This window comes from Pseudomonas sp. GL_090, from assembly GCF_057837765.1.
Genome location: NZ_CM174452.1, coordinates 4,992,820 through 5,049,345 on the forward strand (window position 1 = coordinate 4,992,820; position 56,526 = coordinate 5,049,345).

Here is a 56,526-nt window from a genome sequence, read left to right on the forward strand (position 1 = left end):
GCCGCCGGCCATCAGGGTGGCGATCGAATTCAACTCACCGCTGGCGCTGTCCAGGTCCGACGCGCTGCGCTGTAAACGGCTGAAGGTTTCGGCGAGGAAATCGCGCAGGGTGTTGGCGGCCATCGCCAGTTTGCCCAACTCGTCCTGACGGGTGCTGGCCACGCGCTCGGCAAAACGCCCCTGGCTGAGTTGCGCCACGTATTCGATCAGTTTGCGGATCGGCTCGACCAGGTTACGGTTGACCAGCCACAGGCTCAGCAGGCCGATCAGCAGCCCCGAAACCAGCATCACGACCAGCCCCAGCAACACCGTGCGATCGGCACTGGCGCTGATCAGTGTCGATTGTTCAGCGCCCTGCTTGCGCAACTCACTGACCAGTTCACTCATCTGATCGCTGGCGGCGCGGTCCACGCCCTTGACCGCCGCGTCGCCCGCCGCCGGGTCACCACCGGCGGCCACGAACGCGTCCCGGCCCTTCTGATAGGCCGCGCCCAACTGACGATGTTCGTCACGCAAGCGCTCGATTCGGCTCTTGAGTGGCGGCTCGATGCCCTTCTGCGCGGCCAGCTCGCCGAGGATGTTTTGCACATCGCGCTGACGCTCCTCGAATTGCCCCCAGTACTTGCTCAGGTCCGCCGGTTGCTTGCCGCGCAGCAGGACGTTTTTCCACTCCTGCACCTGCACCTTGAATTGCAGGTTGGCTTCATCGATCAATTGCGAGGTGTGCAGCGGGCCTTCGATCAGATTGGCGTAGTTCTGCACGCCGCTGGACAGGAAGTGAAAGCACGCCAGGGCGATCAACAGCATCGCCAGCAGACTGCCGCTCAGCAGGGCAAGAATTTGTGCTCTCAGGGACTTTTGCAAAAGCATCGCAGGGTACTCATGACAGGAATGAGGCACGCCCGTTAAGGCGTGAAAAGTGTCCGGACATCCCTGTCTGCGGTCCCGGCCGAGGCCGACGGCGCGCAACTCAACCCAAGCGTGATCGGCTAGCCAGAGCGGTTCTTGAGAAAATCCCGACCGTCGGTAGAACAATTTTTTGCGTTATTTTCCTGTCACAAAAACGTCACCCCCGCTTGCAATGATGCCGCTCAAGTGAATCTGTAAAACATGTGACAGGCGCCTCCCCTTGCGAGTCCTCATGAACCACAGCATCGATCAAAGCCATCGCGACACGGATCTGTTCGGCCTGCTTTACGGTTTCAGCTTTCGCCCCGGTGAGGCCGGTCGGGAAATCAATTCCGCCGAGGCCTTGCAGTACCTGCAACAACCGGAGAGCAATGAGCAATTTCTCTGGCTGCACCTGAACCTGGCCCACGCCGCGTGCGAGCGCTGGATGAAAAGCCATCTGGAATTGCCCGAGGAGTTTTTCGAAGCGCTGCACGAAGGCTCGCGCTCGACGCGTATCGAACATGTCGACTCCGCGTTACTGGCGGTGGTCAACGATGTGGTGTTCAACCTCAGCAACATGGTCTCCTCGGATGTCTCGACCCTGTGGGTGTGCGCCCGCAGCCAATTGATCATCAGCGCCCGCCTGCAACCGCTGCACTCGGTGGACAAATTGCGCTCGTCGGTGAAGGCCCGGGAATGCTTTCGTTCCCCGCTGGAGTTGCTGGTGCATCTGCTGCGCGACCAGGGTGAAGTGCTGACCCAGATCGTGCGCAAGACCAGCCAGAGCGTGGATCAGATCGAAGATGAATTGCTGTCCTCGCGGCTGTCGACCAACCGCGCCGAACTGGGCGCCAATCGCCGGGTGCTGGTGCGATTGCAACGGCTGCTGGCGCTGGAACCGGGCTCATTGCTGCGCCTGCTCAACCGGCCGCCGCAATGGCTGCAAAAGGAAGACGTGAAGGAGTTGCGCAAATCCACCGAGGAGTTCGCGCTGATCATCAACGACCTCACGGCGCTGGGTGAGCGGATCAAGCTGTTGCAGGAGGAGATCGCCGCCAACATCAACGAACAGACCAACCGCACCCTATTCACCCTGACGGTGGTGACGGTGCTGGCGCTACCGATCAACATCATTGCCGGTTTCTTCGGTATGAACGTCGGCGGCATTCCGCTGGCCGATGATCCGCAGGGTTTCTGGGTCTTGGTGGCGCTGGTGGCGACCTTTACCGTGATCGCCGGGCGCTGGGCGTTTCGCAAGCAGCGGGATTACTGACGCCTGCTAACTCTCTCGCCACAAAAACGGTACTTAGCAAACTTCGCGAGTCACCAGCATCCGCTCCCGAACCACGTCATATGCCCAGTGGTAGACGTAGGTGTACGGCAGGAAGAACAGCAACACACCGATATCCAGCAGGAACGCTTGCCACAGACTGACATTCAGCCACCAGGCGATCAGCGGTACGCCCAGGGCCACCAGTCCGCCTTCGAACAACAGCGCATGCACCACGCGGACCCAGGCGTTGTGTGCGATGGCCAGGCGCTTGAGCAGCCGATCGAACAGACCGTTGAAGACCACGTTCCAGGCCAGGGCCAGGCCGGCGATGAGGACGGTGACCATGCCCATTTCCAGCATCGGTTTTTTCATGATCCAGGCCAGCAACGGGGTACAGATCAGGATGGCCAGCAGTTCGAAGCCAATGGCTTGGAAAATACGTTCAGTTATGGATTTGTTGGCGCTCATGGCCGAACTCCCTTGAGTGACGGTGTGGTTGCCATGATCCGTCACCACACCGATACTTCATAACCAATAACCATCGATCAAGGCGATAGTTCATGGCCTCTCACGAAGTGTTGCTGGCGTTTGTCGAAGCCGCGACCCAAGGCTCGTTTTCCGCCGCGGCGCGCAAGCTGGGCCGCAGTCAGTCGACCATCAGCGCGGCGGTGGCCAGCCTGGAAATCGACCTCAACCTGATCCTGTTCGACCGCAGCAGCCGCAAGCCCGGGCTGACCCCGGCCGGGCACGTCATGCTGCAACGGGCCGAAGACATCCTGGCCGCCACCAGTCGCCTGGAAATCGCCGCCAGCCAACTGTCCCAAGGGGTGGAAGCGAAGCTGACGGTGGCGCTGTCCGATACCTATCAGTCGGATCGCTTCGAAGCCGCCCTCAGTGCCTTCGAGCAGCGTTACCCGGACCTGGAGCTCGAGTGCCTGATCGCCGAATGCGATGACCTGATGTCCCTGGTGCAAAGCGGCCGGGCGCAGATTGCCTTCGCCGAAATGCAGGACAGCTACCCGCCGGACCTGGTCAGCTCGACGGTGGACGAGCGCACGGAATTCGCCTTGTTCGTGTCCCCGGCACATCCATTGGCAACGCTGGACCACGTCGACCGGGACGTACTGCAGCAGCACCGCGAGCTGCGCCTGGCCACCATCATCAATCCCTATGACAGTCGGGCGAAGGGCCGCGTCTGGTCGGCGCCGAGTTATCTGATGCTGCTGGAAATGGCCCAGGGCGGATTCGGCTGGGCGCCGTTGCCCCGCTGGCTGGTTGAGCGGTTCGGGCCCGGCACGTTGCAGGAACTGGTGGTGCGCGGCTGGCCGAAAACGGTGTCGGTGGATGCGTTGTGGTCGCGCTTGAATCCGCCGGGGCCGGCGGGGAGCTGGTTGTTGGGCAAGATGCTGGAGTGAAGGTCCTTCGGCCCTTATCGCGAGCAAGCTCGCTCCTACAATTTGAAATGCATTCCCCTGTAGGAGCGAGCCTGCTCGCGATGAGGCCAGCCAGTATCACATCAATCCAGTGCCCTGAGCCGCTCTTCAATAAACCGCCGCTCCGGCTCTTGCCGGGTCAACGCCAGCGCCCGCTCCCAAGCCGCCCGCGCCTCTTGCTTGCGGCCCAGTTGCCGACAAAACTCCGCCCGCGCCGAATGCGCCAGGTGGTAGTCGAGCAGCTCTCCCCGCTGCAGAATGGCGTCGACCAGCGTCAGCCCCGCCAGTGGACCATCGCGTTGCGAAATCGCCGCCGCCCGATTCAATTCGATCACCGGCGATGGCACCGCCCGCAGCAGGACGTCATACAGACCGACAATCTGCGGCCAATCGGTTTCCCCCGCTGTCGGGGCTTCGGCATGCACCGCCGCGATCGCCGCTTGCAGGCAATAGGGTCCGAATCGTCCCATGGTCAGCGCCTGTTCGACCAGCGTGCAGCCTTCGCGGATCAACCCGGCATCCCACAGCGAACGGTCCTGCTCATCCAGCACGATCAACTCGCCACTCGCCGAAGTCCTGGCCGGGCGGCGCGACTCGTGCAGCAGCATCAATGCCAGCAAGCCCATTACCTCCGGCTCCGGCAGCAGTTCCACCAGCAACCGGCCGAGGCGGATCGCTTCGCGGGTCAAATCCTCACGTATCAGTTCGGCCCCGATGGACGCCGAGTAGCCCTCGTTGAACACCAGGTAAATCACCCGCAATACGCTGTCCAGGCGCTCGGGCAACTCAGCGAGCGTCGGCACTTGATAAGGGATTTTCGCATCGCGGATCTTCGCCTTGGCGCGCACGATGCGCTGGGCGATGGTGGCCGGGGCCGAGAGAAAGGCCCGGGCGATTTCTTCCGTGGTCAGGTCGCAGACCTCCCGCAGCGTCAACGGCACTTGCGCGTCGGCCGCCAGGGCCGGGTGGCAGCAAGTGAAGATCAGCCGCAGGCGATCGTCTTCCACGTCTTCATCACTCCAGTCGGCCTGTTCCAGCGCCTCCAGTTGCGCGATCAACAAGGGTTGCGACGCGGTAAAACGTGCCCGCCGACGCAAGGCATCGATAGCCTTGAAGCGCCCGGTGGACACCAGCCAGGCCCGCGGATTGTCCGGCACGCCGTCGCGCTGCCAGCGTTCGACCGCGATGAAAAACGCCTCGTGCAAGGCCTCTTCGGCGAGGTCGAAATCCCCTAGCAAACGAATCAGGGTCGCCAGAATGCGCCGCGACTCTTCGCGATAGACCCGCTCGACCTGCGCCTGAACCGGCAGCCCCGGCATCTTAAGGATTCAACTGTCGAACGGGGCGCACTTCGACACTGCCGACCCGGGCCGCCGGAATGTTCCCGGCGACCTGGATGGCTTCGTTGAGGTCCCTGGCATCGATCAGGTAGAAGCCGGCCAACTGCTCCTTGGTTTCGGCGAACGGGCCGTCGGTGATCGACATCTTGCCGTTGCGCATGCGTACCGTGGTGGCGGTCTGCACCGATTGCAGGGCCTCGGCGGCGACCATCCGGCCACTGCCCTGGATCGACTCGGCATAGGCCATGCATTCTTCGTCCTTCGGGCTTTCCGGCAGCGAATGCAGCAACTGCTCATCGCTGTAGACCAGGCATAAATACTTCATCACGCTCTCCTTATCGAACGATCAACGATGGTCGCTGATTGGCATTCTGGCTCGGCTTCCCGACGATCAGGGTTTGAGATCGAACAGCGTTGCACCGCTGGTCATGTCGAACGGTGCCGACCAATGTTCGTGGACAATCTGCCACAGCCCGGCTTCTTGCCGATAGCAGGCGGTGACGCGCATCCAGCAGGACTGGGTTTCGCCCTTGTCGTTGGTGCCACCGCAATTTGCCAGCCAGTGAGCGAATGCAATTTCCTGGGACGGCTCGATGGTGATTTCTTGGAATTCGAAGATGTGCGGGCCGGGGCACATTTCCATGCAGGCCTGCCAATGTGCGCGATACGCCGGCTTGCCTTTGAATTGCAGGGCCTTGACCGCGTCGAAGGAGACGATGTCATCGGCATAAAGGGCCATGACTTTTTCAATGTCCTTGGCCATGACCGCCTGACGATAGTTCTCGATGAGGTTCTGGATCTGGGTTTGCGAGTTCATGGTGGTTCTCCGTGGTTTTTATAGTGAAGACACCCTTAGTCGTCCGGCGATCCGGCAAATCGACAGGTGAAATAAAAATAATCCAAACGGCCAGACTCGCTAGAATCCAAGACTCATTTTCAGTTGGAAAAAGGACACTCCAGTGACAGCCCGACTCGTGCCTTATGAAAGCCTGAATGCGCTGCAGCGCCAACAGATCGAGGCCATTGAAGTGCATTCGGAACAGATCAGGTTCTGCGGTGATATCCACGGCGCCTTGCACACACTGCTGTCCAAGCCCGGGCCTGGCGTCAAAGGCTTCGCCCTGCTGGCCGAGAATGTGCCCGTCGCGTTCCTGTTGCTCAAGCGCCCGCCGGTGTTGCCGGCATGGGCCGATGAACACAGCGCTACGCTGCATGCGCTACAGGTCGATCAACGCGCCCAAGGCAAGGGCTACGGCAAGGCCTGCCTGCAAGCGCTGCCCGAGGCGGCGCGCCTGGCCTGGCCGGAAATCCGGGGGCTGGAACTGTCGGTGGATGCCGACAACGAAGCCGCCATCGCCCTGTACGCCAGGTTTGGCTTTGTCGACAGCGGCGAGGCGTACAAGGGCCGGATCGGTTATGAGCGGCGGATGGGGTTGGTGTTTTGACTGCGCGTTAGTTTTTTGCAGACATTACTGACACAACACCGCCCCCCTGTAGGAGCGAGCCTGCTCGCGATGGAGTGTCAGTCGACACCACTTATGCTGACACACCTTCGCGAGCAGGCTCGCTCCTACAGGGAATCTACGTCGGATCAGAGTTCAAGCACCATCTCATGCCACGCCATGCCGCCATGGTCGGACGCCGACGGTTTGATGTAGGCAAAGCCAAAACCGGCATACAACGGAATATGCCGCTCCTTGCACATCAGATTGATGCTGGCTTTGTTCATCCCACGCATGCGTTCGATGAACTCGCCCATCAGGCGCTTGGCCAGGTCCTGCCCCTGATAATCCGGATGCACCACCACCGACATGATCACCACGTGGGGCCCGGCCGGGTCGTGGCCGATCAGTTCCTTGAACGCCTCGTCCGACATTTCCACCTGAAACGCCGCACCGGAATTGATGAATCCGGCGACGACCCCGTCCACTTGCGCGACGATAAACCCCTCGGGCCAGGTGGCGATGCGGGTGGCGATCTTCTCGCGGGTCGCGGCCTCGTCACCTTCATAGGCAAGGGTTTCGATGGCAAAGCAGCGGTCCAGATCGGCGGGAGTGACGTTGCGGATGACGGTGTTCATGGCAGCTCGGAATCGGCGTGGGAAAGGCCGGGGATCATAAATCAGCCGCCGTGGGACATCGAGAGACGAATCGGCTGATCCGCCTCTCGATGCAGGTGTCACGCCTTGATCGGCAGCCAGATTTCCAGCTTGCCGGTGTTGAGCCTGGGATTGAAGTCTTCGCTGTAGCGCTCGAATTCCGGGGCGTCCAGCAATTCACGCCCGGACTGCGGCAGCCACGTGCCATGGATGTATTGGAAGGTTTGCGGCAATGTGGCCAGCGGCCCTTGATGTTCGAACACGACGTACTGCTGGGGCTGAATCTCTACCCAACGATACGTGTCCGGCAAATCGTCGAGCTTGCTGATCTCGACGCCCGCGATGTAATCGAAGCCCCCCTTGCCGTCGAAATTGCAGCAGACACCGTAGGTGACTTCGCCTTTTTGGCCCGGAATTTGGCCCAGATGCGGGTTGAATCTCTCCCAGAGATCGGAAATGCCTTGGGTGGTTTGCTGGGTAAATTGTCCGCCCAGCCCTGCAATCAGCAGGAAGTGCCCGTGTTCGAAGCGCGGTTGCGTCGGTTCGACGCGTGCTAACTCATCCATGACTCGACTCCTGACGCATAAAAATGGGTTCGGCTGGGAGTATAGAAGCCAAACCCGATTCGCCCAATTACAGTGCGTGCAACTGCTCGACGGCAGCGGCGCCAACGAACTCGTTGTACCCCGATAGAATCACGTAGACCGCGAAATAGCAGAAGATCGCCGCCGATGCCATGTAGGAATAACGCAGCAGCTTGTCCCCCAGCAACTTGCCGCCATGGCTCGCGGCGAAGCACAGGCCTGCCGACCAGAGCAGCCCGGCACAGAGGAAACCACCGAGAAACAGCGCCGAACTGAGCGGGCCACCGCCACCGGAACGGGCGATCAGGGTGCCGCCCACCGCGGCGAACCAGAGGATCGCGCTGGGTGAAGACATGGCCAGGAAAATCCCGCGGAAAAACTCCTTGCGGTGGGAGTTGTTCCCGACCTCCGCCGTCTCCGCCAGCAGCGCCTCGTGGTGAATCGCCGAATAGATCATCTTCGCCGCGAAGTACACCAGCAGCGCCGAACCACCGATCCACAACACCCAGCGCACGGTTTCGTATTGCAGCAACACGGTCATGCCAGCCAGCGCCAGTACCGCATAGATCAGGTCGCCGACACAGGTCCCCAGCCCCAGCGCAAAGCCCTGGAAATAGCCGCGTTGCATGGCCAGGGTGATCATCGCGATGTTGGCCACGCCGATATCCAGGCACAGCGAGAGGCTCAGCAAGAAGCCGCTGGTAAATTCCATCGAACCCTATCCTTCGGAAAAAATTGTTTACATGGAGGCTGGACAGTCTGCCACAGCTGCCCTTACATTCCGCCACAGGTCACCGCTGACCTGCGTCGCTCGGACGGTTCCGGGCGCTTACGTTATCCGAGGCAACAATGGCCGAACAAGGTTCGCCGCGCCGCTTTGCGCGCATAGATCGACTCCCCCCTTACGTTTTCAACATCACTGCCGAGCTGAAGATGGCCGCCCGTCGTCGTGGCGAAGACATCATCGACTTGAGCATGGGCAACCCCGACGGCGCCACGCCGCCGCACATCGTCGAAAAACTCGTGCAGGTCGCTCAGCGCGAAGACACTCACGGCTACTCCACGTCCAAGGGCATTCCGCGCCTGCGCCGGGCGATTTCCAACTGGTACAAGGATCGCTACGAGGTCGACATCGACCCGGAAAGCGAAGCCATTGTCACCATCGGCTCCAAGGAAGGCCTGGCGCACTTGATGCTGGCCACCCTCGATCAGGGCGACACCGTGCTGGTGCCCAACCCGAGTTACCCGATTCACATCTACGGTGCCGTGATTGCCGGCGCCCAGGTGCGGTCGGTGCCGCTGGTGCCGGGCGTGGATTTCTTCGCTGAACTGGAGCGGGCGATTCGCGGCTCGATCCCGAAACCGAAGATGATGATCCTCGGCTTCCCGTCCAACCCTACCGCCCAGTGCGTGGAGCTGGATTTCTTCGAGCGCGTCATTGCCCTCGCCAAACAGTACGACGTGCTGGTGGTGCACGACCTGGCGTACGCCGACATCGTCTACGACGGCTGGAAAGCCCCGTCGATCATGCAAGTGCCGGGGGCCAAGGACATTGCAGTGGAGTTTTTCACCCTGTCCAAGAGCTACAACATGGCCGGCTGGCGCATTGGTTTCATGGTCGGCAACCCGGAACTGGTCAACGCCCTGGCGCGGATCAAGAGCTACCACGACTACGGCACCTTCACCCCGCTGCAAGTGGCGGCCATCGCTGCGCTTGAAGGCGACCAGCAATGCGTGCGCGACATCGCCGAACAGTATCGGCAGCGCCGCAACGTGCTGGTCAAGGGCCTGCATGAACTGGGCTGGATGGTGGAAAACCCGAAAGCCTCGATGTACGTCTGGGCCAAGATTCCCGAGGCTTATGCACACCTGGGTTCGCTGGAGTTCGCCAAGAAGCTGCTGGCCGAAGCCAAGGTGTGTGTCTCGCCGGGCGTCGGGTTTGGCGAATACGGCGATGATCACGTGCGCTTCGCCCTGATCGAAAACCAGGACCGGATTCGCCAGGCCGTGCGCGGGATTCGCGGGATGTTCCGCGCGGATGGGTTAGTCGCCAAAACCAACGCCTAACCCTGTAGGAGCGAGCCTGCTCGCGAAAAACGCAAGACCACCGCGGAAAATCAGATACCCCGCGTTATCGTTAACGACCATCGCGAGCAGGCTCGCTCCTACAGCACCCACAAAAAAACCGCATCACTGCGGTTTTTTTGTGTCTGTCGAATCGTTTAAACGAACAGCGACAACAACAGGATAAAGCCCAGGCCAACCACGGAGAGGATGGTTTCCATCGCGGTCCAGGTCTTGAAGGTTTCGGCCACGGTCATGTTGAAGTACTGCTTGACCAGCCAGAAACCGGCGTCGTTGACGTGGGACAGGATCAGTGAGCCCGCACCGGTGGCCAGCACCAGCAGCTCACGGTTCACACCCGGGATCATCCCCACTACCGGCACCACGATGCCGGCACCCGTGATGGTCGCCACGGTCGCCGAACCGGTCGCGATACGGATCACCGCCGCCACCAGCCAGGCCAGCAGGATCGGCGAGATCTGTGCAGCCACCGCCATGTGACCGATCACATCACCTACACCGCTGGTCACCAGCATCTGCTTGAAGCCACCACCGGCACCGATGATCAGGATGATCGCGGCGGTCGGCGCGAGGCTCGCATCCAGCCATTTGAGCATCTGTTGCGAACCGATGCCCTGCTTGTAGCCGAAGGTGTACAGCGACAGCAGCAACGCCAGCAGGAGAGCCGAGATCGGGTGACCGATCAGGTCCATGAAAGTGCGGAAGAAGTTGCCGTCCGGCAGCACCACATCGGCAAAGGTCTTGAGCAACATCAGGAACACGGGTGACAGCACAGTGATCAGGGTAATGCCGAAGCTCGGCAGATCGCCGGCATTCTCATCGCGCACCAGTTGATCCACCAGTTCCTGATTCGGATGACCGGGAATGTGCTTGGCAATGAACGTACCGAAGATCGGGCCAGCGATGATGGCGGTTGGCAACGCAACGATCAGACCATAAAGAATGGTCTTGCCGATGTCGGCACCGAACACGCCGATGGCCAGCAACGGACCCGGGTGCGGCGGCACCAGGCCGTGTACGGCGGACAGACCGGCCAGCAATGGGATACCGATCTTGATGATCGACACGCCGGTGCGGCGGGCCACGATGAACACCAATGGAATCAGCAACACGAAGCCGATTTCGAAGAACAGCGGAATGCCAACCAGGAACGCGGCGAACATCATCGCCCACTGCACCTTGTCCTTGCCGAAGGCGCGGATCAACGTCTGCGCGATCTGATCCGCACCGCCTGATTCGGCCATCATTTTGCCGAGCATGGTGCCCAGCGCCAGGATGATGCCGACAAAGCCAAGCACACCACCAAAGCCGTCCTGGAACGCCTTGATGATGGTGCCGATCGGCATGCCGGAGGTCAGCCCGAGGAAGGCTGCGGCGATGATCAGGGCGATGAAGGGGTGAAATTTGAACTTGGTGATCAGGACGATAAGCCCGATCACGGTGACCACTGCATCGAGCAGCAGGAACGTCTCGTGGGACATGCCAAACATTAGGGGTGTCTCCTGGTTGTTGTTGTTATTAAAGCGGGTTGATCAGAAATCGTGAGGACAGCGCTGTCTTTGGGAACACCGTCATACCGCCTGTTTCAGGCCGTGCGCCTGCCACCAGGCATGAGCCTGCGCCGCCAGTTGTTCGACGCTATGGGTCGAAGCATCCAGCGCCAGGGTCAACGGCTCGCCGACGGGCGATTCGAGGGTGGCGAACTGGCTGTCGATCAGGGTCGACGGCATGAAGTGGCCTGGCCGATGGGACACACGGTCGGCGGCGACTTCGGGGGTCAATTCAAGGAACACGAAGCCCAGGCCCGGCAAGGCACTGCGCAGACGTTCGCGATAGATATGCTTGAGCGCCGAACAGGTCAGCACCGGGCGCTGGCCCATGGCATCGACACGGCGCAGTTCATCGCACAGGCTGTCGAGCCAGCCGGCACGGTCTTCATCGTTCAGGGGAATACCCGCGCTCATCTTTTCGATATTGGCGGCAGGGTGAAAAGAGTCGCCTTCAATGGCAGTGGCGCCGCTCAAATGGCACAGGGCCTCGCTGACGCACGTCTTGCCGCAACCGGCAACGCCCATGATGACCAGGGCGGTGATGGGATGATTCATGTAACACCTCAGCGCGCAGACAGCGCTACCTTTGCCAGTTATGACACTAGTTCAAAAGCAGAAGTTGCCGACGCCTTTCTTGTCATTTTATGGGTTGCAGCAGGTTAGGTCCCAACACCAAAAAGCAAGGATCAGGCGAACCCTCGCTCACGCATTTGCAGCTGCATCGAGACAGCGCTACCTTAGTGCCTTGAATTTTGTTTGGCAAGCCGTCGATGAACACAACCAAGAACGATAAAAATACTCGCACCACTGGCCGCCCTACCCTGAACGAAGTTGCCCGCCTGGCCGGCGTCAGCCCGATTACGGCCTCCCGCGCCTTGCGTGGCGTCAGCACCGTGGCCACCGAACTGGTGGAAAAGGTGCAGAAAGCGGCGCTGGAGCTCAACTATGTGGTCAACACTGCCGCCCGCGCCCTGGCCTCGGCCCAGAGCCAATCGGTGGTGGTGTTGGTGCCTTCACTATCCAATTTGCTGTTCATCGACACCCTGGAAGCCATTCATCGGGTTTTGCGCCCCAAGGGCTTCGAAGTGCTGATCGGCAACTTCCATTATTCGCGCGATGAAGAAGAAAACCTGCTGCGCAATTACATGGCCTATCAACCGCGCGGCTTGTTGTTGACGGGTTTCGACCGCACCGAAAGTTCACGGCGGATGATCGAAGCCAGCAACATTCCGTGCGTGTACATGATGGAGCTGGACAGCGCGGCCGGGCTCAATTGCGTCGGCTTTTCGCAACTGGCCGCCGGCGAAACGGCGGCCGAGCATTTGTTGTCTCGCGGTCGCAAACGCCTGGCCTACATCGGCGCGCAACTGGACCAGCGCACCTTGCTGCGCGGCGAAGGTTTCCGCAAAGCCCTGCAAAAGGCTGGCCTGTATGACCCGGACCTGGAAGTGCTGACGCCCCGCTCCTCCTCCGTCGGCCTCGGCGGCGAGTTGTTTCTGCAACTGCTGGCCAGTCATCCGGATGTCGACGCGATCTTCTTCGGCAACGACGACCTGGCCCAGGGCGCCCTGCTTGAAGCCATGCGCAACGGGATCAGGATCCCCGAACAGGTGGCGATCCTCGGCTTCAACGACCTGCCCATGTCCGAACACATGGTCCCGCGCCTGAGCAGCATCAATACCCCACGCGAAGCCATCGGCCGCCGCGCGGCGGAGCAGATGCTGACGCTGATGGCCGGCAACACCGTGGCCAAACCGGTGCAGGATATGGGGTTTGAGTTGAAGGTGCGGGAGAGTACATAGTTTGCGGTCGCAGCATGCCCAATGCCTACAATTGCACATACGCCATTCGCGATGGAGTTGCTCAAATGGAACACACCCTGAAGATTCTCGGCAAAGCCTCGTCCATCAACGTCAGAAAAGTCCTGTGGACCTGCGAAGAACTGGGCATAACCTACGAACGCGAGGACTGGGGCAGTGGTTTTGCGTCCACCCACAGCCCCGAGTTCCTGCGCTTCAATCCCAACGCGCAGGTGCCGGTGATCATCGATGAAGCCGGCGTGTTGTGGGAGTCCAATACCATCTGCCGCTATCTGGTCGGCAAACACCACCACCATCACACCGATCTGCTACCCACCGATCCGGCAGCACGTGCCCGGGTGGAACAGTGGATGGATTGGCAAGCCACCGAGCTCAATCCGTCCTGGAGATACCCGTTCATGGCACTGGTGCGCAAGGACCCGGAATTCCAGGACCCGCATAGCCTTGAAGTCGGCATCCGCGCCTGGAACCAGAAGATGGGCATCCTCGAGCATCAACTCGCAACCACCAAGGCCTATGTCGCCGGACCACAGTTTACTTTGGCCGACGTTGTCATCGGTTTGTCGGTCAATCGCTGGCTGATGACGCCAATCGACCGGCCTGACTACCCCGCCGTCGATGAGTATTTCAAACGCCTGGCGCAACACCCCGGTTTCCTGAAGCATTGTTGCAATGGCTTGCCTTGAGTGGCCGCAGATTGCCGCCGGCCACACAATGAAAAAGGGTCCCTCTACCGGGACCCTTTTTCATTTGCCGCGGTTTCTTGTAGGAGCGAGCCTGCTCGCGATGGACGCAAGAGCGCTGCGTTTAGTCAGAAAACACGCGTTATCGTTATCGACCATCGCGAGCAGGCTCGCTCCTACAGTTGCCCTGCTTAGTTCAGTTGCAACGTCGAATTGAACTGACTGATCGCATCCACCACATGCCGCGAACCCTGCTGGATTTCCAGAATCACCTCCCCTGCCTCGTTCGCCAATTCAACGCCAAGGCCGGTTCGACTCAGGCTCGATTGCATGCTCGACACCGCGCTCAACGACAAATCGTGGTTCTTGCGCACCACCTCGACAATCTCCAGCGTCGCCTGACTGGTGCGCGCCGCGAGGCTGCGCACTTCATCGGCCACCACCGCAAAGCCGCGCCCGTGCTCACCGGCGCGGGCCGCCTCGATCGCCGCGTTGAGCGCCAGCAGGTTGGTCTGATCGGCGATGCCGCGAATGGTCTGCACGATGGTGCCGATGATGTCGGACTGTTTGCTCACGGCATCGATGCTCAGCGCCGCTTCGTTCAGGTCCCGGGAAATGTCCTGGATGATCTGCACCGTCTGCTGCACCACCTCGGAACCCTTGCGCGCGCAGACGTCGTTTTGCACCGATGTGCTGTGGGCCGATTCTGCGGCGGTTTGCAGGGTGGTCATCTGGTGGGTGATATCGCTGGCGAACTTGACCACTTTGTACAACCGCCCCTTGGCGTCGAACAACGGGTTGTAAGACGCTTCCAGGAATACTGTCTGACCCTGCTTGTTCCTGCGCTCGAAACGATGGGAGTGATATTCGCCACGGTTGAGCGAAGCCCAGAAATTCCGGTAACCCTGGGACTCGGCTTCGGCACGGTGGCAAAACAGGCTGTGATGCTGCCCCACCACTTCGTTGAGCGAGTACTGCATGGTTTTCAGGAAGTTCTCGTTGGCGCTGATGACCTTGCCTTCGGGCGTGAATTCGATCACGGCCATTGAACGGCCGATCGCGGCGAGCCTGCTTTCGTTTTCGTGTTCCTTGTTGATCCGTGCGGTGATGTCCGTGGCCACCTTGATCACGCTTTTCACCTGCCGGTCGGGGCCCAGCACCGGCATATAACTGGCTTCGAGCCAGATCTCCCGGCCACTCTTGTGCAAGCATTGAAAGGTCCCGCTCAGCGGCTCGCCCCGCGCCAGGTCACGCCATAACTTGGTGTACTCGTCGCTGCGGTAATACTGCTCTTCACAAAAGACCCGGTGATGCTTGCCGCGCACTTCGTCGGCGCTGTAGCCCATGGCATTGCAAAAACTTTCATTGGCATCGATGACGATACCGTCCGGGGTGAACTCAATCATCGCCATCGAACGGCTGATCGCCGCCAACTTGGCATTAGCCTCAGTCAGCGCACAGCTGAAGCGTTCGATTTCCAGCAGGTCAGCCTTGTGATGTAGGTTGAACATTGTTGTATCACCTTCAGCGCGGTTTTTTGATTGATGAAAGTTGCAGGTCTTTCACATCCACCACTGCGTTCCACGGAACAGGCACACGCATCCCTCCAAGAAGAAGGACTAGTCAGGTGATAAATGATGATCAATCGGAGGGTCCTTACAGCGGCACGCTCATCAAGACATCCTTCTCTTGATAGCCCGCATGCGGGCCAGCCCTAACAGGTTCACAACAAATTCCATTTAGCGGACATCTCCCTGTCATCAAGTGTTGGTGCCTTCGATTGCGCACTCTTTCGCCAAGACATCGACCGCCCCATCACGACCGATATAGTTAGTTACACCTGATCATAGACAGGAACCTCGGGCTTGCAAGGCCACTAGTAGGCCATCATTGAGGACAAAATCGGTTCAGCGGTTTACCGGGGAGAGGGGTTTGCGTCCATCGAGCATGTCCAGCAGCGCCTGCACCGCCGCCGACGGTGGTTTGTTCGCCGTGACCACCAAGGCAAACTCGCGGTCGATCCGCGGCAGCACAGGCACCACGCGCAAACCCTGCCGATTACCTGGCAGCGTCATTTCCGGCACCAGGCTCACGCCGATGTTTTCCCGCACCAGGGTGAACGCACTGCTCCACTCGCGGACTTCGACGCGCACATCCTGCAGTTGCAGCCCCGCATCGGCTGCCAGGCTTCGCGCATTGGTCGAACATCCGCCCGTGGCCAGTACAAAGGGTTGCGCCACCAGCTCTTCGAGGGTGACGCCTTCGTCATGGGTGCGCCGCGCCAGCGGATGGCCCCCGGGCAACACCGCCATCCAGGCATCGCGTCCCAAAGGGCTGGCCTTGCGCCCAGGAGACGGATTGAGCACCACGCCGACATCCACCAGGCCCGCGCCGAGCAGGGTTTCCACTTCGTCATCGCTGACTTCCAGGGCGACCACCTCGATGCCGGGGTAAAGCCGGTTGAATTGGCGCAGCAACGGCGGCAGAAAAGTCGCCAGCACCATGGGGAAACTGGCCAGGCGAATCGTCCCGCGTTCAACGCCTTTGGCGGCCTCGACGGTGCTGCGAATGGCTTGCAGCGCGGCGAGCATGGTCCGCGCCTGCTCGATGACCGGCAGACCGATGGCGGTCGGCAACGTCTGGCGATTCTCTCGGCTGAACAACTGCACGCCCAGGGTTTCCTCGATCAAGGCCAAGGCCTGACTGGCGCCCGACTGGGTCATTCCGACCCGCTCGGCGGCGCGGGTGATGTTGCCGGTGTCCGCCACGGCCACCACCATTCGCCAGTGCATCAGGTTCATCATGGCAGTAGCTTTCCTTATGGCAGATTTCTGAAAGATTAATTTTACCGAGGTCGCAGCGCACTATGACACTGGCGTAAATCCACAACCAGAGCCCGCCCCCATGAAGCTGTATTACGCCCCCGAAGCCTGCTCGTTGGCGCCGCATATCGTATTGCGTGAACTGGAACTGACCTTCGAATTGATCCGCGTCGATAACATCAGCAAAACCACCGCCGACGGCGACGACTTTCTCGCCATCAACCCCAAGGGTTACGTCGCTGCCCTGCAACTGGATAACGGCGAAGTGCTGACCGAAGGCCCGGCGATCCTGCAATACCTGGCTGATCTACATCCAGACGCGAAACTGGCAGCAGCCCAGGGGACATTTGAGCGGGTGCGATTGCAGGAATGCCTGAACTTCATCTCGACGGAGATTCATGGCGGGCTCGGTTGGCTGTTTAACGCCCGATTTCCGGATGAAGTGAAAGCGCTGATCAAGGAGAAACTGTTCAAGCGTTTTGCCGTGTTGAACCAGACACTGGAGCGACAGGACTATTTGATGGCGGGCGGGTTCAGCGTTGCTGATGCGTACTTGTTTACGGTGCTGCGCTGGGCTCGGTTATTTGAGATTGATTTGAATGGGTGGCCGGCGTTGGCAAGGTTTCAAGCCAGGGTGGATCAACGGCCGGCGGTGAAAGCGGCGTTGGCCGCAGAGTTGGCGTAAGACTTGAGATCAATCGCGAGCAGGCTCGCTTCTACAGGGGATCTTGGTTGACCACGGGTTTTGTGGGCAATACAGACCTAATGTGGGAGCGAGCCTGCTCGCGATGGCAACCTTCCAGACAACACAAAACTACAAACTGGCACTCACCCTGGTAGCCACCTCACCCGGAACCCAGCCCCTCCACACCTGCGGCTGTTCACGCAAAAACGCTTCGGCGACGTCCCGGGGTTTCTGTCGTTTTTCACTCATCTGGCCCAGGGTCTGGTTCAACAGATCAATCGGCAGGTCGACCTTTTCAAAGAACGTCACCAGGTCCGGGTATTGCGCTTTGAACGGTGCCGACACGCCGATGGCCAGGCTGGCCGGCATCGAGCGCGTGCCTTTGGGGTTGGGGTTGTTGGCGTCGGCCAGGGTTTTCCAGGCTTCGGCGTCGAACGACGGTTCGTCGAGTTTCACCAGTTTGAAACGCCCCAGCAGCGGTGTCGGCGACCAGTAGTAGAACAGCACCGGTTTGCCACGGCGGATCGACGATGCCACCTCGGCATCCAGTGCGGCACCGGACCCCGTGCGGAAATTGACATAGCTGGCGGTCAGGTCATAAGCCTTGAGTTTCTGGCTGTTAACGATTTCCGAGGTCCAGCCGGTGGGGCTGTTGAGGAAGCGTCCGCGGCTCGGGTCTTCAGGGTCGCGGAACACGTCCTTGTATTTCGCCAGGTCGGCAACGGATTTCAGCTCTGGGGCCAAGGGCTTGATGCCGCGCTCGGGATCGCCCTTGATCACGTACTCCGGCACCCACCAACCTTCAGTGGCGCCCTTGACCGTATCGCCAAGGCCGAACACCTTGCCCTCCGCCGCCGCCTTGACCCAGGCGGGGCTGCGTCCGGCCCACTCTTCACCGATGACCTGGATATCATTTTTCGCCAGCGCCGCTTCAAGACTGACGGTACTGCCCGGCAGTGTGTCGGTCGGGTAGCCGTAACCTTTTTCAACGATCAGGCGCAGGATTTCGGTGATGAGGCTGCCGCTTTCCCAGGTGATGTCGCCAAAGTGGATAGGCGCCGCTTTTTCCGTGGCCGATGCCGGGTGGGACAACAGGCTCAGGGCCAGCAACGAACTGCCGAGCAGGGTTTTGATCGATCTCATGCGGACCTCTTGTTCTGGAGGGGACGGTTCAGGGATTGGTTGGCGCTGTGCCGGTCGCACAGGGCTTGGGAACGGGACATGTAATCGCTGACTGAACGCAGGGAGATGCCCAGCGTGGCGGCAATTTGCGGATAGGTCAGGCCGTCGACCCGCGACAGCAGGAAGGTAGAGCGGACTTTGCCGGGCAGCCGCTGAAGACTGCGATCCACACGGGTCAGGGTCTGGGACACCTGAGCCAGTGCCTCCGGCGATTCGGCGTGGATCGGCTCGGCCTGTTGCAGTTGCTGAAGGTACTGGCGCTCCAGGTCACCTCGACGCCAACGCTGATAGAGCAGGCGCCGGGCGATGGTGGTGAGCAAGGCACGGGGCTCACGGATTGCCGTCAGGCCAGGGGCCTGGAGCAGTTGCACGAAGGTTTCGCCGGCAATGTCTTCGACAGCGGCGGCATCGTTCAGGGACTGACGCAGGCGTGTGCAGAGCCAGTGGTAGTGGGCGCGGAACAATCCGTCCACGTATTGACGATGAAGAATATCGGCGCCGGACATAGGGGCTCCTGGGTTAGGGGTCGCTGAATGTCCGGTGGTCCGGTGGTCCGGTGAGGCGAATCCTAGCAAGGAGCCTTATTCATTAATAATACTTAAAACTTATTTTTATATTCTTTTATTGAATTAAAAAATTATTTGCGCCTGACAGTCCGTCATCGCGAGCAAGCTCGCTCCTACAGGTTTTGGTGTACCTGGACCCAACATTCAAACCTTATCGCAAGTCCCCATACCCCAAGATCTCGGCTTCACGCTGATAGTCGAGCACAACCTGATAGTCGCTTTCGTCGGCGGGCAGTACCTCTGGCAATCCGAGGGTTTCGGCAACTTCCGGCAGCTCGCGCAGCGCCAGGTTCATCACCCGCAGGAGTTCTTCAGCCAGCTCATCGCTGATCGTCGTGGCGGTAATGAACGGTAAGGCAGGACTGAGCGCACTGCGGGCAATCACTCGCAAACCGGCCACTTCCTCTGGGGCATGACGCGCCAGATAGGCAAAGGTCACGCTGTCGATGGCCGCCAGATCGGCAAGGTCTTCGCGCAACCAGCGCAGGCTTTCGCGATGGCTGCCGCTGATTCCGACCCGGGCAAAAAACCGGCCGTCACGTTGCAGCGGCGCCAACCGGTGGCGCAGCAGGTTCATGCCGCTGTTGGAGTCCAGGCCATTGATCACGCCTCGGCTGCCGCGAAAATCCGCCAGGGTTCGCCGTGCATCATCAATCTGTCCCAGGATCAGACTGCAATGATTGCCGCCGCTGCTGTCCGGCAGCTCATAACGAGGCCGCCCCAGCACCCGGACCTTGCCGCGCAATGCCGTCATCAGCGGATAACCGCAGGTTTGTGTCAGCAGCAAGTGCGGCGACAACCACATCTGCATCAGGGACAGGCCGTCGGTATCGAGGCGGGTGTCGCCCAGATGCTCAAGGATTCGCGCCAGCCAGCGTTCATTGGCCTGGTGGATGGGGTCGGGGGCGGTGTACATCAGTAGTTCGGCGATGTGTTGGGTAATCATCGTATCTCCATACAACGAAGTTCCCTGTGGGAGCGAGCCTGCTCGCGATGGCGTCGTGCCAGTCGACATCAATGCAATCTGTCATACCGCTATCGCGAGCAAGCTCGCTCCCACAGGGATTGGAGGTGATCCATGTTTCAGTAAAACGGATGCCTCGGGCTGTCGATGGCCTTCACTCCATTTTCACGCCACAACCGCCCATAACCTTGCACCAGGAACCCACCACTACGCGCCAGCCATTGCTCGCGGCGAGCCCGATAAGCGCGGGGCAAGTCGTACCAGGGCAACCCCGGCAACTCGTGGTGCACCAGATGAAAATTGAGGTTCAGGAACAGCCAGCGCCACGGCCACGCCGCTTCATTGAGCACGGTGCGCTGCTCCGGCGCGGCATGAGGCCGATGCTCATAGTAGGAGCGAATCATGGCGATCGACAGCGCCGGCACACTGATCAAAAACAGGTAATGCCAAACCGGCAACACACTGAAGTTCGCGATGAACAGCAGCATCAACCCGGTCATCAAACCGTGACTCAACCACATCAACCAGGCCTGTCGCTCGCCCACTCTCAGGCGTTGCAGCTCTTCACGGGCCAACGCCAGCAAGGCCAGCGGTGCGCCCAGGGCAAAGCGGCCGAGCACGGTTTTGTTCAGCCAGTGCAGGCTGCGCCCCAGAGGTGAACTGCCCTGCCACTGCCCGGCACTCAGGTAACGGCTTTCCGGATCGCGACCGGGGATCGTCAGGTCCTCGTCGCGGTGATGCAGCAAATGGCTATCGCGGTACAAGGTGTACGGATACCAGACGGCAAACGGCGCGTAGCCAAGGATTTTGTTCAGGGTTGGCCAGCGCGTGGGATGGCCGTGCAACAGTTCGTGTTGCACGGACAACCACAGCACCAGCAATGGAATCAGCAACAGCGTGCTCCACCACAAACCCAATCGATGGCTGTTCAACATGACGCCAAACCAGGCGCCATACACACCGATTAACAGCAACCAGGTCGGCCATTCGGTGCGCGCGGTGAAGCGTCGGCGCAGGGTTTCGATTTCTTCTTGGTGGACGCTATCAAAGTAATGGGGCATGGCGTTGCTCAGATCGGGGACCAGTCCCCTTCTGTGCGATGGCCTTGGGAAATCCTGCAGATTATTTTCAGGAGGATCGCTCCCATGTTGCATGGGAGCGATCAATCAACGCGGCATCAGTGACCGAACACGCCGACTTTCTTGGCTTTCTTGTCCGCGCGCTTTTCAATGGCGGTTTTCGCTGGTTTCTTTTTCGCCGCTTTCTTTGAATCCATACCTTTGGACATGATGCGTACTCCACTCATGGGGATGTGAGATCAGGTATACACCTATCCCGGCGCGCGCGTTCTTTTATAATCGCCCGCTTTGCATACCGACAGCCAAAGACCATGTCCGACACCCAATACGCCCTGCTCGACGAACCATTATGGCCATTGATGAACAAGTTCTATCGCGCTCACCAATCGTCGATGAAAGCCGTGCGCGACGCGCAGCTGTGGGTGGCCCGGCGTGAGCAGATTGTTGCCGTGCTGTGTTTGCGTCCGGTGTCCGGTGGGCATTGGCTGACCGGCTTGCTGGTCGATCCGGCCTGTCGCGAGCAGGGGCTTGCCGCCGGGTTGATTGCGGCCGCGGTGAAGGAATGCGAACAGCCGGTGTGGTTGTTCTGCCATCCGGACTTGCGGGGGTTTTATGAGCGGCGCGGGTTTACGTTCGATCCGCCGATGCCTTACGCGATGGTTGAACGGTTGAGCCGTTATGCGCGCAGCAAGCCGATGATTGCGATGGGGTTGGCGCCCTAAATCTGGAGCGAGCCTGCTCGCGATAGCGGTGTGTCAGTCACCATCAATGCTGACTGTTAGACCGCTATCGCGAGCAGGCTCGCTCCTACAGGTTTTGCGGCGGCTTTAGTCGTCCGCGTTGGGGTCCAGGTCCGGGAACATCACCTCGGTGAAGCCAAACTTGCTGAAGTCGGTAATGCGCGACGGGTACAGGCGGCCGATCAGGTGATCACACTCATGCTGCACCACCCGTGCATGAAACCCCGAAGCAAAACGCACGATAGGCTCACCCTTGGGGTCGACGCCTTCGTAGCGAATCTGCTGGTAACGCTGCACCGCGCCACGCAGGCCAGGCACGGACAAACAGCCTTCGAAGCCCTCTTCCAGGATCGGGCTCAGCGGTGTGATCAACGGGTTGATCAGGATCGTCTGCGGCACGGCCTCGGCATCCGGATATCGCTCGCTGTGCTCGAAACCGAAGATCACCAGTTGCAGGTCGACGCCGATTTGCGGAGCGGCCAGGCCAACGCCCCCCACGCTTTCCATGGTCTGGAACATGTCATCGATCAGTTGCCACAGCTCGGGGCTGTCGAACATTTCGACCGACACTGGCGAGGCAATGCGCAGCAGGCGCTCATCGCCCATTTTCAGAATTTCACGAATCATGATCAGGTTTCATCAATGGTCGGTTTGTGTGAATGATCGCGGCCCAGGCCTGAAACGTGGTGTTTTTCTTCATGGACGGGACCATGCTCGCCAGCCACTTTTTCGCCAGGGTCTTTGCCCTCTCGTGACATGTGCTCGATCACGGCATTCATTTCCGCGCCCAGCAGCAGTACCGCGGCGGAAATGTAGAAGTACAGCAACAGCACGATGATCGCACCGATACTGCCATACATGGCGTTGTAGTTGGCGAACTCCTTGACGTACAAGCCGAAGCCCAGGGACGCGATGATCCATACCACCACCGCCAGCACCGAGCCTGGGGTGATGAAGCGGAATTCCTGTTTGACGTCGGGCATGACGTAGTAGATCAACGCCACCGCGACCATCATCAAAATCACGATCACCGGCCAGCGCGCGATGGTCCAGAGGGTGACGATGAAGTACTCAAGGCCGACCTGTGCAGCGATCCAGCTCATCACCTGCGGCCCGAGCACCATCAGTGCCGCGGCGATCAGCAGCATGCCGGCAATGCCGACGGTGTAGATGATCGACAACGGAAAGCGTTTCCACAGCGGGCGCCCTTCTACCACGTCATAGGCAGCGTTCATCGCGCTCATCATCAGCCGCACGCCGGCGGAGGCAGTGTACAGCGCAATCACGATACCCACTGACAGCAATCCCCCCTTGGACTGCTGAAGCTGGTCGATCACCGGGTTGACCTGCTCCAGCGCCTGGGGCGGCAATACGAGTTCCGATTGCAGGCGCAGCCAGGAGAAGAAGTCGGGCAGATGCAGGAAGCCGATCAGGGCGATCAGGAACAGAATGAACGGAAACAACGAAAAGAGCATTTGATAGGCCAGCGCCGAGGCATAGGTCGACATCTCGTCGGCCATGAATTCGGTGACCGTGCGCATCATCACACGGTGCAGGGGCAAGCCTCTCATGTCCGGGAAAATCATTCGCGTCTCCATTCGCCGCATACGGATTGGGTTGAAGTCGTGGCGACTCAGGGGCTGTTTTCTTTCATCAAGGTAGCCCAGTTGGCGACTTTGAAACAAATACAGCGTGCAAGTTCAGGCTGACACAAAAACGGCCATCTGAAGATGGCCGCGTCCTCTTTTCATTAAGACATTTCAATGCAGGAAAGTCGTTACACAAGGTTGACCGGGGGCTTTTGCAGGGAGTTTCATTTATTTCACCACGACATTTCATCGCTCAGTGCAGGTTGCGCTTTATGTTTGCGGGCCAACCCCTGAGAATGCGCATCACATTCAGGCCTTGGCGCTGAAGATCCAATCCCGTAGGAACGTTATGAAACTCGATAAAAAGCAGGCCATTGCCCGCAGAAACCAGGAACTCGGCGGTGCTGTGCTTGGCGTCAACAACTGCCACTTCGCCGAATTGAACCGTAACCGCAACATCTGGTGGTTCGATCTCCCGGTGACGCGCCTTGCCATCGGTCAGTACGAGTGGATTCACCTGCTGATGCACACGCCGGCCACCGACGAACTGCTGCACCTGAAAGTGCCGACCGTGTTCCTGCGCGAGAAGCTCGAAGGCCTGGTGGTGCGCAATGAAGGCAAGCGCAAGGCGGCATTGAGCCTGGAACTGAGCGCCGACAAGGACTCCTTCCTCCAGGACATGCGTCCGGCGGGCACCAACGTCAACTTCGCGCCGTTTCGCCAATAACCATCATTCCTGTAGGAGCGAGCCTGCTCGCGATGGACGTAAACGATAACGCGGGGGGCCTGGATGCCCGCGTTGTCTGTACTTTTTTCGCGAGCATGCTCGCTCCTACAGAGGATCGGTGTTGTCAGGCATCCAACAAAAAGCCCCGCATCGGCGTAATGCTGTTCACTTAAGCGAATGTGGTCCTCTGTAGGAGCGAGCTTGCTCGCGATGGTCGTTAACGATAACGCGTATTTACTGGCTAAACGCGGCGTTCTTGAGTCCATCGCGAGCAAGCTCGCTCCTACAACTTCCTTAACTGAACAGCATTACCGCATCGGCGGGGCTTTTTGCTGATTACGCGGTAGCTTTCTTCGCGTTGATCTTCTTCAGCTCTTCATCGCGCAATTCACGACGCAGGATCTTGCCGACGTTGGTGGTCGGCAGTGCATCGCGGAACTCCACGGAGCGCGGGACCTTGTAGCCGGTGACGTTGGCGCGCATGTGCTCCATCACCTGCTCCTTGGTCAGGTTCACGCCCGGCCTGGCAACGATGAAAATCTTGATCGCCTCGCCCGACTTCTCGTCCGGCACACCGATAGCCGCGCATTGCAGCACGCCCGGCAGGGTGGCCAGCACGTCTTCGAGTTCGTTCGGGTACACGTTGAAACCGGACACCAGGATCATGTCTTTCTTGCGATCGACAATACGCATGTAGCCATCGGGCTGGATCAACGCGATGTCACCGGTCTTCAACCAGCCTTCGCTGTCGAGGATTTCATCCGTGGCTTCCTGGCGCTGCCAGTAACCCTTCATGACTTGCGGACCTTTAACACACAGCTCGCCGATTTCGCCCATCGGTTGTTCGACACCGGCATCGTTGATGACTTTGCACAGGGTCGACGGAACCGGAATGCCGATGGTGCCGATCTGGATGTTCTGGATCGGGTTCACCGTCGCCACCGGGCTGGTTTCGGTCATGCCGTAGCCTTCGCAGATGGCGCAACCGGTCACCGCTTTCCAGCGTTCGGCCGCAGCCAGTTGCAGGGCCATACCGCCCGACAAGGTGACTTTCAGCGCGGAGAAATCCAGCTTGCGGAAGCCTTCGTTGTTGCACAAGGCCACGAACAGCGTGTTCAGGCCGACGAAACCGCTGAACTTCCACTTCGACAGTTCCTTGACCATCGCCGGCAAGTCGCGCGGGTTGCTGATCAGGATGTTGTGGTTGCCGATCAGCATCATCGCCATGCAATGAAAGGTGAAGGCATAGATGTGGTACAGCGGCAGCGGGGTGATCAGGATCTCGCAACCTTCATTGAGGTTGGAACCCATCAGCGCCTTGCACTGCAGCATGTTCGCCACCAGGTTGCGGTGGGTCAGCATCGCGCCCTTGGCCACGCCGGTGGTGCCACCGGTGTATTGCAGTACCGCGACATCGCCACTGGCCGGACTGGCTTCCGCCACTGGCTGGCCCAGGCCTTTGCTCAGCACGTCATTGAACTTGACGGCCTTGGGCAAGTGATAGGCCGGAACCATTTTCTTCACGTACTTGATGACGCTGTTGATCAGCAGACGCTTGAGCGGCGGCAGCAGGTCGGCGACTTCGGTGACGATCACGTGCTTGACGCCGGTTTTCGGCACCACGGTTTGGGCCAGGTGCGCCATGTTGGCCAGGCAGACCAGGGCCTTGGCACCGGAGTCGTTGAATTGGTGTTCCATTTCCCGCGCGGTGTAGAGCGGGTTGGTGTTGACCACGATCAGCCCGGCGCGGATGGCACCGAAGACGGCTACCGGGTACTGCAACACGTTGGGCAGTTGCACGGCGATTCGATCGCCAGGCTGCAAATCGGTATGCTGTTGCAGGTAAGCGGCAAACGCACCGGACAATTCGTACAGTTCACCGTAGGTGAGTGTCTTGCCCAGGTTGCTGAATGCCGGCTTGTTGGCGAAGCGTTGGCAGGATTGCTTCAACACTGCCTGAATATTCGGATACTCGTCTGGATTGATGTCGGCAGCAATCCCAGCTGGGTACTTATCCTTCCAAAAGTCTTCGATCATGGAAGCCCACTCCTCAGCAACGCGAATTCAGCACCGCATTTGATGCGATTATTATTGGTGTTTGGTCATTGGTGAATCTGGCTGATAGAAGGCCGAGAAGTCACAAAGCGCGCCGAGAGTAGCAGCTTTGCCAAGGGTCGACCAGAGCCAAAAGCGGCCTCTACGGTCACAATTGTGACTCAAGACTTGCAAGCGGTCATTTTAGAGCAAAAAACCTATAAAGCCCTGTAACCCGCGAAAACCGGGCCTTTAGCTTAAACGTGTAGGAGCGAGCTTGCTCGCGAAAAACGTCCTGGCAACGCGATCATTCAGACAGCGCGCGTTATCGTTGACGTCCATCGCGAGCGAGCTCGCTCCTACAGGGATCAGCCATTCACCCATCAGGCAATATCACGCAACTCCCGCCGCAAAATCTTGCCCACCGGCGTCATCGGCAGCGACTCCCGTAGCACGATGTGCTTCGGTACTTTGTACGCCGTGAAGTTCTCCTTGCAGTAAGCCTTCAGCTCTTCAAGGCTGACCCCTGCTTCACGGGCCACCACGAACAACTTCACCGCCTCCCCCGACCGCTCGTCAGGCACACCGATGACCGCACAGTTGGCGACATTCGGGTGAGCCATCACCACGTCTTCGATCTCGTTGGGGTACACGTTGAAACCCGAGACAATGATCATGTCCTTCTTGCGGTCAACGATGCGCACGAAACCGTCCGGGTCGATCACCGCAATGTCACCGGACTTGAACCAGCCCTCGGCATCCAGCACTTCGGCCGTGGCCTCGGGTTTCTGCCAGTAACCCTTCATGATCTGCGGGCCCTTGATGCACAACTCGCCGCGCTCGCCCAAAGGTTGTTCGACGCCGTCATCGCTAATGACTTTCAGCGTGGTGCCCGGCACCGGCAGGCCGACCGTGCCGATCCGCGACTGGTCGCCATAGGGGTTGGTGCAGGCCACCGGCGAAGTTTCGGTCAGGCCGTAACCTTCGGTGATGCGGCAACCGGTCAGTTGTTCCCAACGCTCGGCGGTGGCCTTGACCAGCGCAGTGCCGCCGGAGTTGGTGAGCTTGAGGCTGGAGAAGTCCAGGGTCTTGAAGTCCGGGTGATCCATCAGCGCGACGAACAGCGTGTTGAGCCCCAGCAGCGCCGAGAACCGCCAGTTCTTCAGTTCCTTGATGAAGCCGGCGATGTCCCGTGGATTGGTGATCAGCACGTTGTGGTTGCCCGTCACCATCATGCACATGCAGTTCGCCGTGAAGGCATAGATGTGGTACAGCGGCAGCGGCGCGATCATCACCTCCTGCCCTTCGCGCAACAACGGTTGCCCATCGCTGCCGAACTGTCCCAGGCAGGCCCGTGCCTGTTGCATGTTCGCCACCAGGTTGCCGTGGGTCAGCATCGCGCCCTTGGCCAGGCCCGTGGTGCCACCGGTGTATTGCAGCACAGCGATGTCGTCGAGGCCGACCTTCAGCGGCTTGATACCCAGGCCACGGCCCATGCGCAGTGCGCTCTTGAAGGAAACGGCCTGGGGCAAGGAATAGTCCGGGACCATCTTCTTGACCTTGCTCACCACCGTGTTGACCAGCCACCCCTTGGCCGTGGGCATCAGGTCGCCCATCTTCGCTTCGATCAGGTACTGGATATCGGTGTCGGGCAGCACTTCCTGGACTTTCTGGCCGAACATGTTCAGATACACCAGCGCCCGGGCACCGGAGTCCTTGAACTGGTGACGCATTTCCCGCGCGGTGTACAGCGGGTTGGTGTTGACCACGATCAACCCGGCGCGCAAGGCACCGAACACGGCAATCGGGTAATGCAGGACGTTGGGCATCTGCACCGCGATGCGGTCACCCGGCACCAGGTCGGTGTGGGCTTGCAGGTAGCCGGCGAAGGCAGCGCTCTGGCGTTCCAGTTCGGCGTAGGTCAGGGTCACGCCCATGTTACTGAACGCAGGGCGGTCAGCAAACTTCTTGCAGGAACGCTCGAACACCTCGATTACCGACTTGTAGGCTCCCAGATCGATATCCAGGGGGACGCCAGCCGGGCGTTTGTCATTCCAGAAATCAGGTTGCATTGTTCTTGTCCTCTTTACCTGAATCTATCCGGGGCCACTTTTCTGTCACTTTTCAAAAAAAATGCAAAAAGCGGAGCTTCACGGACACTAGCAGTTATGACGTAGCAGGCAAATATGCCCACGGCCGTCATTGACCGTATGAATCTACTCGCCGTGGCGTAGGCTGATCAGACGCCCAGCCAAGGATGCGCTATAAACTGCAACGAGCTGTTTCAGACAAAGCAGCCTCATGCAAAGGAACCGCCATGATCCATGACACTTTCTGGCTGACCACGAGCGACCACAGCCGCCTCTTCGTCAACCAGTGGCTTCCCGACGGCAGCCTCAAGGCAATGATTCTGCTGGCCCACGGCATGGCCGAACACAGCGGCCGCTATGGCCCCCTGGCGGAAAAACTCTGTGTTCAGGGCTATGGCGTATGCGCACCAGACCTGCGTGGACATGGCAAAACTGCCGAAAACGGGACACTCGGGCATTTCGCCGATGACGATGGCTGGTGCAAGGTCGTGAGCGACCTGGCCAGCCTCAACCAGCACATCGGCCAGCAGTATCCGGGCGTGCCGATCGTGCTGCTCGGTCACAGCATGGGCAGTTACATCGCCCAGGGCTATCTGCTGCACCACAGTGCCAGCCTGCACGGGGCCATCCTCAGCGGCTCGAACTTCCAGCCCGTGGCGCTTTATCGCGCGGCACGGCAAATCGCCCGTCTCGAACGCCTGCGCCAGGGCCGCAAGGGACGCAGCGCCTTGATCGAATGGCTGTCGTTCGGCTCGTTCAACAACAAATTCAAACCGGCACGCACACCGTTCGACTGGCTCAGCCGTGATCCGGCGCAGGTCGATCTGTACGTCAAAGACCCGCTCTGCGGTTTCCGTTGCACCAATCAACTGTGGATCGATTTGCTCGGCGGCTTGCAGCAAATCAGCAAAGCGTCCAATCTCGCCCAGATCGACCCGGGCCTGCCGCTGCTGGTGATTGGCGGCGAATGTGATCCGGTGAGCGAAGGCAAACGTCTCAAGGATCTGGCCGACGCGCTGCGAGCGGCCGGAAACCAGCACCTGCAACTGACCGTTTACCCGCAGGCGCGGCACGAACTGTTCAATGAGAGCAACCGCGATGAAATCATCGCCGATGTGCTGAACTGGATCGCACAGGCCTTGAGCGCTCCTCGGCCGCACCGGTCCGAATAGTTTTTTGTGAATTTTTTAATTCGTCACAGGAATTGATACAGATGACCCAGGTTACCAACACCCCTTACGAAGCCCTCGAAGTCGGCCAGACCGCCAGTTTCAGCAAGACAGTCGAAGAGCGCGACATCCAGTTGTTCGCTGCGATGTCCGGCGATCACAACCCGGTACACCTGGATGCCGAATACGCCGCCAGCACCATGTTCAAGGAGCGCATCGCCCACGGCATGTTCAGCGGCGCATTGATCAGCGCGGCGGTCGCCTGCGAATTGCCTGGCCCGGGGACCATCTACATCGGCCAGCAAATGAGCTTTCAGAAACCGGTGAAAATCGGCGATACCCTGACCGTGCGCCTGGAAATCCTGGAAAAACTGCCGAAGTTTCGCGTGCGCATCGCCACTCGCGTGTTCAACCAGCGCGATGAACTGGTAGTGGATGGCGAGGCGGAAATCCTCGCGCCACGCAAGCAACAGAGCGTGACCTTGACGGAACTGCCGGCCATCAGCATCGGCTGATTGACCGGTCAAAAACACTGTGGGAGCGAGCCTGCTCGCGAAAGCGCTCTGACAGTCACCTTTAATAGTGACTGACACGCCGCCTTCGCGAGCAAGCTCGCTCCCACAGTTGTTTCAAGCAGGCATTACGAACGTGCACGCGCCTGGTTACGCAAGGCTTTTACCTGATCGTGATTGCGTTGCACGCCGTGGTACTGACGCTCCACCAGATCGCGAATGCCCACCAGGTTGTGCTTGTTGATTTTCTCCATGGCGTCGCGGTAAGCCTTCAACGCATGGTCCTCACCGCGCTCGGCTTCATTGAGTACAGCTTCCTCGCCCTTGCCGGTGAACATCGACTTCACGTCGACCCAACGACGGTGCATGTCACCGCCGATACTGGTGGAGGTTTCCGGATCGCCCCCCATCGAACGCACGGCAGACTGCAGTTCCGCTGCGGCCGTCCCACAATCGGTCGAACGCTTGATGAACAGGGTTTTGAGTTCAGGGTGCCTGATGTCTTCAGCGCAAGTCTTGAATCCGGCCTGTCCGTCCTTGCTGGTTTCAATCAGGTCGTTGAGTACAGAAATGGCTTCTTTATTCACGTCGGTCATTTCTCAATTCCTCGCGGTTGATGAAAGATGCAATGAGTAGTGCACCCTGCATGCCAGCCGGTAACTTCTTACTTATTCCTTACTTTTCAAGTAGTTACTCATTACAAGAAAATCTGTATCCGTTTTATTTGCATGATCTGTCATTTGGCCTGCATGCAGAATGCCTGTATTTTCCAGACTGACTGAATCAAGACGACCGATTGATGAACCCTGAAAAGCTCGAACTGCTGATCACCCGCGAAATGCCCTTCGGCAAGTACAAGGGGCGAATCATTGCCGACTTGCCCGGCCCTTACCTGAACTGGTTCGCCCGGGAGGGTTTCCCCCATGGCGAGTTAGGCGGCCTGCTGGCCCTGATGCAGGAAATCGATCACAACGGTTTATCGGACTTGCTCGAACCGCTGCGCGCCAAACACGGCAAACCGGCCCCGCGCCACTGAATCACCTACCGAGTACCCCATGCCCGACAACACCCGCCGCGCCCGTGATGAAGCCTTCTGGCAAACCTTTGCCGACCGCTACGATGTCGAACCCGGCCCGCTCAATCTGGAGAACGGTTATTTCGGACGCATGTCGCGCACGGTGATCGAGGAATACCAGCGCAACATCGAGCTGATCAACCGCAGCAATTCGGTGTACGTGCGTCAGCGTTTCGAACAGGGCGACAGCCTGAAGATCCGCGCGCAACTGGCCAGATTGATTGGCGTGCCCGCCGACAGCATCGCCCTGACCCGTAACGCCTCGGAGGGTTTGCAGTCGCTGATCCGCAACTATAACCGGCTGCAGCCCGGCGATCAGGTACTGGTTTGCGATCTGGAGTACGACACGGTCAAAGGCGCCATGCGCTGGCTGGCGCGTAATCGTGGTGTCGAAGTGATAGAGATCGAACACGCACACCCGGCAACCTTCGACAGCCTGCTCAATACCTATCGGGAAGCCTTCGCGCGGTATCCGCGGCTCAAGCTGATGGCCCTGACCCACGTCACCCATCGCACGGGGCTGGTGATGCCGGCGCAGGCGATTGCAGCGGCTGCGAAGGAGCATGGCATCGACGTCATCCTCGACGGCGCCCATGCCCTCGGCCAGCTTGAGTTCGACCTGACTGATCCTGGTATCGCATTCGCTGGCTATAACCTGCACAAGTGGATCGGCGCACCGCTGACGCTCGGCTTTATCTACATCGCCCCCGAACGCCTGGCCGACATCGATCCGGACATGGGCGAAATGCATTTTCCACCCACTGACATTCGCGCCCGTACCTCGTACAGCACCCCCAACATCCCGGCGCTGCTGACCCTGCCGCTGGTGCTTGAAGAACATTGGGCGATGGGGGGGGCCTCAGCCAAGGGCGCGCGGCTCAATTATCTGCGCAACCGCTGGGTCGGTGCGGCGCGGCAGTTGCCGGGGGTCGAAGTCCTGACCCCGGATGACCCGCGCCTGTATTGCGGCATCACCTCGATGCGCTTTACCCGGCATGCCGACCAGCAACTCATGGTCCAGCGCCTGCTCAATGAATACAACCTGTTCACCGTAACCCGCAGTGGCGCGGCATGCGGTCCGTGCATCCGCATTACACCGGGGCTGACCACCACGGCGGCTGACATGGATGTGCTGGCCAGGGCACTGACCGAGCTGGGCTGAGTTCAGACGGTGTACTTGTCAAAGTCCTCGGGCCTGATCTGTGTCGACACGGCGAACGTGTCGATGCCGATGGTCATCTGCCCGAAGTAGCCGTCTTCAGCCGAATCCCGCCCCAGGGTGTGCACGCTCAAGGTCGATTCTTCACCGCCCATGGTTGTATAGAAAAAGTCCTGGTCGTTGGTCAGGACCGGCACGGTTCGGCCGCTATAGGCTCGGCTACCGAGCACCGAACGTGAGGCCACCTCCGGCAAGTAAAGCTGCCCGACCCAGGCGACATGCCGTTCTTGCAGATAGTTGTTGCCGGACGTGATACGCACGGCGACGTGAATATGCAAGGCGCGGCCGGCGTAAAAACCCGGATAGATCGTGGTGAAGCGCACGATGCCCGACTTGTCGGTGAATTGCCCGCCGCGCAGGTAGGTATCGCCATCGGTGCGCGGGACGGCACCAATGTCACCGGTATCGACCTCGACGTCCGGGTTGATCTTGCTCCAGCCCGAATAGGCACCGCGGGCATTGCAGTGCCAGATGTCCACCAGCGCATCGGGGACCGGCTCGCCGGTCATGGCGTCGACAATGGTCAGTCGCAGTACCAACGGAACGCCTTCGGCGCCTTCGCTGATGTTTCTGCGGATCAGTTTGGGGTTGCGGAAATACGGGCCGGCAATCTGTTCGGGGGACAGCAGGCAAACCGGTGCCGCGGGTGCATCTGGGGTGGTAGCGTCCATGACGTTCTCTCTTCCATAAGATGGACGCAGGCTAGCACTGACCGATTTCAGGTATGCGGTAACTATGTATCGCATGATGTCCCTGCCCTTGCCCCTGCGGGAGCGAGCTTGCTCGCTCCCGCAGGGGATAAGCGCCGAGCCGGCAATCCGGGCACGACTCTTTCTTTCAGGCAAAAAAAAACGGTGCACCGACCAAGCGCACCGTAAAGCCGTAGAACACACAACGAGGTGTAGGGTGAAGCGATCAGTCCAGCAGCGCCAAAGCCTCGGCGGTGCATTCCTGAATGCGGGCCCAGTCGCCGTTCTTGATCCACTCCGGATCAAGCATCCAGCTACCGCCCACGCACATGACGTTTTTCAATGCCATGTAGCTCTTGATATTGGCTGGTCCCACGCCGCCGGTCGGGCAAAATTTCACTTCGCCGAACGGACCGCCCAAAGCCTTGATGGCCGCAACGCCGCCGCTGACTTCGGCCGGGAACAGCTTGAAGCGGCGATAGCCCAGGCCGTAGCCTTCCATGATGCCCGAGGCATTGCTGATGCCCGGCAACAGGGGGATCGGGCTGGCGACGCTGGCTTCCAGCAGGTCGCGGGTGATACCCGGGGTGACGATGAATTGCGAGCCGGCCGCTTCGGCCGCCGCCAGCATGTGGCGATCGAGCACGGTGCCGGCACCGGTCACCAGTTCCGGACGCTGCTCACGCAGAATCTGGATGGCCTTGAGGCCGAATTGCGAACGCAGGGTCACTTCCAGGGCCGTCAGGCCACCGGCCGCGAGGGCGTCGGCCAGGGGCAGAACGTCTTGCTCGCGGGCGATGGTGATCACCGGCAGAATCCGCGCTTTCGCGCAAATGCCGTCGATCAGGGCAACTTTGTCCGCCATGGAAACGGTCGGGGATGGGTTTGTCATAGCGGCTGTTCCTTGGCTCATGGGCACCAGTAAATCTCTAACGTAGGTTGCAGAAACGCGCGAATCGGCATTGCGGCGACATCGTCGCTGGCCAGTGCGGTACTCAGGGTAGTCAGCTTGGACTGACCGGAAATCGATAGAACCTTGTGTTTGGCCGAGGCCAGCAGCGCGCGGCTCATGGTCAGGCGCTGATGCGGCACGGTCGGCGCCAGCATCGGCCAGCAGCGACGGACGCCATCGACTTGCAATGCCTCGGCAAGGTTCGGGCTGTTGGGGAACAGCGACGCGGTGTGGCCGTCATCGCCCATGCCGAGGATCAGCACGTCGATCACCGGCAACTCGGACAGCAAACGGTCGGCCTGCTCGGCCGCCTGTTCCAGGTTGGCGCTGGCGCTGTACAGGCTCAGGAACTGCGCCTTGGCCGCCGGGCCTTGCAGCAGGTAACGCTTGATCAGACCGGCGTTGCTGTCGGCGTGTTCGACCGGTACCCAGCGCTCGTCGGCCAGGCTGATCACCACGCGCGACCAGTCCAGCACTTGCTTGGCCAGGTGCTGGAAAAACGCCACCGGGCTGCGGCCACCGGAAACCACCAGGGTCGCGGTGCCCTGGGCGTCGATCGCGTCGCTCAGTTGTTTCGCCACGTTCAGTGCCAGGCTTTCAGCCAGCAGCACCGGGCTCTTGAACGCATGGGCGCTGACGCCCCGCGGCAGTTTCAAATCAGATATCGCCATACCACGACCTCCCGTCCCGCGTGATCAGAGCAATGGAGCTCATCGGCCCCCAGGACCCGGCCGCGTACGGCTTGGGCGCATCACCGGATTTTTTCCACCCGGCGATCAACTGGTCACACCAATTCCACGCGGCTTCGATTTCATCTTTACGGACAAACAGGTTCTGATTGCCGCGCATCACTTCCAGCAACAACCGCTCGTAGGCATCGGGAATCCGTGCGCTGCTCCAGGTGTCGGAAAAATTCAGCTGCAATGGACCGCTGCGCAGCTGCATGCCTTTGTCCAGGCCTTGATCTTTGGTCATCACGCGCAAGGAAATGCCTTCGTCCGGCTGCAGGCGGATAATCAGCTTGTTGCTGATTTGCAGGCGCTGCTCGGGAGCGAAGATGTAGTGCGACGGCTCCTTGAAGTGGATGACGATCTGCGACAGCTTCTGCGGCATGCGTTTGCCGGTACGCAGGTAAAACGGCACGCCGGCCCAGCGCCAGTTGCGGATGTCGGCGCGCAGGGCAACAAAGGTTTCGGTATTGCTCTGGGTGTTGGAGTTAGGTTCTTCCAGGTACCCCGGCACTGCTTTGCCTTCGCTGTAGCCGGCGATGTACTGGCCGCGCACCACCTGGGTGGTCAGGCCTTCCGGGCTGATCGGCGCCAGGGCCTTGAGCACTTTGACCTTCTCATCGCGGATGCTGTCGGCGGACAGGTCGGCCGGCGGGTCCATGGCGATCAGGCAGAGCAGTTGCAGCAGGTGGTTCTGGATCATGTCCCGCAGCTGGCCGGCCTTGTCAAAGTAACCCCAGCGGCCCTCGATGCCGACCTGCTCGGCCACGGTGATTTCCACATGGGAAATGTAATTCTGGTTCCACTGGGTTTCGAACAGGCTGTTGGCGAAACGCAGGGCGATCAGGTTCTGGACGGTTTCCTTGCCCAGATAGTGGTCGATGCGGTAGGTGCGGTTCTCCGGGAAGAACTGCGCCACGGCGTCGTTGACCTTGCGCGAGGATTCCAGGTCCGAACCGATGGGCTTTTCCAGCACCACGCGGGTGTTTTCTGCCAGACCGACCTTGGCCAGGTTCTCGCAAATCGCGCCATACACCGCGGCCGGGGTCGCAAAGTAGGCGATGACCCGCTGCGAACTACCGGCGGATTCGGCCAGGGCCACATAATCATCGGGGTTGAGGAAGTCGACGTGCAGGTAGCTCAGGCGCGCCAGAAAACGCTCGACCACGGCTTCGTCCAGCTCTTTGGCACCGACATAGCGGCGCAGCTCGGAGGTGATGAACGCCAGGTGTTCCTGCTCGCTGCCCGGCTCACGGGCCAGCGCGATGATCCGCGTATCCTCGTGCAACAGGCCGGCGCCGTCGAGTTGATAAAGGGCAGGAAACAGCTTGCGTAAGGCCAGGTCGCCAAGGGCGCCGAACAAGGCAAAGGTGCACGGTTCAACCGTAATCGAGAGCATGATGTTTGTTCTTTTATCAAGTTAAGCTACAAATACCTTTTTTTAAGGCATCACTCAAGGGAAAATGTAGTAATAACCACAACATTTTCGCAAAATACAGATTGCGAGTGGTGGTCGGTCGGAGCCATCAGTAGGATAGGCCACCGTTACGGGCCTCACCAAAGGCCCTTTTTGCATTAGCCGCGCGCTTATCGGTGCCGGTGAATCAAGGATACTTATATGGACCGCGTGCGAAATTTACTGGAGCAAATCCAGAATCGCCTTGAAGAGCTGAACAAGGCCGAACGCAAAGTCGCCGAGGTGATCCTGCTCAACCCGCAGCAGGCCACCCGCTTCAGCATCGCCGCCCTCGCACAGGCCGCCTCGGTCAGCGAACCGACGGTCAACCGCTTCTGCCGTTCGTTCGGCGTCAGCGGCTACCCTGAGCTCAAACTGCAACTGGCCCAGAGCCTGGCCAGTGGCGCCGCTTATGTCAGCCGTGCGGTGGAGGCCGATGACAATCCGGAGGCCTACACGCAGAAGATCTTCGGCAGCGCCATCGCCTCGCTGGACAGCGCCTGCCAGGCACTGGACCCGAACCTGATCAGCCGCGCCGTCGACCTGCTGATCCAGGCGCGGCAGATCCACTTCTTCGGCCTCGGCGCCTCGGCCCCGGTGGCACTGGATGCGCAGCACAAGTTCTTCCGCTTCAACCTCGCCGTCACGGCCCACGCGGATGTGCTGATGCAGCGCATGATTGCCTCCGTGGCCCATACCGGAGAGCTGTTCGTGATCATTTCCTATACCGGTCGCACCCGCGAACTGGTGGAAGTGGCGCGCATCGCCCGGGAAAACGGCGCCTCGGTGCTTGGCCTGACCGCCGAGAACTCGCCACTGGCCAAGGCCAGCACCCTGAGCCTGAACATTCCGCTGCCGGAAGACACCGACATCTACATGCCGATGACGTCACGGATCATCCAGCTGACCGTGCTGGACGTGCTCGCTACCGGCATGACCTTGCGTCGGGGCGTGGATTTCCAGCCGCATTTGCGCAAGATCAAGGAGAGCCTGAATGCCAGCCGGTATCCGGTGGGTGACGAGTTCAACTGATCCGAAATCTCGGCTGACCGGTCCGGCCTCTTCGCGAGCAGGCTCGCTCCCACAGGGGATTTGGTTTGAACATAAACCTTGTGTTCACCGAAGACCCAATGTGGGAGCGAGCCTGCTCGCGAAGGGGCCAGCCCAGACACCACAAGATCCAGAACTAAGCCCCCACCCGCGCCTGCAAACTCAAATGGGCCCGCTCCCCAGGCTTCAGGCACAGGCTGTCAGTACCGCCGCTCGCCGCTTCCACACAGACAAATTCGGATATCTCGTTCCAGGTCACGCCGAGCAACGGACGTGAACCGGGGTGCCACACCACCGTGTCTGCCGTATCCCCGGTATCAATGCACAACGCCCGGTCCCAGGCGTGGTCGTTCAACTGCAATTCGCCGTCATGCTGGAACACCCTCTGGCATCCGCCGTCCACGCGTAATTCGCCTTCCTGCTGACAAACCTGCCGGCTCAACTGGTCGTAACCCTGCGCCCCCTCGAGCCCAGACAGCGCTATCTCGCTGACATCGCCAATACGCCAGTAAGCATGCAACGCCTGGCTCAACTGGCACGGCATGTCGTCCTGATGCTCGGTGCTCAGGCGCAGCTCCATGCGTTCACCCAGATGCGCGTGCAGGTCCACTTGCCAGTCGCACAGCTTCAGTTGCCAGTGCAATCGCACGCCATCGTCGTCACTGTTGCTGTCAAGCAGCTTCCAGTCGAGCAACCGCGCCCAGCCATGGGACGGCCAGGCGTTTTCGCTCGGATGCCGGCCATACCAAGGCCAACACACCGGCACGCCGCCGCGAATGGCGCCGACCTGCGGCCACTTTGCCGCGCACCACAGCCACGGTTTCTGACCCTTGGGCTGGAAGTGCAACAACTGCGCGCCCTGACGGCTGAACACCGCCTGACACAGCGGATGATCGATCACCAGCACATCGCGCGTCTGATAGCGCTCCCACGCAAACAACGGACGTTCGCGCAAGGATTTGAAGAAGCGTTGTAGCGGATGCTCAAGCATGTGCCACGGTCCTGAAAATCATCTGTCACCGGGGTGCGCGGCCCGTAAAAAAAAGCGGACAGCCATGGCTGTCCGCAAATATGCGCACTTGGAGAGAAGCTTATCGCAGACGCGTTAGAACACCGACTGAATTTTCAGGCCGGCCACCAGCGCGTTGTCGACTTCATCCACACCACCCGGGTGCGTGACGTATTGCAGGTTGGGACGTACGGTCAGCCAGTTGGTCACGTGGAAGCCGTAGTTGATCTCGTAGTTGTATTCGGTTTCACGAATGGGCGAGAACAGCGGATTGTCGTATTCCGAAACACCGTTGGCGACGTTGGTCAGTTCGGCGTTTTTCTTCACGTCATCGTTGACATGGATACGGGCGAAACCGATACCCACGTCATCCTTGGGACGTGCGTCGAACGGGCCCTTGTACACGAACATCAGCGACTGGTAGTTGTCGATGAAGTTGGTGTCCTTGTCATGGAAAGTGGCGTTGGCCGCGATGTTCAGACCACGGGAAGCATCGCCATTGTGGCTGGTGAGTTGCTGCTGCGCGACGAACCAGTAGCCGTGCTTGCTATCGTGGACGCGATAAGGGTTGCCGGTGGTCGCGGCGTTCTGGCCGTTGTCGTCCTCGAGAACATCGTCGGCATCAGAGGTACTTTTGTAGTAACCGACACGGTATTCACCCGGCAGGTTGTTGACCTTCGGCGACCAGACCAGCTCGACTGGCAGGACGGTGCCATTGGTGCCACTGCCGCTGAGCTTGAAGCCGTTACCGTGCTCCAGTTGCGACGTGTTCTGGTTGTACGCGCCGATCTGGGCGTAGAGCTCGTCATTGATGTTGTACTTCACGCGGATCGCCGCCTGGCTGACCGGCCAGTTGTACCAGATGTTGGTCGCCCAGTTACCTACCTGGGAACCGCAGAACGCCAGGTTCTGGAATTCGCACGGGAAGGTGTTGAAGTCTTCACCTTCACCGAAGTAACCGGCCTTGACGTCCAGCTTGTTGTCGAAGAACTGGTGCTGAATCCACAGTTGGGTCAGACGGACCATGTGGCCGCGACCATAGACTTCCTGGGAGGAACTCAAGGTGCCGGCACGCGGATCGCCGATACGGTCGTTGGAGATATTCTCACCGTTACGGTTGGTGAGCTGGATCTTGGCCTGGGTGTTATCCCAGCCGAACAGTTTCTCCAGGTCCAGCGCCGCGCCCAGGCCAAACTGGTCGGCGTAGCGCGCGGTCTTGTCATCGTTGAAACCGCCGTGCAGGTTGCCGCCGACTTCACCGACGTAGTCCATCTTGATGTCGATACCTTGCTCGATCAGCTTGGTACGCTCGCCACCCCAGTCGCCCGTCATCCATTTGGAGTCAGAGCTGAACGCTTCATCGGCCATCGCGTTGCCGGCCAGAACCAGTGCTGCCGCTGCTGAAACCTGGCAGATCAACCGGGCCTTGTTCTTCATCTTCATCCCTACTTCCTCGTTTTATTGTTATTAACTTTTCTTCTTTAACGCGGTTACATCAGTTGCGATGCGCGACAGGCCGCGCACCACGGATCCCCCCTCTGTAGGAGCGAGCTTGCTCGCGATGGACGCAATGACGACGCGTACTCTCTGATTAAATGCGGCGCCGTTGAGATCATCGCGAGCAAGCTCGCTCCTACAGTTTTGTTCTTCAGCGGCCTTTGAATTGGGCCACGTTGGCGCTGTGCGCCTCCGTTTTCGGCAGGCCGGCAACCCCCAACCGTTCCCCGGTCTTCGCATCGAACAGCAGCACTTTCGCCGGATCGAATTGCAGGGTCAGGGTCTCGCCCACCGCCGGCGCAACGTCCGGTGCCAGGCGGCAGCAGACCTTGGTGTCGTTGAGGTTGACGAAGACCAGGGTGTCGGGCCCGGTCGGTTCGGTGACCTGGACTTCGGCGCGAATGGTCGGCAAACCGTTCGCTTCGCCGTTGGCGAGGATGATCTGCTCAGGGCGCATGCCGAGGATCACTTCGCGGTCTTCAAGACCCGCGTCCTGCATGCCCAGCGGCAGTTCGCAACGGGCCTGGCCGCTGTCGAGCAGCGCCAGCAGACGACCGTCCTTGCGCTGCAGGCGCAACGGGATGAAGTTCATCGGCGGCGAACCGATGAAGCTCGCCACGAACAGGTTGGCCGGGTTGTTGTAGATGTCCTTCGGCGTGCCGAACTGCTGGATGATCCCGTCCTTCATCACCGCCACTTTGTCGCCCAGGGTCATGGCTTCGATCTGGTCGTGGGTCACGTAGACCGTGGTGGTTTTCAGGCGCTGGTGCATCAGTTTCATTTCGGTGCGCATCTCGACCCGCAGCTTGGCGTCGAGGTTGGACAGCGGTTCGTCGAACAGATAGATCTTCGGCCGCCGCGCGAGGGCACGGCCCATCGCCACGCGCTGTTGCTGGCCGCCGGAGAGCTGGCCGGGTTTGCGGCTGAGCAGGTGTTCGATCTGCAACAGCTTGGAAACCCGAGCGACTTCTTCGTCGATTTCCGCAGTCGGCATTTTGCGGATCTTCAGGCCGAAGGCGATGTTGTCGCGCACGCTCATGGTCGGGTACAGCGCATAGGACTGGAACACCATGGCGATGTCGCGATCCTTGGGGCTCATGCCGCTGATGTCGGCGTCGTCCACCAGGATCGCGCCGCCGCTGATGGTTTCCAGGCCGGCGATGCAGTTCATCAGCGTGGATTTACCGCAGCCCGACGGGCCGACCAGGATCAGGAATTCCCCGTCATCGATTTTCAGTTCGATGTTTTTCAGGGTGTCCGGCAAGCCGGGGCCGTAGGTCTTGTTGACGTTGCGTAATTCGAGAGTTGCCATGTTTCTACCCCTTGACCGCGCCGGACGTCAGCCCACGCAGGAAATACTTGCCAGCGAATATGTAGACCAGCAGTGTCGGCAGCCCGGCGATCATCGCGGCGGCCATATCAACGTTGTATTCCTTGGCCCCGGTGCTGGTATTGACCAGGTTGTTCAGGGCCACGGTAATTGGCTGGGCATCACCGCTGGCGAACACCACGCCGAACAGGAAGTCGTTCCAGATCTGGGTGAACTGCCAGATCAGGCAGACCATCACGATCGGGATCGACATCGGCAGCAGGATCTTCAGGAAGATCGTGAAGAAGCCCGCGCCATCGAGCCTTGCGGCCTTGACCAGCGCATCCGGAATGCTCACGTAGTAGTTGCGGAAGAACAGCGTGGTGAACGCCAGGCCGTAGACCACGTGCACCAGCACCAGGCCGGTGGTGGTGTTGGCCAGGCCGAACTTGCCGAGGGTGAACGAGGCCGGCAGCAGCACCGTCTGGAACGGCAGGAAGCAGCCGAACAGCAACAGGCCGAAGAACAGTTGCGAACCACGGAAGCGCCACATCGACAGCACGTAGCCGTTCATGGCCCCGATGAAGGTCGAGATCAGCACTGCTGGCACGGTGATTTTCACCGAGTTCCAGAAGTAGCCGCCGACCACGTCCCAGGCCTTGATCCAGCCGATGCCATCGATCACGGTCGGCCAGCTCAACAGGTTGCCGGTACGGATGTCTTCCGGGGATTTGAAACTGGTCAGCAGCATCACCACCAGCGGGATCAGGTATACCGCCGCTGCCAACAGCAGGGTGGCGTAGATCGCGATGCGACTGAAACTGATACCAGGCTTTCCGAGTTGATTAGTCATGGCGTTTGCCTCGCAGCTCGGAGTACAGGTACGGCACGAGGATGGTCAGCACGGCACCGAGCATCAGCATGGCGCTGGCCGAACCGATGCCCATCTGGCCACGGCTGAAGGTGAAGGAATACATGAACATCGCCGGCAGGTCGGAGGAGTAACCCGGACCGCCCGCGGTCATCGCCGCAACCAGGTCGAAGCTCTTGATCGCGATGTGCGCCAGGATCATGAAGGCACTGAAGAACACCGGGCGCAGGCTCGGCAGGACGATCTTCAGGTAGATGGTCGGCAGGCTCGCCCCGTCGACTTGCGCGGCACGGATGATCGATTGATCGACGCCGCGCAGACCGGCGAGGAACATCGCCATGACAAACCCGGAGGCCTGCCACACGGCGGCGATCACCAGGCAGTACACCACGCGATCCTGATCCACCAGCCAGTCGAGACGAAAGCCTTCCCAACCCCAGTCACGCAGCATCTTGTCCAGGCCCAGGCCAGGGTTGAGCAGCCATTTCCACGCGGTACCGGTGACGATCATCGACAGCGCCATCGGGTACAGGTAGACGGTGCGGATGAAGCCTTCCTTGCGAATGCGCTGGTCCAGCAACACGGCGAGGAACACGCCCAACACCAGGCTGATGCCGATGAACATGCCGCCGAACACCGCGAGGTTCTTGCTCGCGACCCACCAGCGGTCGTTGTCCATCAGGCGCATGTATTGCTGCAGGCCGACCCACTTGTAGCTCGGCATGAAGCTGGAGTTGGTGAAGGACAGAATGAACGTCCAGATGATGTAACCGTAGAAACCAACCAACACGATCAGCATGCTCGGCGCGAGTACCAACTTGGGTAGCCAGCGTTGCAGCGCATCGAACGGTGAGGCTTTGCTGAAAACCGCCACAGAGCTCATCGGGATAATCCAGGTTTAGATGTAAGGATCGGAGTGCGATCCCTTGTAGGAGCGAGCCTGCTCGCTCCTACAAGGGGGAACTCACTCAGGTAAATGCCAAGGGATTACTGGGCAGCTTTGACAGCCGAGGCCAGTTGGGCGCTGGCCTTGGCCGGGTCAGCATCCTTGTCGTTCATGAAGTTGGTGACCACGTCGAAGATCGCGCCCTGCACAGCCAGGGAGGTGGCCATGTTGTGCGCCATGCTCGGTTGCAGGCCGCCGGTCTTGTCGTCCGCGATGAAGTCCTTCGCCGCCTTCTGGGCGCACTCGTCGAAGCCGAGCTTGTCCATTTCGTTCAGCATGTCGTTACGCACCGGGATCGAACCCTTGTTCATGCTGAAGACTTTCTGGAAGTCGGTGCCCAATGCGACCTTGGCCAGGTCCTGCTGGGCAGCGATGTCACCCTTGCGATCGGCCTTGAGCTTGAACACCGCCAGGGAGTCGATGTTGTAGGTGAAGGCTTTTTCAGTGCCCGGGAACGCTACGCACTGGTAGTCCTTGCCCGCGACTTTCTTCGCCGCCGTCCACTCGCTTTTCGCCCAGTCGCCCATCATCTGCATGCCGGCCTTGCCATTGATGACTTCAGCGGCGGCGATGTTCCAGTCACGACCGGCGCGGTTCGGGTCCATGTAGCCGGTGATCTTTTTCAGCTCGGCGAACGACTGGGTCATCTGCGGGCCGGACAGGGTTTTCTGGTCCAGATCGACCAGGGCTTTCTTGTAACCGTCAGCGCCCATGACCGAGAGCACCACGTCTTCGAACACGGTGCTGTCCTGCCAGGGCTGGCCGCCGTGGGCGAGCGCGATGAAGCCGGCGGCTTTCAACTTGTCGCCGGCGGCATAGAATTCTTCGAGGGTGGTCGGGGCTTTTTCGATCCCGGCTTTCTTGAACACTTCGGGGTTGATCCACAGCCAGTTGACGCGGTGGATGTTCACCGGCACGGCCACGTAATCGCCTTCGTACTTAACGGTGTCGGAGACTTTCTTCGACAACAGGCCATCCCAGTTTTCGGACTTGGATACTTCTTTCAATGCGTCGGTGCTGAGCAGGCCAGTGCTGCCCCACTCCTGGATGTCCGGACCCTTGATCTGTGCAACGCCCGGCGGGTTGCCGGCTACGGCGCGACTCTTGAGTACGGTCATGGCCGTGGAACCGCCACCACCGGCGACTGCGCCGTCCTTCCAGGTGAAGCCGTCTTTTTCGACTTGAGCCTTCAGGACATCGACCGCTGCTTTTTCACCACCGGAAGTCCACCAGTGAACGACTTCAACGGAACCTTTGGATTCGGCGGCCAGGACACTGAGAGGGAGTGCAGACAGGGAAGCGAGAGAAATGACAGTAGCGAGGCGAGAAAACGAATTCATCCAGGAGCACCTTTCTTGTTGTTATGCATGCAAGTCTGTTGCTTGCGCTGCATAGGATTCTAAACAGGGGATATCCCCTCGCAGGTAACGAAGGGATGCGCGAATGTCACCGCATGGTTACATAGAACCGCTCTGGGACAAGCGCGCCAGCGCCGTGGCCATGCTCGGCGCCAGCGTCAGGCGCGGAATCAGCACGGCTTGCCAGGCGTGGTAAAGGTCAGGTTTGCCAGGCCAGATATCGGCACTTGGGCGGTTCAGCGGGTCGAGTTCGTGATGCCAGCTGCCATCGCAACGGTCGATGAAATGACTGTCACAGAACTCCCAGAACAGTCGGTACCAGTGTTCGTATTGTTCATCGCCAGTGCGCTTGAGCAAGGCACTGGCGGCGGCGCTGGCTTCGCAATGGGTCCAGTGCAGGCGATGGCGGACCACCGCTTTGTTGTCCCAGTCCAGGGTGTAGACAATGCCCGGCGCACCATCGACGTCCCAGCCGTGGAGGCAATTGTGCTCGAACAGTTTCTGCGCGTCGGTGACCAGCCAGCCCGGTGTGAGCATCCCGGCCTTCACCCGCGACGCCTCGAGGTGCAGCAACAGCCGCGCCCACTCGAAACCATGGCCCGGGGTGGTGCCGTAGGGGCGAAAGCCGTCGGCCGGATTGTCGCGGTTGTACTCGCGCAGCGGCTGCCAGGCGCGGTCGAAATGCTCGATCACCAGGTAGTCGTTGGCGGCTGCGTGACCATGGATCACGCGCTCGACAATCCGTTGGGCACGGCTCAGCCAACGGCTGTCATCAGTGACATCGGCCAAGGCGAGGAAGGCTTCAGTGGCGTGCATGTTGCTGTTGGCGCCTCGGTAGGCTTCTTCTTCACTCCAGTCGCGATTGAAGGATTCGCGCATGGCGCCTTCTTCTTCGCTCCAGAAACAGGTGTCGATGATGTCGATGGCATCATCAAGCAAGGCTTGCGCACCGGGGCGTTGCGCGACCACCGCAGAACTGGCTGCCAGTGCTACGAAGGCATGCAGGTAGGCGTTCTTGCCGGTGTTGCCGTCGCGATGCTCGGCAACCGCGAACCAGCCACCGTGCACCGCATCACGCAACGGCCCGCGCAGCGCCGCGACACCGTGATCCACCAGCTCGGCAAAACCCGGCAAGCCCTGAATATGGGCCATGGCGAAGCTGTGGGTCATGCGCGCGGTGTTCATGGTCTGGGCTTGCGCATCAGCCGCGAGGCGGCCTTTTTCATCGAGGTTGCCGAAGCCTTCAGGCAGTTTCGAAGCTTTGGCAAACGCCAGCAGGCGCAAGCCTTCGGTGGCAAGCCATTGCTGATGGGCAGGTGCGTTCAGCCAACTGCTGAAGGCTGGTTGGAAGGTGTCCATGGCGTACCTTTTTTGTTGTTATGACTGTGGGGCAGCATAAACAACAGACGAAGGTCGGCTTGTAACGAAGGGGATGGGTTATGTCACCGAGCCGTGACATTTACCTTGAGGGATGTGTTGAATGATCTGACGCCTTCGCGAGCAGGCTCGCTCCCACAGGGGGGCTGCGTCGTACACGAATCCAATGTGGGAGCGAGCCTGCTCGCGAAGAACGATAACGCGGTCTGACTAGTCAACACTGCGAGGCAACTGCAGGGTCACCCGCAACCCACCCTCACGCAGATTCTGCAAACTCACTTCACCGCCATGGCTATGGGCAATGTTGCGGGCAATCCCCAACCCCAAGCCATAACCCTGCTGCTGCCCGGCCAGGCGGAAGTGCGGTTCGAACACCTGCTCCAGGCGCTGCTCCGGCACGCCCGGCCCTTCATCATCGACATGCAGGATGAACGCGCTTTCGTCGTCATCGATGTGCAGGTGCGCGTTCTGCCCGTACTTCAGCGCATTGTCGATCAGGTTGCCGATGCAGCGCTTGAGCGCCAGCGGTTTGCCCGGGTACGCCGCCAGCGCCCGCCCCTGCTGGGTCACGCGGCCGTTGCCGTTCGGCGCGAGATAGGGCTCCACCAGACAGTCGAGCACATGGTTGAGGTCAACCGGCTCGATGTTCTCGTGGATGTCGGTGTCTTTCACGCATTGCAGCGCGCCCTTGACCAGCAATTCGAGCTCGTCCAGATCGCGCCCGAACTTGGTTTGCAGCGTTTCGTCTTCGAGCAATTCGACCCGCAGGCGCAGGCGGGTGATCGGCGTTCGCAGGTCGTGGGAAATGGCGCTGAACAACTGGCTGCGCTCGGTCAGGTAACGGCTGATGCGCTCGCGCATGGTGTTGAAGGCGCGCCCGACCTCGACCACTTCGCTGCCACCGCCCTCGGCCACCGGTTCCACGTCGGCCCCCAACGACAGGTCCCGCGCCGCCCGCGCCAGGCGCTTGAGCGGACGACTCTGCCAGTGCACCAGCAGACCGATGAACAACAGCAAAAAGCTGCTGGTCAGGACAATGAACCACACCTGCTGCGCCGGCAGGCCCTGCTCCTCAAGACTGGTATAAGGCTCGGGCAACAACGAGGCGATGTACAGCCATTCGCCCGGCGCCATCTGGATCTGCGTGACCAGCACCGGCGGGTTCACCGGCTCCAGGGTCAGCGCGTAGTGCGCCCAGGAGCGTGGCAACTCATCGAGCTTCAGGCCGCCATTGAAGATGCGCAGGTCTTCCGGGCTGACGAAGGTGACCGAGATATCCGTGTCCTGGCCGAGTGACTGGCGCAGCACTTCGTCCACCGCTTTGAGCACCGCCTCTTTGCGCGGGGTGATGGGCAGCACCTCCATGCCCAGGGGTTTGTCGTTGAGCGTCACCACGAACCGGGTGCCGCCCATGCTGCGCAACTGATCAAGCACCAGGGGCCGAAACGCCACCGGCAACGAACGGAAATAACTGACGCTGGCGGTCATTGAGTGGGCCAGGCTGCGAGCACTGGTGACCAGGCCCTCGAGCTGAGTCGCGCGCAGTTGCGACACCCAGATCACACTCGACAACGCCTGGGCGAACAACACCGCCAGCAGGGTCAGCAACAACATCCGCCCGAGCAGCGAACGCGGCATCGGCACCTTGGCGGCGAGCTTGCGCAAAGTTTCAGTGACCATTGCCGGCAACCACGTTGGCCGCCAGTTGGTAGCCGCTGCCGCGCACGGTGCGGATCAGCCGTGGTGGTTTTTCCGTGTCGCGCAGGCGCTGACGCAACCGGCTGACTGCCATGTCGACGATGCGATCCAGGGGCATCAGTTCACGGCCGCGAGTGGCGTTGCCGATAGTGTCGCGGTCGAGGATTTCCTGCGGGTGATCGAGGAACAGTTTCAGCAGCGCAAAGTCGGCGCCCGAGAGAATCACCTCTTCGCCGTCGATGTGAAACAGCCGATGGCTGACCATGTCCAGGCGCCAGTCATCGAAGGCCAGCACCTCACCGCCACTGCGCTCCTGACCGAACTGCGCGCGGCGCAGCAGCGCCTTGATCCGAGCCTGCAATTCCCGTGGACTGAAAGGCTTGCCGAGGTAATCGTCGGCGCCCAGTTCCAGGCCGATGACACGGTCGGCTTCGTCGGAACTGGCGGTGAGCATGATGATCGGCACCTGCGCCTGGCGCGGGTGCTGGCGAATCCAGCGGCACAGGCTGAAGCCGTCTTCGTCGGGCAGCATCACATCAAGGATCACCAGATCGGCCGACGCATCGTTCAGCGCCTGGCGAAAACCGGCGCCATCGGCGGTGGCACGCACCTGAAAACCGGCGCGGGTCAGGTAGGTATCCAGCAACTCGCGTATCTCTTGATCGTCATCGACCAACAAAATCGACTTGTTGACTGAGCTCACAGGAAGGCGTCCTTGTTGTTTGAATTGGGCGGATTATGCCTTAAGCACTGAAACTGCAAACACCACAAAACAATTGTAGGAGCGAGCCTGCTCGCGATGGACTTGCAGGCACCGCGTACATTCAGAAAGCACGCGTTATCGTTGACGTCCATCGCGAGCAGGCTCGCTCCTACAGGTAATCGGGTTTCAGTTCGGGATTGATTGCTCCAGCGCTACTCCCGCCCCAACAAGGCCCGAATACGGCGCCGTCACCAGCCACACCGGAATCCCCTTGAAGTAATCGCTCATGCAGCCCTTGTCGGCGAAGCAGCGGGCGAAGCCGCTTTCGAGGAAGAAATCGGCAAACCGTGGAATCACCCCGCCCACGATGTACACGCCACCGCGCCCACCGGTGGTCAGCACGTTATTGCCGGCCACGCGACCGAGCCAGCAGCAGAACTGCTCAAGCACTTCCACGGCAATCGGGTCGCCCGCCAGCCCGGCCGCCGTGATCGCTTCCGGTGTGTCGAGCACCGGCGTGTGCCCGTCCACCGCGCAGATCGCCCGGTAAACACGGGGCAAGCCGCCGCCGCTCAGGGCTGTTTCCGCACTGACATGGCCAATTTCGTTGAAGATGTGCTGCCAGAGCTGGGTTTCACGCGGACTGCTCAATGGCAGGTCGACATGACCACCCTCCCCCGGCAACGCGGCGAATCGGCCCTCGCCCAGATCGAGCAAAGTGCCGACCCCCAGGCCCGTGCCCGGGCCAATCACCACCGCCGGGCGCAATGGCTCCGGCGTGCCTTCGCAAACCACGCGGAATTCGCCGGGCTGCAAACGGGTCATGCCCAGGGCCATGGCCGAGAAATCGTTGACCAGCAGCAGCTGATCCACTTGCAGGGTCTGGCAAAAGCCCTTGCGGCTCAGGCGCCAGTGATTGTTGGTGAACTTGAATTCATCACCACTCACCGGGCCCGCCACCGACAGGCACACCGAACCGATCGAACCCGGCGCCAGCCCCAGGCCATTCAGGTAGCGGCTGATCGCCTCTTCGGGGCTTGGGAAATCTGCCGTTGCCAGCACCTGGACCGATTCCAGCTGCTGATTTTTCCACAACGCGAAACGTGCGTTGGTCCCACCGATGTCACCGACCAAAGCCAGTTTCAATTAAGCGTCTCCAGGGCAGAAGTAAAGGCGCTGGCGCCCTGCTCCGCCGAGCTGAAGGCCATGCGCATGAAACCGAACAGCTCGCGACCGGTGCCGATGTTGTTGCCCAACAGGCCTTTGGCCGGTGTGCGCGCTGCGAATTCTTCGGCGTCCACCTTAAGCTCCAGGGTGCCTTTGACGCCATCGACGCGGATGATATCGCCCTCTTGCACCCGCGCCAAAGCGCCACCGACATAAGCCTCGGGACTGACATGAATGGCCGCCGGAATTTTCCCCGACGCGCCGGACATGCGCCCGTCGGTCACCAGCGCGACTTTGAAGCCGCGATCCTGCAGCACGCCGAGGTACGGCGTCATCTTGTGCAGCTCTGGCATGCCGTTGGAGCGCGGGCCCTGGAAGCGCATCACCGCGACAAAATCCTTTTCAAGCAAACCGGCCTTGAACGCATCGGCCAGGTCCTGTTGATCCTGGAACACCATGGCTGGCGCTTCGACGATCTGGTTTTCCACGGCCACGGCGGAGACTTTCATCACGCCACGACCGAGGTTGCCTTCCATCACCCGCAGGCCACCCTCTGCCGAGAATGCACGGGCGACTGGGCGCAGGATGCTTTCATCGAGGCTGTCGGTCACGCCTTCACGCCAGACCAGTTGGCCATTGTCGAGGAACGGCTCCTGGGTGTAGCGGCTCAGGCCATGGCCCATCACGGTGTTGACGTTTTCGTGGAGCAACCCGGCTTCCAGCAGTTCACGGATCAGAAACGACATGCCGCCCGCGGCCTGGAAGTGGTTGATGTCGGCCTTGCCGTTCGGGTAGACGTGGCTCAGGGTCGGCACGACTTCGGAGAGGTCGGCCATGTCCTGCCAGGTCAATTGAATGCCCGCCGCCATGGCGATGGCCGGCATGTGCAGGGTGTGGTTGGTCGAGCCGCCCGTGGCGTGCAGCGCGACAATCGAGTTGACCAGCGAACGCTCGTCGACGATTTCGCCGATTGGCATGAAGTCGCCGTTCTGCTTGGTCAGGCGCGTGACCTGGTGCGCGGTTTCGCGGGTCAAGGCATCGCGCAGCGGCGTGTTCGGGTTGACGAAGGACGCGCCCGGCAGGTGCAGGCCCATGACTTCCATCAGCAACTGGTTGGTGTTGGCAGTGCCGTAGAAGGTGCAGGTACCAGGGCTGTGGTAGGACTTCATTTCCGATTCCAGCAGCTCTTCGCGGGTCGCCTTGCCTTCGGCGTACTTCTGGCGCACATCGGCTTTCTGCTTGTTGGAAATGCCCGACACCATCGGCCCGCCCGGTACGAAGATCATCGGCAGATGGCCGAAGCGCAGCGCGCCCATCATCAACCCCGGCACGATCTTGTCGCAGATGCCGAGCAGCAGCGCGCCGTCGAACATGTTGTGGGACAGCGCCACGGCGGTGGACAACGCGATCACTTCGCGGCTCGGCAGGCTCAGTTCCATGCCCGGCTCGCCCTGGGTCACGCCATCGCACATGGCCGGGGTGCCACCGGCGAACTGGCCGACGGAGCCGATTTCGCGCAGGGCTTTCTTGATCAGTTCGGGGAAGACTTCGTACGGCTGGTGCGCCGAGAGCATGTCGTTATAAGACGACACTATCGCGATGTTGGCGGAGTTCATCATCCGCAGGCTGTGCTTGTCGTCGCTGCCGCAACCGGCCACGCCATGGGCGAAGTTGGCGCATTGCAGCTTGCCGCGCATCGGACCGTCGCTGGCCGCACCGCGGATCAATGCAAGGTAGGCCTCGCGCGTGGCGCGGCTGCGGGCGATAAGCCGTTCAGTGACCTCAAGGACGCGGGGATGCATGTGTAGAACTCCAGGCTAACGGATGTGGCGACCTGATTGTCTATGCTGATCAAAGGCCGGTGTCGATGGGATGACAGACGGTTTATTTGACCATTCGGACCAGTTGATTCAGGTCGCTCGTTGTAGATCGAACAAAATATTGCCATCAAAAAGGCTTGTTTTCTATTTTTTTACGAATAATCTTGTAATTCCAACAACAAAACGACGGTAGCGCCGCACTATGACTCTTCGAATCGCAATCAATGGTTTTGGCCGCATCGGCCGTAATGTCCTGCGCGCACTCTATACCCAGGGCTACCGTCAGGATCTGCAGATCGTTGCCATCAACGACCTTGGCGACAGCGCGATCAATGCTCATCTGCTCAAGTACGACACCGTTCACGGCACGTTCGATGCCGATGTCCAGCACGACCAGGAGAGCCTGACGGTCAACGGCGACCGCATTTCGGTCAGTGCCATCCGCAACCCGGCCGACCTGCCCTGGGCCGCGGAAAAAATTGATGTCGTGTTCGAATGCACTGGTCTGTTCACCGACCGGGCCAAGGCCGCCGCGCATATTACGGCCGGCGCACGCAAAGTGATCATCTCGGCTCCGGCCAAAGGCGCCGACGCTACCGTGGTCTACGGTGTTAACCACGACATTCTGCGCCAATCGCACCAGATTATTTCCAACGCGTCGTGCACCACCAACTGCCTGGCCCCGGTGGCCCAGGTGCTGCATCGCGAACTGGGCATCGAAAGCGGTCTGATGACCACCATCCACGCCTACACCAACGATCAGCACCTGACCGACGTCTATCACGTCGATCCATACCGCGCCCGTTCGGCCACCCAGAACATGATCCCGAGCAAGACCGGTGCTGCTGAAGCGGTGGGCCTGGTGCTGCCGGAACTGGCGGGCAAATTGACCGGCATGTCGGTGCGCGTACCGGTGATCAATGTGTCGCTGGTGGACCTGACGGTGCATCTGAAAAAAGAAGCCAGCGCAGAGGAAGTCAATGCGCTGCTGAAAGAAGCCAGCCAGCACTCGAAGATCCTTGGCTACAACACCCTGCCGCTGGTCTCCAGCGACTTCAACCACAACCCGCTGTCGTCGATCTTCGACGCCAACCACACCAAGTCCAGCGGCAAGCTGCTTAAGGTACTGGCGTGGTATGACAACGAATGGGGCTTCTCCAACCGCATGCTCGATAACTGCCTGGCGCTGTGCAACGCTGAATAAGCAGCACGCCCCCCCGGTCTTGTAGGAGCGAGCTTGCTCGCGATGGTCGTTAACGATGACAAGGGGCGCCTGAATGAGCGCGGGGTCCTTACATCCATCGCGAGCAAGCTCGCTCCTACAGGGTACGTGTCATTTCTGGAGCGGCAACCGATGATCGGCATCAGCTTTACACAAAAGACCCTGTTGGCGCGCAAGCGCATCGCCCTGGTCGCCCATGACCACTGCAAGGTGTTCTTGCTGGACTGGGCCGAACGGCAGAAAGACAGACTGGCCCGGCATGATCTGGTCGCCACCGGCACCACGGGATTGTTGTTGCAGCAACGCCTCGACCTGCCGGTGCAAAGCATGATCAGCGGGCCACTGGGCGGCGACCAGCAGCTCGGTGCGCAAATCGCCGAGCAGCGGGTCGACATGCTGGTGTTTTTCTGGGACCCGTTCGAACCCCAGCCCCACGACCCGGACATCAAGGCGTTGCTGCGGGTCGCGGCGGTGTGGAACATCCCGGTGGCGTGCAACGAATGCAGCGCCGACTACCTGCTCAGCAGCCCGTTGATGGATCAGGCGCATACCCATCGGATTCCCGATTACGCCACCTATTTGCAGGGCCGCGCATAAAGCTTCACAAATCAGCACTTGACCACTCGAGTAGATGATAAGCATTATCATCTACTCGAAATGGATCAGGTTCTCCCGTGAGTCAGTCGCGCTTCAACCACGTTTTCCTCGCCCAGCGCACCTCCCTGCTGCGCACGCTGGAACGGATGGTCAACAATCACAGCACTGCTGAAGACCTCTTGCAGGAGACCTACCTGCGGGTGACCCGTGCATTGAGCGAACGGACCATCGATCATCTTGAACCCTTTGTCTTCCAGACGGCGCGCAACCTGGCGCTGGACCATTTGCGCGCGCGGCGCATCCATTCGCGCACCATGGTCGACGACGTGCCGCAGGAGGTGATGCACAGCGTCGCCGCCCCCACCAGCAGCGCCGAAGACGCCGCCCACGCCGAACAATTGCTGGAGCGCCTGAACGTGAGCCTCGGTCAACTCAGCGCCCGCCAACAGCGGATTTTCATCCTCAGCCGCCTGCACGGGCACAGCTATCAGGAAATCGCCGAGGAGCTGAACGTGTCCCTCAGCACCGTGCAGAAAGAACTCAAATTGATCATGTCGATTTGCATCGGTGTCGCCGATCGCTTGAACGCCAACTGAGCGCCAGGACCCCGCACCTACCTGGACCGACTGCGCTGATCATCAGGCTTTGCTACCCTTGGCCCACTTTTACGCTTCACTAAAAAAAACAGCCGTGCACAGACACTGCCGAGGAAACACCGTGACGGACAACCACCGCTCTCCAGAGCCTTCATCGGCGCAGGATCCCGCAAGCGCAATGGACCAAGCCCTGGAGTGGCTGATCGTGCTCGGCAGTCCCGACGAGGAGCAGAGCCGCCAATTCCATGCATGGCTTGATGCCGATCCTTTGAATGCCCAGGCGTTCGCCAAGGCCCAGGCGATCTGGGACGGCCCGCAAGTGGCGCAATGCGCACAAAACCTGGCCATCCGTCCGTCGAAAGTCACTGTCCTCGCCCGTTTGCGTCCGCACTGGAAACCATTGGCCACCGCCGCCGTGCTGATCCTCGGACTGTTCAGTTTCAGCAGTTTGCCAATGCGCCTGCAGGCCGATCACCTGACCGTGGTCGGCGAGCGCCAGCGCCTGCGACTGGAGGACGGTTCCAGGGTTCTGCTCAATACCAATTCGGCGTTTTCCAGCACCATCAACGACCAGCAACGTGTTGCCCGCCTGTATCAGGGCGAGGCGTTTTTCGAAGTGCAGGCCAATCGCGGCCAGGCACTGGAAATCGACGCCGGCCCGGTCACCGCCAGCGTTCGCGATACCGCGTTTGCCGTGCGCTACCTTGACGGCGTGGCGCAGGTGCGGGTACAGCGCGGGGATGTCGATTTGCGCGCCACCCGGGATGACACGCGGGTGCGCTTGTCCGCCGGGGAAAGCATTCGCATCGGCCCCAACGGCTTCGACCGCCCGGCCAAGCTGGATACCGCCACCGACCTGGCGTGGGTCCAGGGACGGCTGGTGTTCGAAAACTGCCCGTTGAACCAGGTGCTGGCAGAACTTCGCCGCTACTACCCGGGCTGGATCATCAACAACAACGAACAGTTGGCCGATGTCACCGTGACGGGTAACTACCGCCTCGATCAGCCACTGGACGTGGTCCGCTCCCTGGCTCACATCACCTCGGCAAGGCTCCAGGAATTCCCGGCGCTGGTCATCCTGAACTGAATGAGAATTATTTTTACTCGATAGCCAAACCCCGTACGTCTCGTTATAGCCAATGCAATTGATTCGCATCTCACCATGCCGATCAGCACCTATAAAGATTCGTGCGACACGGAGCGCTATCGATGTCCCCTCGCCTTACCCGCCAAGCCCCTACACCTTCCCGCGTGCTGTCGCTGCTGACCGCCGCCATCCTGATGGCCGGTACCGCACCGCTCATGGCCGCCACGGCCACCGAGCAGTCGACCCGCAAAATGGGCGACTACGCGTTCGCCATTCCCCAGCAATCATTGGTGTCGGCACTCAATGCCTTTACCGCCGTGACGGGCTGGCAGGTCGGCGTGTCGTCGGAGCTGGCGCAAGGTGTGGCCTCACCGGGAGTACGCGGCTCGCTGTCGCCGGAGAACGCCCTGGATCGCCTGTTGGTGGGGACCAACCTGGGCTATCGCAAACTGGGCAACAACAGCATCGTCCTGGAAAAACGCAGTGGTAGCAGTGCCCTCAATCTGGATCAGGTCACCATCAGCGCCACCCGTAACGAGCAGGATGTGAACAGCGTGCCGAGCACGGTCTCTGTCTACACTCGCGAAGATCTGGACCGCAACAACGTCAATACCATCAAGGAACTGGTGCGCTACGAACCCGGTGTTTCGGTGGGTGGTGCAGGCCAACGCGCCGGCATCACGGGCTACAACATTCGCGGCATCGATGGCGACCGCGTGCTGACCCAGGTCGATGGCGTGCAGGTGCCCGACGGTTTCTTCAACGGCCCGTATGCCCAGACCAACCGCAACTATGTCGACCCGGAAATCGTCAAGCGTGTGGAAATCCTCCGGGGCCCGGCATCGGTGCTGTATGGCAGCAGCGCCATTGGCGGCGCGGTCAGCTACTACACGCTGGACCCGGACGACATCATCAAGCCGGGCAAGGACGTCGGCGCGCGCCTGAAAACCGGCTACAGCTCCGCCGACGACAGCTGGCTGACTTCCGGCACCGTCGCCGGCCGCACCGGCGAGTTCGATGGCCTGTTGCATCTCAGTCAACGCAACGGTCATGAAACAGAGTCCTTTGGCGAAACCGGCGGCACTGGCCTGAACCGTACCGAAGCCAACCCGCAGGACGCGCGCACCACCAGCGTGCTGGCCAAACTGGGCTGGAATTACGCCGACGACGCGCGTTTTGGCCTGACCTACGAGCATTACAAGGACGACCGCGACACCAATCAATTGAGCGCGGTGGGCGGACCGTTCAACGCCGGACGCGGTTTTGGCTACTACAAGTCCCGTACCGGCAATGACACGATCACCCGCGAACGCTTTGGTCTGGAACACAGTTTCGGCCTGGACAGCGCACTGGCTGACAACATCAAGTGGACGCTGAACTATCAGATCGCCAAGACCGACCAGAGCACCGAAGAAATCTACGCGCCGCCGTCGCGGACCGTGCTGCGTAACCGCGATACGACTTACAAGGATCGCCAATGGGTGTTCGACGCCCAGGCTGACAAGTCGTTTGCCATCGCCGACACCGAACACCTCTTCACCTATGGCACCACCATCAAGCAGGACAAAGTTACCGGCCTGCGTACCGGTACTGGCACCTGCCTGACCGTGGCCGGCGCGTGCCGGGTCATCGGTGCCCCTAGCGCCAGCGACACACTGACACCCGCCAGTGATTTCCCGGACCCGACCATCAACAGCTACGCCCTGTTCGCCCAGGATCAGATCAGCTGGGGCAACTGGACCTTCCTGCCCGGTGCTCGCTACGACTACACCCAGCTCAAGCCGCACATCACCGACGAGTTCCTGGCCACCGCCGACCAAAGCGGCAACGGCGTGGTGAGCGACGAGAACAAGACCTGGCATCGCCTGTCGCCGAAGTTCGGCACCACCTACAGCTTCAACGATCACTACACCTGGTACGGCCAGTACGCCGAAGGCTTCCGCACCCCGACCGCCAAGGCGTTGTATGGTCGTTTCGAAAATATCGCCGGCGGCTATAAAGTCGCGCCTAATCCGGACCTCGAACCGGAAAAGAGCAAAAGCTACGAGACCGGTTTGCGCGGCAACTTCGAGCAGGGCTCGTTTGACTTGGCCGTGTTCTACAACAAGTACCGCGACTTCATCAACGAGAACGCCATCACTCCGGGCTACACCGAGACCACGTTCCAGAGCAACAACATCAAGC

General features: G+C 60.2%; 55 protein-coding genes and 1 pseudogene (2 of these 56 cut by a window edge). 19 read left to right on the forward strand and 37 right to left on the reverse strand.

Going from position 1 to position 56,526, the window contains the following annotated elements; translation table 11 throughout:
- Window positions 1–870: the 5' portion of a methyl-accepting chemotaxis protein gene (locus AC3ITA_RS22435; RefSeq protein WP_095944539.1), read on the reverse strand. 756 nt of this gene lie to the left of the window's left edge; only the first 870 of its 1,626 coding nucleotides appear in the window; it begins with the start codon at window positions 868–870; its stop codon lies beyond the left edge, outside the window.
- A gap of 271 nt (window positions 871–1,141) precedes the next feature.
- On the opposite strand from AC3ITA_RS22435, the gene AC3ITA_RS22440 reads away from it, so the two are divergent.
- Window positions 1,142–2,164, forward strand: coding sequence for a transporter (locus AC3ITA_RS22440; RefSeq protein WP_150674264.1), 1,023 nt, complete (start codon window positions 1,142–1,144; stop codon window positions 2,162–2,164).
- Window positions 2,165–2,197: 33 nt separating this feature from the next.
- Here AC3ITA_RS22440 and AC3ITA_RS22445 read toward each other — a convergent pair whose 3' ends face one another.
- Window positions 2,198–2,632, reverse strand: coding sequence for a multidrug/biocide efflux PACE transporter (locus AC3ITA_RS22445; protein WP_095944537.1), 435 nt, complete (start codon window positions 2,630–2,632; stop codon window positions 2,198–2,200).
- A gap of 92 nt (window positions 2,633–2,724) precedes the next feature.
- On the opposite strand from AC3ITA_RS22445, the gene AC3ITA_RS22450 reads away from it, so the two are divergent.
- The gene (locus tag AC3ITA_RS22450) at window positions 2,725–3,579 is read left to right on the forward strand and encodes a LysR family transcriptional regulator (protein ID WP_489278381.1); all 855 of its coding nucleotides are present in this window, start codon (window positions 2,725–2,727) and stop codon (window positions 3,577–3,579) included.
- 101 nt (window positions 3,580–3,680) lie between these two features.
- Here AC3ITA_RS22450 and AC3ITA_RS22455 read toward each other — a convergent pair whose 3' ends face one another.
- From AC3ITA_RS22455 to AC3ITA_RS22465, 3 genes are all read right to left on the reverse strand, one after another.
- Window positions 3,681–4,916 (reverse strand): RNA polymerase sigma factor, encoded by a 1,236-nt coding sequence (locus tag AC3ITA_RS22455; RefSeq protein ID WP_489278382.1) that lies wholly within the window; start codon window positions 4,914–4,916, stop codon window positions 3,681–3,683.
- A gap of 1 nt (window position 4,917) precedes the next feature.
- On the reverse strand, window positions 4,918–5,262 hold the full coding sequence (locus tag AC3ITA_RS22460; protein WP_489278383.1) for a YciI family protein: 345 nt from the start codon (window positions 5,260–5,262) through the stop codon (window positions 4,918–4,920).
- A gap of 66 nt (window positions 5,263–5,328) precedes the next feature.
- Complete coding sequence (locus tag AC3ITA_RS22465; protein WP_489278384.1) at window positions 5,329–5,754, reverse strand: YybH family protein; 426 nt, start codon at window positions 5,752–5,754, stop codon at window positions 5,329–5,331.
- Window positions 5,755–5,896: 142 nt separating this feature from the next.
- Here AC3ITA_RS22465 and AC3ITA_RS22470 point away from each other — a divergent pair, with 142 nt between their 5' ends.
- Complete coding sequence (locus AC3ITA_RS22470; RefSeq protein ID WP_150674267.1) at window positions 5,897–6,382, forward strand: GNAT family N-acetyltransferase; 486 nt, start codon at window positions 5,897–5,899, stop codon at window positions 6,380–6,382.
- 146 nt (window positions 6,383–6,528) lie between these two features.
- Here AC3ITA_RS22470 and AC3ITA_RS22475 read toward each other — a convergent pair whose 3' ends face one another.
- From AC3ITA_RS22475 to AC3ITA_RS22485, 3 genes are all read right to left on the reverse strand, one after another.
- Window positions 6,529–7,017, reverse strand: a complete 489-nt coding sequence (locus AC3ITA_RS22475) for a GNAT family N-acetyltransferase (protein WP_489278385.1) — start codon at window positions 7,015–7,017, stop codon at window positions 6,529–6,531.
- 98 nt (window positions 7,018–7,115) lie between these two features.
- Window positions 7,116–7,601 carry a GyrI-like domain-containing protein gene (locus AC3ITA_RS22480; protein ID WP_489278386.1) on the reverse strand — a complete coding sequence of 162 codons (486 nt, stop codon included), beginning with the start codon at window positions 7,599–7,601 and terminating at the stop codon, window positions 7,116–7,118.
- A 67-nt stretch (window positions 7,602–7,668) separates the two neighbouring features.
- Window positions 7,669–8,331 carry a LysE family translocator gene (locus AC3ITA_RS22485; protein ID WP_056725914.1) on the reverse strand — a complete coding sequence of 221 codons (663 nt, stop codon included), beginning with the start codon at window positions 8,329–8,331 and terminating at the stop codon, window positions 7,669–7,671.
- Between the two features lie 137 nt (window positions 8,332–8,468).
- Here AC3ITA_RS22485 and alaC point away from each other — a divergent pair, with 137 nt between their 5' ends.
- A complete protein-coding gene (gene alaC, locus AC3ITA_RS22490) occupies window positions 8,469–9,686 on the forward strand; it encodes an alanine transaminase (RefSeq protein WP_150674268.1) in 1,218 nt (405 codons plus the stop codon).
- Window positions 9,687–9,841: 155 nt separating this feature from the next.
- Here the strand turns inward: alaC and AC3ITA_RS22495 are convergent, their stop codons facing one another.
- A complete protein-coding gene (locus AC3ITA_RS22495; protein WP_095944529.1) occupies window positions 9,842–11,194 on the reverse strand; it encodes a GntP family permease in 1,353 nt (450 codons plus the stop codon).
- Between the two features lie 81 nt (window positions 11,195–11,275).
- On the reverse strand, window positions 11,276–11,809 hold the full coding sequence (locus AC3ITA_RS22500) for a gluconokinase (RefSeq protein ID WP_095944528.1): 534 nt from the start codon (window positions 11,807–11,809) through the stop codon (window positions 11,276–11,278).
- A gap of 215 nt (window positions 11,810–12,024) precedes the next feature.
- On the opposite strand from AC3ITA_RS22500, the gene gntR reads away from it, so the two are divergent.
- On the forward strand, window positions 12,025–13,056 hold the full coding sequence (gene gntR / locus AC3ITA_RS22505) for an HTH-type transcriptional regulator GntR (RefSeq protein WP_095944527.1): 1,032 nt from the start codon (window positions 12,025–12,027) through the stop codon (window positions 13,054–13,056).
- Window positions 13,057–13,121: 65 nt separating this feature from the next.
- A complete protein-coding gene (locus tag AC3ITA_RS22510) occupies window positions 13,122–13,760 on the forward strand; it encodes a glutathione S-transferase family protein (RefSeq protein ID WP_150674270.1) in 639 nt (212 codons plus the stop codon).
- A gap of 188 nt (window positions 13,761–13,948) precedes the next feature.
- Here AC3ITA_RS22510 and AC3ITA_RS22515 read toward each other — a convergent pair whose 3' ends face one another.
- The 3 genes and pseudogenes from AC3ITA_RS22515 to AC3ITA_RS22525 form a co-directional block, all read right to left on the reverse strand.
- Entirely contained in the window at window positions 13,949–14,488 is a 540-nt protein-coding gene (locus AC3ITA_RS22515; RefSeq protein WP_227698141.1) for a methyl-accepting chemotaxis protein, read from the reverse strand.
- 6 nt (window positions 14,489–14,494) lie between these two features.
- A pseudogene (locus AC3ITA_RS22520) lies at window positions 14,495–15,268 on the reverse strand (PAS domain-containing protein); the annotation flags it as partial.
- Between the two features lie 396 nt (window positions 15,269–15,664).
- Window positions 15,665–16,561, reverse strand: coding sequence for a LysR family transcriptional regulator (locus AC3ITA_RS22525; RefSeq protein WP_489278387.1), 897 nt, complete (start codon window positions 16,559–16,561; stop codon window positions 15,665–15,667).
- 100 nt (window positions 16,562–16,661) lie between these two features.
- On the opposite strand from AC3ITA_RS22525, the gene gstA reads away from it, so the two are divergent.
- On the forward strand, window positions 16,662–17,264 hold the full coding sequence (gene gstA, locus AC3ITA_RS22530; protein WP_489278388.1) for a glutathione transferase GstA: 603 nt from the start codon (window positions 16,662–16,664) through the stop codon (window positions 17,262–17,264).
- A gap of 129 nt (window positions 17,265–17,393) precedes the next feature.
- On the opposite strand, the gene AC3ITA_RS22535 is transcribed toward gstA, so the two are convergent.
- The 4 genes from AC3ITA_RS22535 to AC3ITA_RS22550 form a co-directional block, all read right to left on the reverse strand.
- Window positions 17,394–18,407 (reverse strand): ABC transporter substrate-binding protein, encoded by a 1,014-nt coding sequence (locus tag AC3ITA_RS22535; RefSeq protein ID WP_489278389.1) that lies wholly within the window; start codon window positions 18,405–18,407, stop codon window positions 17,394–17,396.
- On the reverse strand, window positions 18,404–18,952 hold the full coding sequence (locus AC3ITA_RS22540; protein WP_489278390.1) for a sigma-70 family RNA polymerase sigma factor: 549 nt from the start codon (window positions 18,950–18,952) through the stop codon (window positions 18,404–18,406). Before AC3ITA_RS22540 ends, AC3ITA_RS22535 begins: the two co-directional genes overlap by 4 nt.
- A 211-nt stretch (window positions 18,953–19,163) precedes the next feature.
- Window positions 19,164–19,955, reverse strand: a complete 792-nt coding sequence (locus tag AC3ITA_RS22545) for a phosphate/phosphite/phosphonate ABC transporter substrate-binding protein (RefSeq protein WP_150674277.1) — start codon at window positions 19,953–19,955, stop codon at window positions 19,164–19,166.
- 140 nt (window positions 19,956–20,095) lie between these two features.
- Window positions 20,096–21,037: a fatty acid desaturase gene (locus AC3ITA_RS22550; RefSeq protein WP_150674274.1), complete on the reverse strand. Its 942-nt coding sequence runs from the start codon at window positions 21,035–21,037 to the stop codon at window positions 20,096–20,098.
- A 329-nt stretch (window positions 21,038–21,366) separates the two neighbouring features.
- Between AC3ITA_RS22550 and AC3ITA_RS22555 the strand changes: the two genes are divergently transcribed.
- Complete coding sequence (locus AC3ITA_RS22555) at window positions 21,367–21,777, forward strand: GNAT family N-acetyltransferase (RefSeq protein WP_489278391.1); 411 nt, start codon at window positions 21,367–21,369, stop codon at window positions 21,775–21,777.
- 105 nt (window positions 21,778–21,882) lie between these two features.
- On the opposite strand, the gene def is transcribed toward AC3ITA_RS22555, so the two are convergent.
- Together def and AC3ITA_RS22565 are read right to left on the reverse strand one after the other, a co-directional pair.
- Window positions 21,883–22,422: a peptide deformylase gene (gene def, locus AC3ITA_RS22560; protein WP_095942729.1), complete on the reverse strand. Its 540-nt coding sequence runs from the start codon at window positions 22,420–22,422 to the stop codon at window positions 21,883–21,885.
- A gap of 2 nt (window positions 22,423–22,424) precedes the next feature.
- Window positions 22,425–23,381, reverse strand: coding sequence for a YihY/virulence factor BrkB family protein (locus AC3ITA_RS22565; protein WP_095942730.1), 957 nt, complete (start codon window positions 23,379–23,381; stop codon window positions 22,425–22,427).
- 352 nt (window positions 23,382–23,733) lie between these two features.
- On the opposite strand from AC3ITA_RS22565, the gene AC3ITA_RS22570 reads away from it, so the two are divergent.
- Window positions 23,734–24,111: a hypothetical protein gene (locus AC3ITA_RS22570; RefSeq protein ID WP_008054262.1), complete on the forward strand. Its 378-nt coding sequence runs from the start codon at window positions 23,734–23,736 to the stop codon at window positions 24,109–24,111.
- A gap of 336 nt (window positions 24,112–24,447) precedes the next feature.
- On the opposite strand, the gene fadD1 is transcribed toward AC3ITA_RS22570, so the two are convergent.
- Window positions 24,448–26,148 carry a long-chain-fatty-acid--CoA ligase FadD1 gene (gene fadD1 / locus AC3ITA_RS22575; protein ID WP_095942731.1) on the reverse strand — a complete coding sequence of 567 codons (1,701 nt, stop codon included), beginning with the start codon at window positions 26,146–26,148 and terminating at the stop codon, window positions 24,448–24,450.
- A 380-nt stretch (window positions 26,149–26,528) separates the two neighbouring features.
- Window positions 26,529–28,217, reverse strand: coding sequence for a long-chain-fatty-acid--CoA ligase FadD2 (gene fadD2, locus AC3ITA_RS22580; protein ID WP_095942732.1), 1,689 nt, complete (start codon window positions 28,215–28,217; stop codon window positions 26,529–26,531).
- Between the two features lie 245 nt (window positions 28,218–28,462).
- Here fadD2 and AC3ITA_RS22585 point away from each other — a divergent pair, with 245 nt between their 5' ends.
- Together AC3ITA_RS22585 and AC3ITA_RS22590 are read left to right on the forward strand one after the other, a co-directional pair.
- Window positions 28,463–29,407, forward strand: coding sequence for an alpha/beta hydrolase (locus tag AC3ITA_RS22585; RefSeq protein ID WP_489278392.1), 945 nt, complete (start codon window positions 28,463–28,465; stop codon window positions 29,405–29,407).
- A 41-nt stretch (window positions 29,408–29,448) separates the two neighbouring features.
- Window positions 29,449–29,919, forward strand: coding sequence for a MaoC family dehydratase (locus AC3ITA_RS22590; protein ID WP_007974451.1), 471 nt, complete (start codon window positions 29,449–29,451; stop codon window positions 29,917–29,919).
- 125 nt (window positions 29,920–30,044) lie between these two features.
- Here AC3ITA_RS22590 and AC3ITA_RS22595 read toward each other — a convergent pair whose 3' ends face one another.
- Window positions 30,045–30,512, reverse strand: coding sequence for a ferritin-like domain-containing protein (locus AC3ITA_RS22595; protein WP_095942734.1), 468 nt, complete (start codon window positions 30,510–30,512; stop codon window positions 30,045–30,047).
- A 203-nt stretch (window positions 30,513–30,715) separates the two neighbouring features.
- On the opposite strand from AC3ITA_RS22595, the gene AC3ITA_RS22600 reads away from it, so the two are divergent.
- Together AC3ITA_RS22600 and AC3ITA_RS22605 are read left to right on the forward strand one after the other, a co-directional pair.
- Window positions 30,716–30,952 carry a DUF3820 family protein gene (locus tag AC3ITA_RS22600; RefSeq protein WP_003227425.1) on the forward strand — a complete coding sequence of 79 codons (237 nt, stop codon included), beginning with the start codon at window positions 30,716–30,718 and terminating at the stop codon, window positions 30,950–30,952.
- A 19-nt stretch (window positions 30,953–30,971) separates the two neighbouring features.
- A complete protein-coding gene (locus AC3ITA_RS22605; protein WP_489278393.1) occupies window positions 30,972–32,153 on the forward strand; it encodes an aminotransferase class V-fold PLP-dependent enzyme in 1,182 nt (393 codons plus the stop codon).
- 2 nt (window positions 32,154–32,155) lie between these two features.
- Here AC3ITA_RS22605 and AC3ITA_RS22610 read toward each other — a convergent pair whose 3' ends face one another.
- The 4 genes from AC3ITA_RS22610 to zwf all read right to left on the reverse strand — a co-directional run bounded on the left by AC3ITA_RS22610 (window position 32,156) and on the right by zwf (window position 35,978).
- A complete protein-coding gene (locus AC3ITA_RS22610) occupies window positions 32,156–32,881 on the reverse strand; it encodes an intradiol ring-cleavage dioxygenase (RefSeq protein WP_489278394.1) in 726 nt (241 codons plus the stop codon).
- A gap of 244 nt (window positions 32,882–33,125) precedes the next feature.
- Complete coding sequence (locus AC3ITA_RS22615) at window positions 33,126–33,791, reverse strand: bifunctional 4-hydroxy-2-oxoglutarate aldolase/2-dehydro-3-deoxy-phosphogluconate aldolase (protein ID WP_095942737.1); 666 nt, start codon at window positions 33,789–33,791, stop codon at window positions 33,126–33,128.
- Between the two features lie 17 nt (window positions 33,792–33,808).
- Window positions 33,809–34,522: a 6-phosphogluconolactonase gene (gene pgl / locus AC3ITA_RS22620; protein ID WP_414929454.1), complete on the reverse strand. Its 714-nt coding sequence runs from the start codon at window positions 34,520–34,522 to the stop codon at window positions 33,809–33,811.
- Window positions 34,509–35,978, reverse strand: coding sequence for a glucose-6-phosphate dehydrogenase (zwf, locus tag AC3ITA_RS22625; RefSeq protein ID WP_095942739.1), 1,470 nt, complete (start codon window positions 35,976–35,978; stop codon window positions 34,509–34,511). The genes pgl and zwf overlap by 14 nt, the downstream gene beginning before the upstream one ends.
- Before the next feature lie 228 nt (window positions 35,979–36,206).
- Here zwf and AC3ITA_RS22630 point away from each other — a divergent pair, with 228 nt between their 5' ends.
- Entirely contained in the window at window positions 36,207–37,067 is an 861-nt protein-coding gene (locus tag AC3ITA_RS22630; RefSeq protein WP_170948639.1) for a MurR/RpiR family transcriptional regulator, read from the forward strand.
- A 154-nt stretch (window positions 37,068–37,221) separates the two neighbouring features.
- On the opposite strand, the gene AC3ITA_RS22635 is transcribed toward AC3ITA_RS22630, so the two are convergent.
- The 11 genes from AC3ITA_RS22635 to edd all read right to left on the reverse strand — a co-directional run bounded on the left by AC3ITA_RS22635 (window position 37,222) and on the right by edd (window position 50,822).
- Window positions 37,222–38,076, reverse strand: a complete 855-nt coding sequence (locus AC3ITA_RS22635) for a D-hexose-6-phosphate mutarotase (RefSeq protein WP_095942740.1) — start codon at window positions 38,074–38,076, stop codon at window positions 37,222–37,224.
- Between the two features lie 114 nt (window positions 38,077–38,190).
- Complete coding sequence (locus tag AC3ITA_RS22640; protein WP_095942741.1) at window positions 38,191–39,537, reverse strand: carbohydrate porin; 1,347 nt, start codon at window positions 39,535–39,537, stop codon at window positions 38,191–38,193.
- 205 nt (window positions 39,538–39,742) lie between these two features.
- Window positions 39,743–40,903 (reverse strand): ABC transporter ATP-binding protein, encoded by a 1,161-nt coding sequence (locus tag AC3ITA_RS22645; protein WP_414929453.1) that lies wholly within the window; start codon window positions 40,901–40,903, stop codon window positions 39,743–39,745.
- A 4-nt stretch (window positions 40,904–40,907) separates the two neighbouring features.
- Window positions 40,908–41,753 (reverse strand): carbohydrate ABC transporter permease, encoded by an 846-nt coding sequence (locus AC3ITA_RS22650; protein ID WP_095942743.1) that lies wholly within the window; start codon window positions 41,751–41,753, stop codon window positions 40,908–40,910.
- Window positions 41,746–42,654: a carbohydrate ABC transporter permease gene (locus AC3ITA_RS22655; protein ID WP_007974433.1), complete on the reverse strand. Its 909-nt coding sequence runs from the start codon at window positions 42,652–42,654 to the stop codon at window positions 41,746–41,748. Before AC3ITA_RS22655 ends, AC3ITA_RS22650 begins: the two co-directional genes overlap by 8 nt.
- A gap of 104 nt (window positions 42,655–42,758) precedes the next feature.
- Entirely contained in the window at window positions 42,759–44,057 is a 1,299-nt protein-coding gene (locus AC3ITA_RS22660; RefSeq protein ID WP_095942744.1) for an ABC transporter substrate-binding protein, read from the reverse strand.
- 117 nt (window positions 44,058–44,174) lie between these two features.
- Window positions 44,175–45,434: a D-mannose isomerase gene (locus tag AC3ITA_RS22665; RefSeq protein ID WP_489278395.1), complete on the reverse strand. Its 1,260-nt coding sequence runs from the start codon at window positions 45,432–45,434 to the stop codon at window positions 44,175–44,177.
- A gap of 228 nt (window positions 45,435–45,662) precedes the next feature.
- A complete protein-coding gene (locus AC3ITA_RS22670; RefSeq protein WP_218194546.1) occupies window positions 45,663–47,090 on the reverse strand; it encodes an ATP-binding protein in 1,428 nt (475 codons plus the stop codon).
- A 31-nt stretch (window positions 47,091–47,121) separates the two neighbouring features.
- Entirely contained in the window at window positions 47,122–47,853 is a 732-nt protein-coding gene (locus AC3ITA_RS22675; protein ID WP_095942747.1) for a response regulator, read from the reverse strand.
- Between the two features lie 186 nt (window positions 47,854–48,039).
- Window positions 48,040–48,999, reverse strand: coding sequence for a glucokinase (locus AC3ITA_RS22680; RefSeq protein ID WP_414929451.1), 960 nt, complete (start codon window positions 48,997–48,999; stop codon window positions 48,040–48,042).
- Window positions 48,996–50,822 (reverse strand): phosphogluconate dehydratase, encoded by a 1,827-nt coding sequence (edd, locus tag AC3ITA_RS22685; RefSeq protein ID WP_489278396.1) that lies wholly within the window; start codon window positions 50,820–50,822, stop codon window positions 48,996–48,998. The genes AC3ITA_RS22680 and edd overlap by 4 nt, the downstream gene beginning before the upstream one ends.
- 220 nt (window positions 50,823–51,042) lie before the next feature.
- On the opposite strand from edd, the gene gap reads away from it, so the two are divergent.
- The 5 genes from gap to AC3ITA_RS22710 all read left to right on the forward strand — a co-directional run.
- Window positions 51,043–52,044, forward strand: coding sequence for a type I glyceraldehyde-3-phosphate dehydrogenase (gene gap / locus AC3ITA_RS22690; RefSeq protein WP_489278397.1), 1,002 nt, complete (start codon window positions 51,043–51,045; stop codon window positions 52,042–52,044).
- A 150-nt stretch (window positions 52,045–52,194) separates the two neighbouring features.
- A complete protein-coding gene (locus AC3ITA_RS22695; RefSeq protein ID WP_095942751.1) occupies window positions 52,195–52,659 on the forward strand; it encodes a methylglyoxal synthase in 465 nt (154 codons plus the stop codon).
- A gap of 77 nt (window positions 52,660–52,736) precedes the next feature.
- The gene (locus tag AC3ITA_RS22700; protein WP_489278398.1) at window positions 52,737–53,255 is read left to right on the forward strand and encodes an RNA polymerase sigma factor; all 519 of its coding nucleotides are present in this window, start codon (window positions 52,737–52,739) and stop codon (window positions 53,253–53,255) included.
- A 121-nt stretch (window positions 53,256–53,376) separates the two neighbouring features.
- Entirely contained in the window at window positions 53,377–54,342 is a 966-nt protein-coding gene (locus AC3ITA_RS22705) for a FecR family protein (RefSeq protein WP_489278399.1), read from the forward strand.
- Window positions 54,343–54,464: 122 nt separating this feature from the next.
- Window positions 54,465–56,526: the 5' portion of a TonB-dependent receptor gene (locus AC3ITA_RS22710; protein WP_489278400.1), read on the forward strand. Its footprint extends 506 nt past the window's final position; the window shows 2,062 of its 2,568 coding nt (coding positions 1–2,062); it begins with the start codon at window positions 54,465–54,467; its stop codon lies beyond the right edge, outside the window.

Coding starts and splice junctions, on each gene's coding strand:
- AC3ITA_RS22500 (WP_095944528.1), bottom strand. CDS start 11,809: ATGAATCATCCCATCACCGCCCTGGTCATCATGGGCGTTGCCGGTTGC.
- AC3ITA_RS22465 (WP_489278384.1), bottom strand. CDS start 5,754: ATGAACTCGCAAACCCAGATCCAGAACCTCATCGAGAACTATCGTCAG.
- AC3ITA_RS22605 (WP_489278393.1), top strand. CDS start 30,972: ATGCCCGACAACACCCGCCGCGCCCGTGATGAAGCCTTCTGGCAAACC.
- pgl (WP_414929454.1), bottom strand. CDS start 34,522: ATGGCGATATCTGATTTGAAACTGCCGCGGGGCGTCAGCGCCCATGCG.
- alaC (WP_150674268.1), top strand. CDS start 8,469: ATGGCCGAACAAGGTTCGCCGCGCCGCTTTGCGCGCATAGATCGACTC.
- AC3ITA_RS22600 (WP_003227425.1), top strand. CDS start 30,716: ATGAACCCTGAAAAGCTCGAACTGCTGATCACCCGCGAAATGCCCTTC.
- gntR (WP_095944527.1), top strand. CDS start 12,025: ATGAACACAACCAAGAACGATAAAAATACTCGCACCACTGGCCGCCCT.
- AC3ITA_RS22615 (WP_095942737.1), bottom strand. CDS start 33,791: ATGACAAACCCATCCCCGACCGTTTCCATGGCGGACAAAGTTGCCCTG.
- AC3ITA_RS22670 (WP_218194546.1), bottom strand. CDS start 47,090: ATGCCGCGTTCGCTGCTCGGGCGGATGTTGTTGCTGACCCTGCTGGCG.
- AC3ITA_RS22460 (WP_489278383.1), bottom strand. CDS start 5,262: ATGAAGTATTTATGCCTGGTCTACAGCGATGAGCAGTTGCTGCATTCG.
- AC3ITA_RS22485 (WP_056725914.1), bottom strand. CDS start 8,331: ATGGAATTTACCAGCGGCTTCTTGCTGAGCCTCTCGCTGTGCCTGGAT.
- AC3ITA_RS22550 (WP_150674274.1), bottom strand. CDS start 21,037: ATGCCCCATTACTTTGATAGCGTCCACCAAGAAGAAATCGAAACCCTG.
- AC3ITA_RS22640 (WP_095942741.1), bottom strand. CDS start 39,537: ATGAAGATGAAGAACAAGGCCCGGTTGATCTGCCAGGTTTCAGCAGCG.
- AC3ITA_RS22565 (WP_095942730.1), bottom strand. CDS start 23,381: ATGATTTTCCCGGACATGAGAGGCTTGCCCCTGCACCGTGTGATGATG.
- AC3ITA_RS22535 (WP_489278389.1), bottom strand. CDS start 18,407: ATGAGATCGATCAAAACCCTGCTCGGCAGTTCGTTGCTGGCCCTGAGC.
- AC3ITA_RS22480 (WP_489278386.1), bottom strand. CDS start 7,601: ATGGATGAGTTAGCACGCGTCGAACCGACGCAACCGCGCTTCGAACAC.
- AC3ITA_RS22455 (WP_489278382.1), bottom strand. CDS start 4,916: ATGCCGGGGCTGCCGGTTCAGGCGCAGGTCGAGCGGGTCTATCGCGAA.
- AC3ITA_RS22445 (WP_095944537.1), bottom strand. CDS start 2,632: ATGAGCGCCAACAAATCCATAACTGAACGTATTTTCCAAGCCATTGGC.
- fadD2 (WP_095942732.1), bottom strand. CDS start 28,217: ATGCAACCTGATTTCTGGAATGACAAACGCCCGGCTGGCGTCCCCCTG.
- AC3ITA_RS22645 (WP_414929453.1), bottom strand. CDS start 40,903: ATGGCAACTCTCGAATTACGCAACGTCAACAAGACCTACGGCCCCGGC.
- fadD1 (WP_095942731.1), bottom strand. CDS start 26,148: ATGATCGAAGACTTTTGGAAGGATAAGTACCCAGCTGGGATTGCTGCC.
- AC3ITA_RS22595 (WP_095942734.1), bottom strand. CDS start 30,512: ATGACCGACGTGAATAAAGAAGCCATTTCTGTACTCAACGACCTGATT.
- AC3ITA_RS22695 (WP_095942751.1), top strand. CDS start 52,195: ATGATCGGCATCAGCTTTACACAAAAGACCCTGTTGGCGCGCAAGCGC.
- AC3ITA_RS22540 (WP_489278390.1), bottom strand. CDS start 18,952: ATGTCCGGCGCCGATATTCTTCATCGTCAATACGTGGACGGATTGTTC.
- AC3ITA_RS22475 (WP_489278385.1), bottom strand. CDS start 7,017: ATGAACACCGTCATCCGCAACGTCACTCCCGCCGATCTGGACCGCTGC.
- AC3ITA_RS22510 (WP_150674270.1), top strand. CDS start 13,122: ATGGAACACACCCTGAAGATTCTCGGCAAAGCCTCGTCCATCAACGTC.
- gstA (WP_489278388.1), top strand. CDS start 16,662: ATGAAGCTGTATTACGCCCCCGAAGCCTGCTCGTTGGCGCCGCATATC.
- AC3ITA_RS22450 (WP_489278381.1), top strand. CDS start 2,725: ATGGCCTCTCACGAAGTGTTGCTGGCGTTTGTCGAAGCCGCGACCCAA.
- AC3ITA_RS22525 (WP_489278387.1), bottom strand. CDS start 16,561: ATGATGAACCTGATGCACTGGCGAATGGTGGTGGCCGTGGCGGACACC.
- zwf (WP_095942739.1), bottom strand. CDS start 35,978: ATGCTCTCGATTACGGTTGAACCGTGCACCTTTGCCTTGTTCGGCGCC.
- AC3ITA_RS22495 (WP_095944529.1), bottom strand. CDS start 11,194: ATGTTTGGCATGTCCCACGAGACGTTCCTGCTGCTCGATGCAGTGGTC.
- AC3ITA_RS22555 (WP_489278391.1), top strand. CDS start 21,367: ATGTCCGACACCCAATACGCCCTGCTCGACGAACCATTATGGCCATTG.
- AC3ITA_RS22440 (WP_150674264.1), top strand. CDS start 1,142: ATGAACCACAGCATCGATCAAAGCCATCGCGACACGGATCTGTTCGGC.
- AC3ITA_RS22650 (WP_095942743.1), bottom strand. CDS start 41,753: ATGACTAATCAACTCGGAAAGCCTGGTATCAGTTTCAGTCGCATCGCG.
- AC3ITA_RS22635 (WP_095942740.1), bottom strand. CDS start 38,076: ATGCTTGAGCATCCGCTACAACGCTTCTTCAAATCCTTGCGCGAACGT.
- AC3ITA_RS22570 (WP_008054262.1), top strand. CDS start 23,734: ATGAAACTCGATAAAAAGCAGGCCATTGCCCGCAGAAACCAGGAACTC.
- AC3ITA_RS22610 (WP_489278394.1), bottom strand. CDS start 32,881: ATGGACGCTACCACCCCAGATGCACCCGCGGCACCGGTTTGCCTGCTG.
- AC3ITA_RS22655 (WP_007974433.1), bottom strand. CDS start 42,654: ATGAGCTCTGTGGCGGTTTTCAGCAAAGCCTCACCGTTCGATGCGCTG.
- AC3ITA_RS22515 (WP_227698141.1), bottom strand. CDS start 14,488: ATGACCACCCTGCAAACCGCCGCAGAATCGGCCCACAGCACATCGGTG.
- AC3ITA_RS22590 (WP_007974451.1), top strand. CDS start 29,449: ATGACCCAGGTTACCAACACCCCTTACGAAGCCCTCGAAGTCGGCCAG.
- def (WP_095942729.1), bottom strand. CDS start 22,422: ATGATTCGTGAAATTCTGAAAATGGGCGATGAGCGCCTGCTGCGCATT.
- AC3ITA_RS22665 (WP_489278395.1), bottom strand. CDS start 45,434: ATGGACACCTTCCAACCAGCCTTCAGCAGTTGGCTGAACGCACCTGCC.
- AC3ITA_RS22585 (WP_489278392.1), top strand. CDS start 28,463: ATGATCCATGACACTTTCTGGCTGACCACGAGCGACCACAGCCGCCTC.
- AC3ITA_RS22660 (WP_095942744.1), bottom strand. CDS start 44,057: ATGAATTCGTTTTCTCGCCTCGCTACTGTCATTTCTCTCGCTTCCCTG.
- gap (WP_489278397.1), top strand. CDS start 51,043: ATGACTCTTCGAATCGCAATCAATGGTTTTGGCCGCATCGGCCGTAAT.
- edd (WP_489278396.1), bottom strand. CDS start 50,822: ATGCATCCCCGCGTCCTTGAGGTCACTGAACGGCTTATCGCCCGCAGC.